The organism is Roseateles sp. P2_H4, from assembly GCF_056403315.1.
On sequence record NZ_JBFUFR010000051.1, the window covers coordinates 1 to 41,540 of the forward strand.

The following is a 41,540-nucleotide window of genomic DNA, read 5'->3' on the forward strand; positions in this document are numbered from 1 at the left end:
CTGCAGGCCTGGACCGAAGGACGAAAGCCCGTCGGCACGGCTGATTTCTCGCCCTCGGTCTTGGGTGGTCATCTGATGATGGACGGCGGCGCGTCAGGGGCAGCGGGGCTGTAGGCAACGGCTCAGCGAATCGAATAGCCGCCGTCGACGGGCAGCGTGACGCCGGTGATGAAGTCGGCGGCCTGAGAGGCCAGGAAGACTGCGGCGCCAACCAGTTCGTCGGGCTTTCCCCAGCGGTTGGCGGGGGTGCGCGCAAGGATTGCATCGTTCATCGGCGAGCTCCGGACGCGAGTGGTCATGTTCGTCTCTATCCATCCCGGTGCGATGGCATTGACCTGGATGTTGTGGGGGGCGAGCTCGATCGCCATGGACTTGGTCAGCTGAACGACAGCGCCCTTGGCGGCGCTGTAGGCAGGCTGAAAGCCGGAACCGAAGAAGGAGTACATGCTGGCCAGATTGATGATCTTGCCGCGCTTGCGGCCGAGCATTGATCGGGCGGCCAGCTGCGACAGCAGGAAGCAGGCGTTCAGATTGGTTTCAAGCACGGCGTCCCAGCTCTCGGCGGCTTCGTTCAGCACGCCGTAGTTGGGCGACGCGATGCCCGCGTTGTTGACCAGGATGTCCAGCCCTCGGAGCTCTTGCTCGACCTGTGCCACGGCGGGCGCCAGTTCCACGCGGTTCATGACGTCCAATTGGAGGGCGAGCGCCGGCCTTCCGATGGCCTGAAGCTCTGCGAGGACGAGGCGGTTCTTTTCTTCATCGCGGGCCAGCACAGCCACCGACGCGCCCGCGCGGGCCAGGCCCAAGGCGATGGCACGACCAATGCCACCGTTGCCGCCGGTCACGATGGCAACGCGGCCGCTCAGGTCAAAAGGCGATGTGGTTTCGGTCATTGGCAGTCCTCAGAGCTTGTGCCGCGGCCCGTGGAGACTACTCCGCCCGTCAAGGAGGACGGGGATGGGGCTTCAGTGCCAGTCCAGCTTGCAGTGCTGACACCACTTGGCCTGCCAGGTGATCAAGCGGCCGCCACAGCGCGGGCAGTCGGCCTCGCGCTTCTCGCAAGACTTGTGCATTTCGTGCTTGAGCCAGGCCTCTGCGGTGGCCGAGTCGAGGCCCTCCAGCGCCATCAAGGCGGCCACCCGCTTCGAAGCAGGGATTTTGTTGAGCTGCATGACAGAGCGCAGATGGACGGCTGCGCGAAGATAGGTCTCGGAGCAGCGCAGACAAACGGCGGGCTCAGTCTCTTGCATCGATAGCGCCCCTTGCCGTCATCACGTCGACAGCAATACGGCCGCAAGCACCGCGTTCGCGACCATGAGCGTGATGTCGACGACGAAGATGAAGAGCATGGGGCCGGACAGCACCGGCCAAAACGATTCGCCGATGCGTCCACCTCGGAGCGCCACCGGCAGGTTGGCGACAAACTGGCTGGCGTGTGCCAGCGAGAAGACCCCGGCGAACAACGCGCGCTGCGCGGGCTCCGGAAAGAGCGATCCGTTGAGCAGCAACAGCACCGCGAACGCCGCGAAGGCGAAGTTCATGCCGCCAAGAAACCGGACGGACGCCGCGATGGTTGGAAACAGCGGCGACTGGCGTGCGGAGGGTGGGACCAGCAGCTTGGCGGCGGCGTTCGGCCTGAGGCTGAAGTACTGAAAGCCGGCGCCGAACCAGAGGGTGTTCAACACCAGAACGACGGCGAAGGCGGTGGCTTTGTCCACGGATGATGGTGTGAGATGAGGCGCCCCCCAACTATGCCAGCCGTGTCGCGGTCTTCCACCTCTCGGCCTTGGCCCACAACTCGGCGAAATGGCTTGCCAGGCGTGGGCCCGAGAAGCTCAATGCCGGTCTGCGCGCGGTGGCAAGGCGTCTGCGCTGCCGGTGTCGCCGGACGGCGCAGCAACCGCATTCGACTCGCTCGGCTGCAACTCGCCGGCACGCCGGTCGCGCAGCACCGAGCGGGCTTCGTAGAGGCAGTCGGCTTGCGACTGCTGGGTCTTGCCGGCCAGGCAGTTGGCGCGCTCCTGCTGGTAGATCTCGGTGGCGGTCTGGGTTTGTGCGGTGATGGGCAAGACGATGGCGACCACGGTCGCTGCGGCAGCAATCGCGCGGACGGGTGTCCGCCACGAAGTGGATCGGCGCATGTTCATGACTTTCTCCTGCTGGGTCAGGCACTGACAGGGTTGGGCCAGCATGGCCGTGCCAGTAACCACTGCTGGTCTGGAAGAGGGGCAAATCCAATGCCCGACATGCCTGCTGGCCGCTCGCGCCGACGTTTCCGGTTACGCCGGATGACTTGTTGCGACTCATCCCTGCACAAGGGCAAGGCCTCAGGCGTCCAGCAGCGTGTTCAAGATCTCCAGACAGGCCTGTGCGGTCTGGTTGTCGACGTCCTGTTCCTCATGCCATGCAGAAACAGAGACGGCGACGATGTTGTAGGCGCGCAGTGCACGGAAGAGGGCGGCCATGTCCGCGGCGCTGGGGCCGCGCTGGACGTGGTACTTGAGAGCCGGCATCTGGGCGGGGTCGTCGATGACGTCGGTATCCCAGTGCAGATAGATGCGCTCCTGCGGTTGCAGCTGTCCCAGCACCGCGTCGAGCGGACAGCGCAGGATCCGGGAGTTCAGCAGGGCTTCACGTTCGCCGGGGTCGAGGTCGCGCGCATCGGCGAGAACGATTTGCCGCTCCGGGTAGGCCTGCACGCCGATGGTGGCCAGGCAGGCCAGTGCTGCCTGACTGCGCGGGTCGGGGCCGGGGTCGACCCGACCGACAAACATGGCCAGGGGCATGCCGCCGATGTACTGGGTTTGGGTGCTGGACCAGGTGTGGAAGTCGCCATGGGCGTCGAGCCAGAGCACGCGCTCGGGCGGTTGGCCGGCTTGTTGCAACCCGGCCAGCATGCCGAGGCTGGAGACGCAGTCGCCGGCGATGCTGACCGGCCGTTGGCCGCCGCGGGCCAGCGCGGCAACACGCGCGGCCAGCAGTCCATACAGGCTGCCCAGGCTTTGCAGCTTGGCAATGGGGTCGTCGATCCGCGTCGCCTGCAGCCCGGCAGGCGCCAGCACCTCCCAGGGATGGAAGTCGATGTCGAGTACACGGCGCAGGCCGTCGCGGCGCTGGCCCATCAGGTAGGGCAGCAGAAGCCTTGCATTCACAGCCATGTGTCGGGCTCCATGGGATAGCCAAGCCTGTCCATCATCTCGCCCACCTCGGCGCGCCGACCCAGGTCCAGCAACAAGGGGCGTCTTTTATGCCAGCGCCTGGAGGACGGCGGCTCGGTGGCCATCTTGACGGGCAGTGCAGCTGGCGGAGTCATGGCGGGCAGGCCCAGGTGATCGGTGATCGAGCGAAGCGCCGCGAGGGGATCGGCGATGAAGTCCTCAAAGGACAGGCGCAGGGTGCAGACGCCGCTTTGCAGGATGGCTTCGTGAATGGAGCACCACTGATTCAGGCACACCTCCTCCAGCTTCGCGCAGGTGAACTGGCGCCAGTTGCGCGGCAGGTCGAACTTCCACCACTTGCGGCCGAAGGGCACGGTGTCGGAATAGCCTGGAATGGCGAGTTCGCAGCCGATCTTGCTGAGGTCGTGCGAGAAGAATCCCAACGGGTAGAGCCAGCCGTCCATCAGGCCGTTGACGGACTGCGCGAAGCCCCGGGTCAGGTGGATGTAGGTCACCTCGGCGTTGGGGAACAGCTGTTCATACATGCCGATGCGGTAGGCGTCGGACGGGGACTTGAACAGCAGCACGGAGTCCCCTGCATCGGCCGGGCCGAAGGGCCGTCGCCTGAGCGTGGGCACGACGAAGGGCGGCTCTTCGATCTTCAGGGGTTCGTCGAAGTGGATGCCCGCGCCGCAGGCAGCCTTGCCGTCGTAGTAACCGATCCGCCAAGGCGCGTCGCCGAACACGGCGCAGAGCACCAGCGCCTGAAGCTCGGCTTCGCTGCGGCGGTCGCCGCTGTCGAACTGGCTGAACGCCGCCTCCAGCGACCGTTCCAGGCGGTGATCGGCGCCGGCGTCCAGAAAGTGCGAAGGGAACTGCAGCAGCAGCCGGTTCCTCCACTTCCTGAGCAGCGCCTCGGCATCAAGGAGGTCTGCCGAGACAAAGGAGACCTCGTCCAGGACGCTGCTGGCCAACTCCTCGGCATTGGCCAGGCGCTCTATGCAATCGCTGTCGGAGTTCTGATTGAAGCCATTGCCCGACAAGGTCAACAACGGGTCCAACTCCCCGTCCAGCGAAGCGATGCGGGGATGCCGGGCCAGGGACTCCTTGAAGAGGCTGGACCCGCCGCGCGAGCCGGACAGGATGACGGCCACTCTCCGAACCCTTGAGCGCAGTTCCGAGCAGGGGACAGCGCGGCGCGATTTGATGGCCAGTAGCAGGCTGTCCATGGACGCTATGGGTCAGACCCGGGGAGGTGGCGATCAGGCCCGAGTCATTTCGTAGACGAAGAATTGCTGGCGCCGGGTTTCGTCGGTGGCTTCGCTGGCCAACTCCACGGTGAACAAGCCAGCCGCCCGCGCGAGACGCTGGATGGCCTCGATTTCTCCGAAGTTGGACTGCACAAAATAGATGCGTCCCTCGGGCTTCAGGCGCCGGCCCACGCCTTCGAAGAAGCGGGTGTTGGTCTGGAAGTCGGTGTCCCACTGCGACATGGCCACCACGTCGTGCGCCGGCTTGTTGCGAAACGGCAGGTTGGCGGTGATGACGTCGAACTGCTCGTCGCCCAGGGCTTCGAACAGATCAGACTGCAGCACGGTCATGGTGCCGGCAAAGCCGTGCATCTGGGCGTTGTGGGTGGCGCTCTGGATGGCGGCCGGGTTGATGTCCACCCCCACCACCCGCCGTGCGCCCTGATAGCAGGCGAAGATGCCGATGACACCGGAGCCGGTGCCCACGTCGAGGACGGTCTCGCCCGGCGCAATCCTGAAATGCCTGACCAGCGGGAGGCTGTCGGCGAAGGGCCAGAAGGTGTTGGGGTAGACCAGGAACTCCTTGTCCAGATAGCGGACTGTCCGGCCTTCGGGCGGTACGGACTTGAAGAGTTGCTGCCGCTGTGCCTGCCACTGGTCTGTAAAGCTAGCCAGGTCCATCTGCATCCTCCATGGCAACAAATGCCGCGTCGCGCGGCTGGTTCAAGCATTGCCGGATTTGTGTGAGCTGGCAACGGGAAAACGCCGGATGCCACCGTTTTGACAAGTTAGGCCGAACGCCGTGCGACAGGCCTTGCAAGACGGAAGCCATGCCCGTACTCTTCGTTCAAACGGATCTAGACAACACGTAACCCGTTATCCAGGTGGCTTCATGGCCTGGGCGTGTTGGGTGCGGGAGGACCAAATGAGCGCTCCGACCCCGGTGGGTCGTGGTCTGAATCGCCGTCACCTGGCAGGTCTGGCCACGCTCGCCGTGCTTGCCGCGGCGTTTGGCCTGAGCCGGCGCCGGACTGGCGAACCCCTGGTGGCCGAGCGGCTCTCGATCGCGCTGCCGCAGGCGCCGCATGCCGGGCTTCTGCACATCGCCGCAGCGCGGGGCTTCTTCGATGAGCGCGGGCTGGCGGTGACGGTGCTGCCGCAAACCCATGGCAAGGCCGCCTTGGCCGAACTCTTGCGCGGCGGCGCCGACCTCGCTGCCGCCGCCGACGTGCCCATCGTCATCGAGGTGCTCAAGGGGGCACCGCTGAGCATGGCGGCCGTGGTGGCGAGCGCCTCCAACGAGTTGGCGGTGCTCGCGCGTCGCGATCGCGAAATCAGCTCGCCAGGGGGTCTGCAGGGACGCCGCGTGGGCGTCACCCTCGGTACCAGCGGCGAGTATTTCCTCTGGGCTTTCATGGTGCGCCATCACCTGGCACCGCAGTCACTCGTCCTCGTGGACCTGCCGCCGGCCCGCCTGGTTGCCGCGCTGCGCGATGGCAGCGTGGACGCGATCGCCGCCTGGCAGCCGATCCGGCACGAAGCCGAGCTCGCCCTCGGCAGTGCCATCATTTCGTTCAGCGCGCCTGACGCCTATGCCCAGAACTATGTGCTCGTCGGCCGCAGTGAATTCCTGTCAAGCCGTGGCGAGGCTTTGCGTCGGCTGCTGCTTGCACTGCTGGATGCCGAGCGTTTTGTGCAGGGCGACCCGTTGCAGGCGAAGGCGCTGCTGGCCTCACGCCTGAAGCTCGACCCCGATGCACTTGAGCCGGCCTGGCAGGCCCTGAATCTGGAGGTCGATCAGCAGCAGGCCCAGTTGGTCACGCTCGAAGACGTGGCGGACTGGGCGATGGCTCGGGGTTATGCGCCCGTGCAGCCGATGCCTAACTTCCTGTCCCATCTCAGTCTCGAGGCCTTGCTGGCCGCGAGCCCGGGACGGGTGACGGTGGTGCGGTGAAGATCAGCAGCAAGGCCCGGATCGCCGCGGCGCTGATGTTCGGCGCCATGGCGCTGATCGCTGCCAGCATCGGCTGGGCCAATACCCAGGTCAGCGCGGCCGTCGAGCAGCGCCGCCACAGCGCCGCGATCGCCAGTGCGCTCAACGACATGCGCATGGTGACCTTCGAATACCTGCTCAACCGCCGCGAACGCGCCCGATTGCAGGAGCAGGCCGTCTGGCAGCGCCTTGAGGGCCTGCTGGCCGGGTCTGCCCATGTCGATGAAGCCGCGGCTAGGACGCTGGCCGGACTGCGCGTGAACGGTGAGGCCAGCCACCGCTTGTTCGGTGAGGTCGAGGCGGCGCAGGCTGGCGGCGGTGGCGCCGACGAGATCCAGCGGCGCTTCGAGATCCAGGTGTCCAACCGATTGCTGATCCTGCAGCAAAGGAGCCTCGTCGACGCGGCCCAGCTGATCGACGATGCGGGCGTGCGCATCGATGAGACCCAGCGGCGGGTCGTCCTCGTGACGGCCGCGGGGCTGGCGTTGATGGCCTTGATCACGGGGGCAGCCGTCTGGATTTTCCGGCGCGACGTGCTCCGTCCGATCGCACAGCTCGAGCAGGCCACCCGTGAGGTGGCCGCGGGCAACTGGTCGTTCGCGCTCGATGTGGGCGCGGCCGACGAACTGGGGGAAATGGCGCGTCACTTCGATGCGATGACGCGCGCGTTGCAGGATTCCTTTGGCAGGCTCGAGCTCAGCAATCGCGAACTTGTTTCGCTGAACACTGAGCTGGAGTCCTTCAGCTACTCGGTCTCACACGACCTGCGCAGCCCGCTCCGCAGCATGGATGGCTTCTCGCTGGCCTTGATCGAGGACTATGGCGACAAGCTCGACGACGAGGCCCGTGACAACCTGCAGCGCATCCGCGCCGCCAGCCAGCGCATGGGCCGGCTCATCGATGAACTGCTCGGGCTGGCGCGGGTGACGAGGGCGGAGCTGCGGATTCAGGAGGTCGATCTCAGCGCCATGGTCCGCGAGATGGCGGCCGCATTGGCGCGGGCCCAGCCCGAGCGCCGGGTGCGCTGGGAGATCGATGAGGGCATCAAGGTGCAGGCCGACCGGGAATTGATCCATATCGCGCTGCAGAACCTGCTCGACAACGCCTGGAAGTTCACCGGCAAGACCGCCGATGCCGTCATCCGCATCGGCATGCGCCATGAGGACGGGGACCGGATCTGCTTCGTCGCCGACAACGGTGCAGGCTTCGACATGGCCTACGCCGATCGCCTGTTCGGTGCGTTCCAGCGCCTCCACCACGAAAGCGATTTCCCGGGCACGGGCGTCGGCCTGGCGATTGTTCAGCGCGTGCTGCGTCGTCATGGCTGGCCGCTTTGGGCTCAGGCCAGCCTCGGTGGCGGGGCCAGCTTCTTTTTCCGCATCCTGGAGCAAACCGATGAACGACGAGAGCAAGGTCATCCTGCTGGTTGAGGACAACCCGGACGATGTCGCGCTGACGCTGCGCGCGTTCAAGCGCAGCCATCTGATGAATCCGCTGGTCGTCGCGCGTGACGGCGTGGAAGCGCTCGATTTCGTATTTGCGCGCGGTGCCCACGCCGATCGTGCCGGCGCGCCGCTGCCGACACTGATCATCCTCGACTTGAAGCTGCCCAGGCTGGATGGGCTTGGCGTGCTCAAGGCGCTGCGCGCCGACCCCCGCACGGCACTGCTTCCGGCGGTGATCCTGACCTCGTCGAAGGAGGAGCAAGACATCGTTTCGGGCTACAAGCTGGGGGCGAACAGCTATGTTCGCAAGCCCGTCGACTTCACCGAGTTTGTCGAGGCGGTCAAGGTGCTCGGCATCTACTGGCTCGCTCTCAACCAATTGCCGCCGCGGCCGGCCTTGTCATGAGCGCCGCCCGGCCGCCCGAAGGCGCTCAGCTCCCGCCTGGCGAGACAGCGCGCAGCGCCAAGGGTGAACCCGTGAACGCACAGCCGATCAAGGTTCTGGCCGTCGAGGACTCGGAAAACGACGCCCGCCTGGCGATGCGCCTGCTGCGTCGCGCCGGCTTCGCACCTGAATTCCACCGCGTCCAGGATCTGGCGGCGCTGCAGTCAGCCCTTGTCCAGGGCCCGTGGGATGCAGTGATCTCCGACTTCAGCATGCCAGGCTTCAGCGGCCTGGAGGCGCTCTCCACCTTCCGCTCCAGCGGTCTGGACATTCCCTTCATCTTTGTCTCCGGCACGATCGGCGAGGAAACGGCCGTGGTCGCGATGAAGGCCGGTGCCAACGACTATGTGATGAAGGACAACATGAGTCGGCTGGCGCCGGTGCTCGAGCGCGAACTCGTCCAGGCCGCTCGCCGCGCCGCACATCGAGAGGCCGAGGCCGAACTGAGGCGCTTCGAGGCGCAGCTCGGCGAGGCCCAGAAGATGGAGTCCCTCGGGACGCTGGCTGGCGGCATCGCCCACGATTTCAACAACATCCTTGGCGCGATCCTCGGCAACGTCGAGCTCGCGCGGGGTGAGGTCGATGCCGGTCATCCGGTGCTGGTGATGCTTGGCGAAATCCAGAAGGCCGGCCTGCGCGCGCGCGACCTCGTCCGCCAGATCCTGACCTTCAGCCGCCGCCAGCCTCAGCAATTGCGCAACGTCGCGCTGCGGCCGATCGTCGACGAAACCTATGGCTTGCTGCGCGTGACGCTGCCGGCGGGGGTTGAGCTGGAGCTGAGCCTGAGCAATGAACCCCTCCACGTCGATGGCGACGCCACCCAGCTCCAGCAGGTGCTGATGAATCTGAGCACGAATGCCTGGCATGCGCTGCGTGGCGAGGTCGGCAAGATCGTCATCGGTCTTGAGGCGGCGCATCTGGATGCCGCCACCGCCCGAGCCCTGTCCGGCCTGGTCGCCGGCCCCTACGCCCATTTGTGGGTGAGCGATACGGGCATGGGCATGGACGCCGCGACACGCGAGAGGATCTTCGAGCCGTTCTTCACGACCAAGCCGACGGGTCAGGGCACGGGCCTGGGCTTGTCGGTCGTCCATGGCATCGTCGTCGCTCATCAGGGCAGCATTGCCGTGGACAGCCTGCCCGGTCAGGGCAGCACCTTCCACCTCTACCTGCCTGCGGTCAACCCGCCGCTGCCGACGATGAGCGTCGAGCGCCTGTCGGATGCACCCCTCCTCGGGCACGGCGAACACGTGATCTATCTCGACGACGACGAGACCGTCATGCTGGTCGTCGAGCGCCTCCTGGAGCGCGCCGGCTACCGCTGCAGCGGCTTCACCGACGCAGCCGCAGCGCTAGAGGCCATCGGCGACGAGCCGGGTGCGGTGGATTTGTTCGTGACCGACTACAACATGCCTGGCCGCTCAGGCCTTGACGTCGCACGCGAGATCGCCGCCATCCGCCCCGGATTGCCGGTGGTGATCAGCTCGGGTCTGATCACTGACGAATTGCGCGAACAGGCAGCGGCCGCCGGCGTGCGCGCCATGCTCGAAAAGGAAGACACGTTCCGCGACCTGACCGCACTGGTCGGCCGGCTCCTGGCCGCTGCCAGATGAGCCTTGTCGCGAGCCGGGCGCTGCGCGCCGACCAGCTCGTCAAGGCGGGTCAGTCGGTCCCACGTTGAACGTGGCGATGGCGCTTCAATCCGGGCTCCTTCGTTTCGCGCTGGACAGCACACCAAAGCCCGGCATCGCACGCGCCCAGAACCACAGCTCGAAGACGGCGCCCAGGGCCAGCAGGAGGGCGATGTCGCCTCCCAGTCCAAAGCCATAGCAGGCCAGGGCAGCGATGAGGAGGAGGGCGGTCACAAGAGGGTGCTTCATGGCGTCCCGATACAACGGCAGGGAAGGGCCATGCTATCGCGGCGGCGGCTACTGATCCTGCTTGGGCGACTTGTCGAAGCTCTCGTCCGGGGCCTTGCACGCCGATGGTTTCGGTTGGGACCGGCAGTCATTCCATGCCCGCAACTCGTCGAGCTTGGTTTGCAGACGGGCATGCTGGCAGTCCAGGGCCCAGACCGTGGGCCACCCGCCACCGCCCCTCCCCCGCTCACGGACCCGGCAGAAATCGAAGGTGGCGGCGGCGTAGCGTGCCGCGTTGAATGGGTTGCCGGACGGGTTCCCTGAGAAGACCGAGACGGACTCGTAGGCGAGGGTCTTGATGAGCCTGGCATTGGAAAGCAGCAGGCAGGCGTTGGAGCCATAGGCGGACCCCGAAGCACAGGGGTCGTAGCGCGCGTAGTTCCAGCCCATAGCACCGTAGAGGGGCTGTGGCGATTTGTCGCTGTAGACGTTGAAGTCACCCAGGCTCCCGTCGGCCCGGTATCCCACCGAGATCACGGCCTCCAGCCGCAGGCGAGCCTGATCGCCGGCCTCGCACAGCCGCGTCGCGCCCCTCGGCTTGAGCGCCAGCGTGACCTTGTAGCTGCGGTGCTGGCCTTGGACGGTGATCTGCTGGTTCTTGAGTTCTGCATCGAACTCGCCGCAGCCCGGCAGAGACACCTGGGTGGCAGACACCACCATCTCCTCGCCGACATAGCCGGAAGGAGACGCCAGGTGAATGGCCCAGGTCCCGCAGTGCGGGCAGTCCAGCGGCTCGGTCTCTTCGGAGCGGGCCGCCTGCGTCAAGCAGAGGCCGAGCAGGGCCAGGGCAAGCGTTCTGAGCATGCGGCAAGGCTAATGCATGCCAGCACTGCCTTGCCCTGTGTCATCACAGCTTGTAGGTCAGCCCCACATTGAAACGCCGCCCGAACTGGAAGTTGCTCTGGTGCCAGGGGTTGAGCGGGTCGGTGTAGGTGACGCGCTGGTTGGTCGCGTTCTCGACACCGAAGCGCGCCTGCAGCTGCGGTGTGATCTGCTGCGACACATTGGCCGACACCCAGGTCTCGGCGCTGTTCAACTGGAAGGCGGTCGAGTCCCAGGTCGGGGCGCGGTTGTAGGCCGAGTGGTGGTTGGCGGCCAGGCGGGCCTCGAAGCCGTTGCGGGCGTACCAGAAGGTCAGGCCGCCATTGCTCTTCATCAGGCCATTGGTGGCGATGGGCGTGAACGTGCCGCCGCTGCGGTCGCCGTTCTCCTTGATGTTGCTGTCGCTGTAGGTGTAGTTGGCCATCAGCCCCAAGCTGTTCCACGGCGCGGGCAGGGTGGTGAAGGCCTGCTGGTAGACCAGCTCGATGCCCTTGACGTTGCCGCCATCGCGGTTGACCTGGCTCGTGTAATAGGCCGCCTTGCCGTTGAATGTGCCGGCCACCGAGGCGATGCCGATGTAGTCGCTGATCTTCTTGTAGAACAGGCCCACGGAGACGAGGCTGTCCTTGTCGAAGTAGCGCTGGAAGGTCAGGTCGACCTGGCTGGCCATCATGGGCTTGAGCTGCGGGTTGCCGCCAGACACCGTCGTCGGGTTGACGCCGTTGGGGTCGATGCTGACGGTGTGGGCCGCGTTCATGACGTCCAGCGGCGCGCGGGCCATGGCGCGCGAGACGCCGAAGCGCAGCTGGTTCACGTCCTCCGCATCCAGATTGAGGATGAGGTTGAGGCTGGGCAGGAAGCGGGTGTAGCTGGTGCCGGCCGAGACGGGCGTCAGCGCGCCGCCGTTGACCTGCTCCATGCCATAGCCGGTCTGGCTGGTGCGCACGGCGCGCAGGCCGACGTTGCCGCGGTAGCTCATGTCGCCAAAGGCGCTGCCGTTCAGGTCGGCCTGGGCGAAGGCGGCACTGCTGCTTTCCTTGGCGCGCCAGCTGTTCTGCACCTGGTCGCTGGCGGTGGGGCTGCGGCCGTCGGCGCTCAGCGTGCTGGCGCCGAAGTACTTGGGCACGGCGGCGTCGAAACCTTCGGCGAACTCGATGAAGTCGGGCCGGCCGGCAACCGTCACGCGCTGGAAGGCGCTGGTCGGGATGGTGGCCGCAGCGGCGTAGTTCCACGAGGTCTGGGCATAGGACTTGTCACGCTGCGTGGCGCGCAGGCCGAACTTGAGCTTGTTGACGTCGCCCCACTTCACGGCGCGGCTGGCGTTGAACTGCTGGGAATTCAGCGAGTCGTTGAGCTTGCCGGCATAGGTCGGCCCCCATTGCTCGGTCACGTTGGTGGAGAAGTTGGCCGGGTTGCCGCTGTCGGCGCTGAAGCCATAGGTCATCCAGCCGTCGCGCGGGAAGCTCCAGGTCACCGAGCCGGGCTGCAGCATGCTCATCTGCACGGCCGTCCACATCGTGTCGCGGCCGGCGGTGGAGCGGGCGATGTCGGCGTCCAGCTGCCAGTCGTCGAGCTTGAACTTGCCATTGAGCCCTGCCGCGAAGTTGCGCATGTTCTGCTTCCAGCGCGCGTTCAGGTTGTCCAGGTTCACGCCCGACACCGTCGCGCCGGTCACATAGCCGCCGTCGGTCGAGACCTTGCTGAAGGCGCCGCTCTGCCAGCCGTCCCAGTTGCCGACATTGCCTTCCACGTGCACGAGCGTCGGCTCGAGGATGTTGGAGCGCGCCGCGTAGACGTCGCCGGTGATGGCGACCGCACTGTTGGGTTTGTATTCGACCTTGCCCAGCAGGCTGGAGCGCTTGTCGGTGCCCTTCTTGACGCCGTTTTGGAAGCCCCAGGGCGTCTTGTCGACCTTGCCGTCGCCGGTCACGTCGGCGGAGTGGTCTTCATTGAAGCCCCAGTTGTCTACGCGGTCCTCGAGCGAGGGCTGGTCGTAGTAGCTGAAGGCCAGGGCCACGCCGAGGGTGCGGTCGAGGAACTGGTCGACGTAGATGCCGCCCACGCGCGGCGCGTATTTCTTGGCGCCCTGGATGTCCTTGCCGAGTTGGTAGTAGAGGGCGTCAGCCTTCAGCGAGATGGTGCGCTCGCGGTAGGCCAGGGGCTGCACGGTCTGCAGGTCGATGGTGGTCGCGATACCGCCCTCGACGATCTCGGCCGACTGGGTCTTGTAGACCGTGGCACCCGACACCGACTCGGCCGGGAACATCTCGAAGCGCACCGCGCGGTCGGGTTCGGAGGAGGCGAACTCGCGGCCGTTCAGCGTCGCGCCGACGAAGCGCGGGCCCAGGCCGCGCGCGACGATCTGGCTGGCATTGCCGCGGTCGATGCCGGCCGACAGGCCTGGCAGGCGGGCGAGCGACTCGGCGATGGTCGTGTCGGGCAGCTTGCCGATGTCCTCGGAGGCGATGACCTCGACCATGCTGTTGGACGCCTCCTTGGTGTCCAGCGCCTTGCGCACCGAGGCACGGATGCCACTGACGATGACGGTGTCCAGCTTGCTGGCATCGCTGTCAGCGGGTGCGGTCTGGGCCGCTGCGGGCAGCAGCACGAAGGCGGGCAGCAGAAGGGCAAGCCGGTTCGGCTTGAAAGGGGTCTTTGGCATGGAAGTCTCCGTAGGCTTTTTTAATGAAGACGGCCCTCTGAGGGGCCGGCTGAGAAAAATGGTACGGAGCGGTTACATGCCAAACGTATGACTTATTTGCCCGCAGCTATCGTGTTTTCGGAAGTGTTGTGGTGTGGCCTCGCGCTATGTCCCGACGCGATGGTTGAAGGGCGAAAAGGCATAGCTCGGGCATGGGGTTCCCCCGGGGACGGCTTGCGGTAGATTCGTCCGGCCTGCCCATCACCCTGAGCCATGAACCGTCTGCAGTCCGAATTGCGTCGTTTGTTTTTGCTGCCTTCGCCAGATTCTGGCGAGGGCTTGATCGACGCGGCGGGCCAGGTGCGGGCGATGGTGCTGGAGCTCGCCGGCCCCGCCGACTGGGACGTGCTGTCCAAGGTCTGGCGCGGCGTGCAAACGGACTGCGAGATGCCGGCGCCGGCCATCGCCGTGTCGGGCACCGACGGACTGCAGCTGTGGTTCTCGCTGCAGCAGCCGGTGAGCGCGTCAGGCGCAGCGGCGTTTCTCGTCCATCTGCAGTCCCGCTATCTGGCCGGCATCGCCCCTGCGCGCCTGCGCCTGAGCCCGTCGGTCGCGGGGCCGTCTTTTGACGCAGCCCTCGTGCCCGCGGAGCAGGCGTCGACCGGCAACTGGTCGGCCTTCGTGGCGCCCGACCTTGCGCCGGTGTTTGCGGACACGCCGTGGCTGGACATCCCGCCGGGCGTCGACGGGCAGGCCGACCTGCTCGCGCGGCTGGCGTGCATCAAGCCAGCGGCTTTCGAGGCCGTGCTGCAGGAGCTGCAGCCCGTGGCCTTGGCATCCCCGGGGCCCGTCGCGAAGGTGTCGGGCGCAGACCTGGACCCGAAGCGCTTCCTGCAGCAGGTGCTGAACGACGAGACGGTGGCGCTGGCCCTGCGCATCGAGGCGGCCAAGGCGCTGTTGCGCCAGGGAAGCTAGGCCACGGAGATCGCTGCCAGCAGCACCATCGCCGCCGCGCGCTCGTCACGGCCGTTCACGATCCGCCGCTGCAGATAGAAGTCCAGCGTTGGCCCGGCCGGCGTCCCAGCGCAGACATCGCGGAAGCCGCCGTTGGCATCGATGCGCGATTGCACGCCCGCCCAGGCGCGCGTGATGGCCGCATCGGCGGCATCGGCTGGCAGCCAACCGTGGCGGCGCGCCAGGGCAAGTGCCGTCAGGCTCATCGCCGTCACTGTCAGCTCGGGTTGAGCCTCGGGTCGATCCAGCACCTGGCGCCACAGGCCGTCGGCGCCTTGCAGCGGCAGCAGCGCGCGCAGATGGCCCTGCAGGCGGGCGAGCAAAGGCGCTTCGGTGCTTGAGCCCCGCAGCGGGCCGGTGAGCGCCACGGAAAGAGCGAGGGATGCGAAGCCATTGCCACGGCCCCAGGCGACCGGGGAGGCCTCGGCATGATCGAAGAGACCGTCCGGCCGTTGCAGTCGTGTCGATAGACCCAGCAGGGCACTGCCCAACGCGCCGGCCGCGTGGGCGCGTTCAGGCGCCGGCAGCAGCGGTGCGGTGCGATCCAGCAGCAGCGTGGCCATGAACATGTCGTCCGTCCACGGGCGCAGGCCGGTGAGGGTGGTGTCGCCCAGCACCGAGCGCAGCGCCTGCACGGCCAGTGCGCCGGCCGCCGTGTCGCCATCGAGCGTGGCCGCCTCCGCCAACGCGGCATAGCCGGCCAGGCGCGGCCAATCGGCGGGCAAGGCGTAGCCCGGTGCGCCGACGGCCTCGCGCAACGCTGCCGTAGCCTTGCGCGCCATCCCGGGCTGGCCCAGGCGCCTCTGTGCCGAGATCAGCAGCGTGTTGACGTAGTGCGGCTCAGCCGTGGCGACGTACTGTGTTGCGATGACGAGCGCTTCGCTTGCGGGCACCCGGGCCGCCTTGGACATGCTGCTGGCCAGCGCACCCAAGGCAATGCAGGCCTGCCGGCGCCTCACAGCGCGGTCACCCCCAGGCCGATGGCCGCGCACAGGCCCAGCAGCGGCATGACGCCCAGCTTGAAGCGGAACAGCGCGATACCGGCGCCCACGGCGATCAGCGCCGACACCCAGTCGAAGTGCCCGCTCCAGCCCTGCGGCCACAGCACATGCCACGCGAAGAACATGGCGAGATTCAGGATCACGCCGACGACGGCGGCCGTGATGGCGGTCAGCGGTGCGGTGAACTGCAGCTTGCCGTGGGTGGACTCGATGAGGGGGCCGCCGGCCAGGATGAAGACGAAGGACGGCAGGAAGGTGAAGAAGGTGACGACGCTGGCTGCCGCTGCGCCAGCGAGGAACAGCGAGTCGGGCCCGAAGAGCTGCTTCGTCCAGCCGCCGACAAAGCCGACGAAGGCCACCACCATGATCAGCGGCCCCGGCGTCGTCTCGCCCAGGGCCAGGCCATCGATCATCTGCGCGCCGGTCAGCCACTGGTGCTGCTCGACGGCGCCCTGGTAGACATAGGGCAGCACGGCGTAGGCGCCGCCAAAGGTCAGCAGCGCGGCCTTGGTGAAGAACCAGCCCATCTGCGTCAGCGCGCCCTGCAGGCCGTAGGCGGCGACGAGGCCGGCCGTGGCAGCCAGCCACAGCCCGAGGCCGATGGCCAGCACGCGGAGGAGTCGCGCGCGGGTGAAGAGGGCGTGCGGCGGGGTGGGTGTGTCGTCGTCGATCAGCGCCGGTCCGTAGCCCTGCCTGGCTGCACCATGGCCGCCGCCAAGGGCAAAGACCTGAGGCGCGCGCCGGCCGCCGAAGTGGCCGATGAGGCCGGCGGCCAGCACGATCAGCGGAAAGGGCGCGTCCAGCGCAAAGATGGCGACAAAGGCTGCGGCGGCAATACCCCACAGCCAGCCGTTCTTCAGCGCCCGCGTGCCGATGCGGTGAGCGGCGTGCACGACCAGGGCCGTCACGGCGGGCTTGAGGCCGTAGAACAGGCCTGCCACGACGGGCAGCTTGCCGTAGGCGAGATACACCCACGACAACGCGATGAGGATGAACAGCGACGGCAGCACGAACAGCGCGCCGGCGACGATGCCGCCCCAGCTGCGGTGCATCAGCCAGCCGATATAGGTGGCGAGCTGCTGGGCCTCGGGGCCGGGCAGCACCATGCAGTAGTTCAGCGCATGCAGAAAGCGCCGCTCGCTGATCCAGCGGCGGCGCTCGACCAGCTCGGTGTGCATGATGGCGATCTGCCCCGCGGGCCCGCCAAAGCTGATGAAGCCGAGCTTGAGCCAGAAGCGAAAGGCTTCCCAGAAGGCGATGGGTTGCGGCGCGTCGATCACGGGGGCTCCGGGCTGAAAACGGTCAGCCGCAATGTAGGCCCTGCTCACCGCGCCAGAACCTTCGCGATGCTGTCGCGCAGCGAGGCGGCGATGTCGCTGTCGGCCGGCACCTCGGCCAGCACGCGGCGCCAGTAGCCGATGGCCGCTGCCGTGTCGCCACGCTCGACAGCGGCGCTGCCCAGCAGGGCCAGCGTCGGCACGTGTTTCGGGTCGAGCTTGAGTGCGTGTTGCAGCAGCGTCTCGGGCTCACCGCCCAGGCCCACGCCTTTCACCAGGGCCAGCGTGACGGCGTGCTGGCTCAGCGGCTGCGGGTCGGCGGGGCGCAGGCGCTCCAGTTGCACATAGGCGGGCAAGGCGTCCTGAGGGCGGCCGAGCTGCTCGTAGGCACGGGCCAGCAGGGCCCAGCCGTCGGCGTCGTCGGGCGCGCGCTGCAGGCGGTCGGCCAGGCGCTGCACCATCTGCTGCACCGGATTGACGGCGGGGGCCGGTGCGTCGAGGGCGTCGGGGCGGCCGAGCTGGGCGTAAAGCAGGCCGGCGGCCAGTGGTAGTGCCAGTCCCAGGACGGCAGCGGTGCGCCAGGCGCGTGGCCCTTGAGGCCCCAGCAGGACCGGCGCGAGGGGCAACAGGGAGAACAGCGTCAGGGCAGTCGCTGCGATAAGGAAGAAAGTCATCGCGCCTCCTCGCGCCGCCTGCCCTGGCGCAGATAGACGCCGGCGCCGATGGCCAGCAGCGCCAGCGGCCCGAACCACAGCGGTGCGGTGCCCGCATGCAGGGCGGGGCGGTAGAGCACCTGCTCGCCATAGCGCTGCACCAGCTCCTGCCGCAGCTCCTCTTCGCTGCGGCCGGCGGCCAGGCCCTCGCGCAGCTGCCGTTTCATGTCGACGGCCAGCGGCGCGTTGGACTCGGCCACGCTCTGGCTCTGGCAGACGACGCAGCGCAGTTCCTGGGCCAGGCGCTCGACGCGGCTGTCGAGGTCGTCGGCCCGCGCGGCAAGGGCGGACAACAGGGCGAGGGCGATCAGGCTACGCACGCTTCAACCTTTCGATGAGAGGCAGCAGGCGCTTGTTCAGATCCTCGGCCGTGACCGGCCCGGTGTGCCGCAACCGCACGATGCCGCGCTTGTCGATGACGAAGGTCTCCGGCACGCCGGTGATGCCCCAGGCCAGGCTGCCCTTGCCCTGCGGGTCCAGCCAGGTCAGCGCATAGGGGTTGCCGTGGCGCTGTAGAAAGCCGCGGCCCAGCTCAGGCGTGTCGCGGTAGTCCAGGCCGACGACGCGCACACCGCCCTGGCTTGCCAGCTGGCCCAGCACCGGCAGCTCCGCGCGACAGGGCGCGCACCAGGAGGCGAAGACATTCAGCACCCAGACCTGGCCCTGCAGCGCCTGGGCCTCGCCGTCCAGGCGTTCGAGGTCCAGCACCGGTGCCGGCTTGCCGACCAGCGGCGAGGTCGTCGTCTCGGCCTGGGCGTCGCGCTGCAGCAGGCCGCGGCCGAGCAGGGCGACGAGGGCGGCGGCGCCGATCAGAGGAGCAAGGGCGACGATCTTCATGGCGTGGACAGCGTGGGGACGATGAGGGGCGTGGCCTGCAGTGCGCCGCGCGGCCGGCGTTGCCGCGCCAGCACGCCCCACAGGCCGCCGATGGCCATCAGCAGCGCGCCTATCCAGACCCAGGCCATGAAGGGCTTGATCTGCAGCCGCAGCGCCCAGCGACCGTCGGCATCGGCTTCGCCCAGGCTGACGTAGATGTCGCGCCAGGGGCTGCGGGCGATGGCGGCTTCGGTCATGGCCATCTGGCGGCGGGCGTAGACGCGCTTCTCCGGCGCCAGCAGCACCGCCTCGCCGCCGCGTTGCCAGCGCAGGCTTGCACGAGCGGCGCGGTAGTTGGCGCCGTCCACGGCCTCCAGCTTCTCGAAATGCAGCAGATGCCCGGCGACGCGCACCTGCTCGCCCGGCGCCAGCTGCAGGTCATGCGACTGTTCCAGGCTGCGCACCAGCGTCACGCCGAGGATGAAGACGCCCACGCCGGCATGGGCCAGCCACAGCGGCAGGCCCTGGTGCCAGGCCGCGCGTTGCCGCCAGGCCAGGGCCAGGGTGCCGCCCAGCGTCCAGATGCCGGTGGCCACGCCGGCCGCCATCCACAGCGAGCCCTGCAGCGCCAGCGCCAGGGCGCCGGCACTGGCCAGGGCCGCGAGGGCCAGCGACAGCAGCGGCTTGAGATGCGTGAAGGTGGCGGCCCGCCAGCGCGCCAGCGGGCCCAGCACCAGCAGGGCCGCCAGCGCCAGCATCAGCGGCGGGAAGACGGTGTCGAAATAGGGCGCACCGACCGACAGCCGGGTGCCGCTGATGACCTCGGCCGCCAGCGGGTAGAGGGTGCCCAGCAGCACGGTACCGGTGGCCGTGACCAGCAGCAGGTTGTTCAACAGCAGCAGGGATTCGCGCGAGCCCAGCGCATAGCCTTCGGCCGGCCCGGCGCGCTGGCCGCGCCAGGCGAACAGGGCCAGCGAGCCGCCGACCGACAGACCCAGCAGCGCGAGGATGAAGAGGCCGCGCGCCGGGTCGCTCGCGAACGCGTGGACCGAGCTGACCACGCCCGAGCGCACGAGGAAGGTGCCGAGCAGCGACAGCGAGAAGGCCAGCAGGGCCAGCAGCAGGCTCCAGCGCAGGAAGCCCGGCCGCTTCTCGGCCACGGCCAGCGAGTGGATGAGGGCCGTACCCAGCAGCCAGGGCATGAAGGCGGCGTTCTCGACGGCGTCCCAGAACCAGAAGCCGCCCCAGCCCAGTTCGTAATAGGCCCAGAAGCTGCCGAGCAGGATGCCGCCCGTCAGCGCCGACCAGGCCGCCAGCACCCAGGGTCGGGCCCAGCGCGTCCAGCGCGCGTCGAGCTCGTCTTCCAGCAGGGCCGCCACGGCGAAGGCGAAGCCGACCGCGAAGCCGACATAGCCCATATAGAGCAGTGGCGGGTGGGCCGCCATGCCGGGGTCCTGCAGCAGCGGGTTCAGGTCGCGGCCCTCCAGCGGCGCCGGCAGCAAGCGGGCAAAGGGGTTGGACGTGAAGGCGATGAAGGCGAGGAAGCCAGCCGCCACGAGGCCGAGCACGCCTTGCACGCGCGCCGCGAAAGCCGGCGGCAGATCGCTGCTGCGCGCCGCGACGAGGGCCCCCCAGGCCGACAGCATCCACACCCACAGCAGCAGCGAGCCCTCATGGCCGCCCCAGCTCGCGGTGATGCGATAGCCCAGCGGCAGCTCGCGGCTGGCGTTGGCGGCGACATAGGCAACCGAGGTGTCGAGCTGGATGAAGCTCGTCACCAGCGCGGCGAAGGCAAAGCTGACGAGGCCGAAGCCGACGCCGGCCAACGGCCGCACCAGCGCCATCCAGCGCGCGCGCCCGGCGTGCGCGCCCCACAGCGGCAGCACGGCTTGCGCGACGGCCACCACGAGTGCGAGCAGCAGGGCGAACTGACCCAGTTCGGGTGTCATCGCGAACTCGCCTGTTTCAGCGCCGCGGCGGCCTCGGGCGGCATGTAGTTCTCGTCGTGCTTGGCCAGCACCTCGTCGGCGATGAAGCCCAGACCGGCCAGGCGACCCTGGGCGACGACGCCCTTGCCTTCGCGGAAGAGGTCGGGCAGCGGGCCGCGGTAGCTGACGGCGACGTCGCGTGCACCGTCGGTGACCGTGAAGCTCATCAGGCCGTCGGCGCCGCGCTGCACCGAGCCGGGCGACACCATGCCGCCGAGGCGAAACCGCGTGCCGGCCGGTGCCTCGCCGCGCGCGATCTCGCTGGGCGTGACGAAGAAGACCAGGTTCTGGCGAAAGGCCTTCAGCACCAGGCCACCGGCGAGTGCAAGCAGGCTCAGCATGGCCAGCAGGCCGAGGAGGCGGGCGTGGCGGGGTTTCATCGCCTCAGGCTCCAGAGTTCGATGGCGATGCCAACGGCCACCGCCGCGAGGGAGCTCCAAACGTAGAACGCATGCGCGCCGAAGAGCTCGTTCATGCGACGCTCCCCAGTGCTCGCGGCCAGCGCGCTTCGAATTCGACGCGGGCCTGCAGCAGCCGCCTGGCGCGCGCCAGCACGACCGCACCGGCATAGGCCCAGAAGCCCAGCGTCGACAGCAGCAGCGCCGCCAGCATCTCAGCCGCGATGGCGCTGCCCCGCGTGCTGAGGGACGCACCCTGGTGCAGGGTGTTCCACCAGCTGACCGAGAAATACAGCACCGGCAGGTTCAGCGCACCCACCAGCGCCAGCAGCGCACCAGCCTGGTCGCCCCGGCGCGGGTCGTCGGGCGTGTCGACGGCCGAGGTCAGCGCGATGAAGCCGACATAGAGCAGGGCCAGCAGCAGGGCCGAAGTGAGGCGTGCATCCCAGACCCACCAGGTGCCCCAGGTGGGGCGGCCCCACAGCGAGCCGGTCAACAGCGTCAGCAGCGCGAAGAGGGCGCCCGTCGGTGCGAGGGCACGCATCAGCACGAAGGCCAGCCGCGTCTTCCAGGCCAGGCCCCACAGCGCCCAGAAGGCCATGGCGGCGTAGCAGACCATGGCGATCCACGCCGCCGGCACATGCAGGTAGAGGATGCGGTAAGCCTCGCCCTGCTGGGCATCGGTGGGCGCGATGAAAAGGCCGAGCACGAGGCCCGCGACGATGCCGAGCGCGGCCAGCACCCACAGCGCGGGCAGCAGCCGGCCGGTCAGCGGCAGGAAATGGGCGGGGCTGGCATAGCGCCAGAGCGGGTGGGGCGTGCTCATTCAATCCAACATCAGTGAGAGGGCGGCCGAGGTGGCCCAGGGTGCGAGCGCCAGCAGCACGGCCAACCAGGCGCCGAGCAGCAGCAGGGCCGTGTCGGCATTGGCGCCGCCTTGCGCGGCGGCCGTGCCAAAGACCAGCACCGGCACCTCCAGCGGCAGCAGCAGCAGGGCCAGCAGCCCGGCACCCGCGCGCGCATGCAGCACCAGGGCGGCGCCCAGGCCGCCGAGCAGGGCCAGGGCCGGCGTGCCCAGCAGCAGGCTCAGGGCCAACGGAACCGGGTCATCAATGCCGAAGGCCAGGGCCAGCAGCGGCGTGACGAGCACCAGTGGCAGGCTGCCCAGACCCCAATGCACGGCCAGCTTCAGCGCCACGGCCAGCGGACGCGGCAGCGGCGCCAGCCACCATTGCTCCAGGCTGCCGTCCGCCAGGTCCGGCGCGAACAGGCGCGGCAGGGCCAGCAGGCTGGCCAGCAGGGCGGCGATCCACAGCAGGCCCGGTGCCAGCTCGCGCAACCGCGCCGGGTCGGGGCCCAGGCCCAAGGGGAACATGGCGGCCACGCCGACGACGAAGCCCAGCGGCGTCAGCCATTCGGCCGGCTGGCGCAGCGTGCTGGACCACTCCCGCCGGGCCAGCGCCGCGGCGGCTTGAAGGGCGGCGCCCATCAGGGCCTCCCGAGCTGCAGGCTGCGGACGCTGCGCTTGAGAGGCAGGGCCTGGTGGCTGGTGAAGACGACGCTGCCGCCTTCGTCCGCATGGCGGTCCAGGCGCTGGGCCAGGCGGTCGGCCATTGCCGAGTCCAGCGCGGCCAGCGGTTCGTCCAGCACCCACAGCGGTGCGACCCGGGGCAGCCACAGCTGGGCCAGCGCAGCGCGGCGGCGCTGGCCTTCGGACAACTGCGCCAGGCGCAGGCCGGCGGCGTCGTCGAGGCCGACGGGCGCCAGTGCCGCCAGCGCCTCGCCTTCGCTGCAGGGCCGACCGGCCAGCGCCGCGCTGCTGCGCAGCTGCTCGATGACGGACAGCACGTCCTTGAGTCCGGGCCGGTGGCCGATGTAGAGCAGTTCTCGCTCCACATGCACCCGCCCGGCGCGCGGCGCGCTCAAGCCGCAGATCAGGCGCAGCAGGCTGGTTTTGCCACTGCCGTTGGCACCCTGCACCCACAGCAGCTGGCCCGGATGCAGGGCCAGGTCCAGCCCCTCGAACAGCGGCCGCGCGCCGCGCGACTGGCCGACGCGCTGCAGGATGAGCACGGGCGGCGTGGCAAGCGAGGCGGGGGTGAGGGACATGCCCGCCACTCTAGGCAGCGGGCCCTGCGCCGCCAACGAAGCAAAACGACTGAGCTAGTGCAGTCGGCGTTGGCCTCAGGTTTTCAACGTGCGCAGCCAGCGCAGGCTGGTCTCTATGCTGGCCAGCGCTTCGGCCGGCTGATCGTGTTCGACGAAGTAGTGCCGGATGCCGCGGCTGGCCGGGTCGGCCAGCAGGCCGGCAAAGTCCACCGCGCCGGGGCCGACCTCGGTCATCTGGGCGAAGGCATCGTCCATCTTGAGGCTGAGCACATCGCCGCCGATCAGCGGCGGCAAGGCCTTGAGCTGCTTGAGATGGACGAGAGGGAAACGGCCCGGGTGGGCCTGCAGCAGCTTCAGCGGGTCCTGCCGGGCGGCGACGGCCCAGCAGAGGTCCAGCTCCATCTGCACCAGCCTGGCATCGCAGTCGGCCAGTAGCAGGTCATAGGGCCGCCGGCCCTGCAGCGTGGCGAACTCGAAGTGGTGGTTGTGATAGCAGAACTGCAGGCCGGCGCGGCGGCACAGTTCGCCGGCGCGGTTGAAGCTGTCGGCGCGGCGCTTCCAGCCGTCGAGGTCGCGCCATTGCGCTTCGTCGACCCAGGGAAAGACCAGGTAGCGGTGGCCGATGGCCAGGGCTGCGTCGATGATGCGCTGCCCGTCCGGCCCCAGCAGGCGGTCGTCCACATGGGCGGACGGTGCTGCCAGGCCCAGGTCGTCGAGCAGCTTGCGGAGGGCGTGAGGCGGCTGGTCGAAATAGCCGGCGAACTCGACCTCGCGATAGCCCAGCGCGGCGATGCGGGTCAACGTGCCGCGGAAGTCGCGCTTCAGTTCGTCGCGGACGGTGTAGAGCTGCACGCCCGGGTTGGCGATGCGCGGCGTCTCAGCGGCCCAGGCGGGCGCGGCGCCGGCGGCGAGCAGGCCCTTCAGGACGAGACGCCTGTCCAACTTCATGCCGGTACCCGGTAGATGGCGCAGAGCTTGTTGCCATCGGGGTCGCGCACATAGGCGAGGTGGAAGTTGCCGAGGCTGTGCTCGCGCAGCCCCGGCGGCTCCTCGATGGAGGTGCCGCCGTGGGCCACCGCCACGTCGTGCAGCTGCTTCACCTGCTCGGGCGAGTCGCATTTGAAGGCGACGGTGCCGCCGTTGGCGAAGCAGGCCGGCTCGTCGTTGATGGGCTCGCTGATGGCCAGGGTGCTGCCGTTGTGGCGGTAGAAGAGCCGCACATGGCCCGAGGCCGCGACGTTGCGCACGGGCTCGCCGGCGCCGAGCACGCCCAGCACGGCGTTGTAGAACTGCCGGGACCGCTCGATGTCGTTGCTGCCCACCATGATGTGATTGAACATGCTGTCTCCTTGCTGCTTGGGAGACAGTCTAGGCTGCCGGTGGGGGCGGTTTGTCGAATCCGGTGCGGCTGGTTCGTCGCAGGGAACTGGCCGAAGGCGGCCAGGGTCACCCAGGAGCCATGCAATGACGCAATACCTGATCTCGTTCAACGAAGGCGCGATGAGCCACATCCCGCAGGAGGACTTCCCTGCCGTCAGCAAGGCCGCGGTGAGCGTCGTGCTGGAGGCCATGGCCGCCGGCGCCTTCATCTTCGGCGGCGGCCTGCTGGAGCCGCCCACGACGACCGTCGTGGCCACCGACGGCAGCGTCACCCAGGGCCCGAACCCGGCCTGCCGCGACTTCATCGGCGGCTTCACCATCGTCGAGGTGGCCGACCGGGCCGCCGCCCACCAGTGGGCCGCCAAGATCGCCGTCGCCTGCCGCTGTGCGCAGGACGTGCGCGAGTTCATGCCGTTGCCGGTTGAAATGACCGGCCGCGCGTGAGGCCTGTTCAGGGCGCGGCGATACCGTCGATGCGGTCCAGGCGCACGATGATCCGGCCGTACTGCTGGTTGCGCAGCTCCACCCATTGGCCGGGCTCGATGCGCGTCACCGCCCCCGCGATCGTCTGGCCGTTCACATAGAGGGTGATGCCGCGCTTGTCCTGCAGCGCGGTGGCGAGTGCCTGCTCCATGCCTTGGATGGCTTCGGCTGCCTGGGCAGCGCCTGAGGCGACGGTGAGGGCGCAGGCGAGCACGACGGAGGAGACGAGGGGGCGAAGAGACATGGCGGCTTCCTTGATGAGGGGGTGGGTTATTTCAGCGCTTGCAGGCGTCGGCCTTGCAGCCCATGGCCCGAGCGGTCCGTCGCGTCCAGGCCGTCCCGGTACGACGTGTCGCTGGCGAAGGGGCGGCCGCGGTGACCAAGCCGGCACTGTCCGTGCCATGTGTCGCAAGCGGGTTTCAGGCCGAGCCCTGGTTTGTTTCGTTTGTTCAGTTCGCCGCTGAAAGACGGCCACGTTGCTTTACGGAAAATCAGCGCTGTCTGACGGACGGCCAGGGGCGACACGGCCAGCATGGAGGCAAACCAAGGAGACCCTTGCCATGATCGCCTCGCTGCTGGGCCGCTACGCGCTGAAGCCGTTTGCCAAGGCCTTGCCGCAGATGGGCGACACCGAGCGCGCGGCGCTGGAGGCCGGCACCGTGGGCTTTGAAGGCGAATTGTTTGCCGGCGCCCCGGACTTCGACCACCTGCTGGCCATGGCGCCCAACCGTCTCACGGCCGAGGAGCAGGCTTTCCTGGATGGCGATGTGCACGAACTCATCGCCATGCTGGACGACTTCGCCATCGACGAGGCGCGCGACTTGCCGCCCGAGGTGTGGCACTTTCTGCGCGAGCGTCGCTTCTTCGGCATGATCATCCCGCGCGAGCAGGGCGGCCTGGGCTTCGGCCACTTCGCCCACGCGGCCGTGGTCACCCGCATCGCCACCGTCAATGTGGCTGTCGCCGTGACCGTCATGGTGCCCAACTCGCTGGGCCCCGCTGAGCTGCTGCTGCGCTATGGCACCGATGCGCAGAAGGCCCGCTACCTGCCGCGCCTGGCAGATGGGCGCGACCTGCCCTGCTTCGGCCTCACTTCACCCTATGCTGGCTCCGACGCCGCCTCCATTCCCGACACCGGCGTGCTGACCGAGCGCGAGATCGACGGCCGCAGCGTGCGCGGCTTCAGCGTGCGCTTCGACAAGCGCTACATCACCCTCGCGCCCGTGGCGACCGTCGTGGGCCTGGCCTTCCAGGCGCTGGACCCATCGTGCCCCGAAGGCCAGCAGCAGCTCGGCATCACGTGCGCATTGATCCCGGTGCCCACGCCGGGCCTGCAGATCGGGCGCCGCCACCGGCCCATGAACTCCGCCTTCATGAACGGCCCCATCCGCGGCGATGACGTGTTCGTGCCGATGGACTGGATCATCGGCGGCGAGGCGCAGGTGGGGCAGGGCTGGCGCATGCTGATGGAATGCCTCGCCGCGGGGCGAGCCATCTCGCTGCCGGCACTGGGCGCGGCCATGCAGCAGACGGCCCTCTATGTGATGGCTGGCTACGGCCGCATCCGCGAGCAGTTCGGCCTGCCCATCGCGCGCTTCGAGGCCATTGCGGGGCTCATCGCGCGCAGTGCAGCGGACCTGTACGCGTCGGACGCCGCGCGCCGCTTCACGGCTGCCGCGCTCGACGCCGGCGAGCGGCCCAGCGTGGCCAGCGCCATCCTCAAGGTGCAGCTCACCGAGGCCGGCCGCCGCGCGGTCAGCGCTGGCATGGACGTGCTGGGCGGCAAGGGCATCATCAGCGGGCCCGGCAACCTGCTGGGCGTGGCCTACCGGCATGCGCCCATCGCCATCACGGTGGAGGGCGCCAACCTGCTGTCGCGAGCTCTCATCATCTTCGGCCAGGGCGCCGTGCGCTGCCACCCGAACGTCCTGGCCGAGATGGCAGCCGTGCAGGCCAAGGACGAAGTGGCGCTGGGCAAGGCCCTGCTGGCCCACGTGGGCCACGTCGCGCGCAACCTTGGCGCCAGCCTGTTCGGCGCCGGCCTGAAGGGCCAGGTGCCCGCCGGGCTGGAGAAGGAGGCCCGGCTGATCGCCCGCGTGTCGGCCAAGTACGCGCTGACGGCAGACCTGGCGATGGGGCTGCTCGGTGGGCGCCTCAAGCGCATGGAGCTGCTGTCGGCGCGGCTGGGCGATGTGCTGTCCCACCTCTACCTGGCCGCGACCAGTGTGTGGCGCTTCAAGGTCGAGGCGGATCAGAAGATGCTGCCGTTTGCGCGCGCGGCCATCCGCTTCCAGCTTGAAGAGGCCGCCGCCACGTTGCGCGATCTGCACGCCAACATGCCGTCGGGCACGTTGAAGGCGCTGTCGCCGCTGCTGCTGCATGGCACCCGGCATCTGGCGCCGCTGCGCGACCGCGACCTCATCGCGCTGGCCGAGTCCCTGCGCAGCGATCCGTCGCTGGTGGCGCGCCTGTGCCCGGACTTCACGCCACCGGCCACCGGCGGCCTGCGCGACCTGGCCGACGCCCTGCGCCTGGCCGATGCCTTGGGCGACGAAGTGACCGAGCTGAACCGCGCGCTGCGTCGCAGCCACTCGCTGGCATCCGCGGCGGCCGCGTCGAGCAACCCCGATGCGGCGCTGGCCTATCTGCGTGCGGCGGACAAGGTCATCCAGGTAGACGATTTTCCGGCGCAGTAGTGGCTGCGTGGAACGTGCGACTTCACAAGCCCGCCGCCCGCGCCGCCAGCGTGCCCAGCTCGCCATACAGCGGCAGCACATTGGTGCCGGCGGCGGGGTGCACGCGGTTGGACAGCAACACGAAGAAGCTGTGGCTCGTCGGGTCCAGCCAGAAGGCGCAGCCCGTGAAGCCGGTGTGGCCGAAGCTGGTGGGCGGATACAGGCTGCCGCGCGGGCGCGCATAGGGCGAGGCGATGTCCCAGCCCATGCCGCGCTTCTCGGCGATGTCGGGCGGGGACTGCGGCGTCGTCAGCAGGGCCACGCTCTGCAGCGACAGCAGGCGCCGGCCATCCTCGGCCACGCCGCCGGCCAGCAGCATGCGGGCGAAACGGGCCAGGTCTGCCGACGTCGTGAACAGGCCCGCATGGCCGGCCACGCCGCCCATCTTGCGTGCGGTCGGGTCATGCACCTCGCCGCGCAGCACCTGGCCATCGGCGAGTTTTTCGGTCGGCGCGATGCGCGCGGCAGCCATGCGACGCAGCGGCAGATAGCCGCTGTCCTTCATGGCCAGGGGCTGGAACAGGGCCTGCTCGRCAAACTGCTCCAGCGGCATGCCGGCGGCGCGCTCGACGATGAGGCCGAGCAGGATGTAGTTGACGTCGGAGTAGCGGAACTGCGTGCCGGGCGGCGCGGCCAGCGGCAGGGCGCAGGCGATGCGCAGTGCGTCGTCCTTGCCGGCCCAGTCGCCGGCGCCGTTGCGCGGCAGGCCTGAGGGCAGGCCCGAACTGTGCGTCAACAGCTGGCGCAGCGTGATGCCGGCCTTGTCGGCGCCGCCGCAATCCGGCAGATAGCGCTGCAGCGGGGCCTCGACGTCGAGCTCGCCGCGTTCGCGCAGCAACTGCACCAGCGTGGCGGTGACGACGGGCTTGGTCAGCGAAGCGGCGTCGAAGACGGTCGCTTCGTCCAGCGGCTCGGGCGCGGGGTCGACGGCGCGCCGGCCATAGGCGCGATGGTGGCTGCCGTGGCCGATGCGCTCTATCCAGACCGCCGCGCCCGGCAGCTGGCCCTGGGCGATGAAGCGCTCGACGGCGGCGTCGGCCTCGGCGAGAGGCGCCGGGGCGAGGGCGGGGCGATGGGCGCAGGCCGCCAGCAGCGTGGCGGCGATCAGCCAGGCGGCGGTGTTGAGGAATCGCATGGGCAGGGATTCTGCAGGCCCCGCCCGGGCCGGCCTCAGCCGCGCCGTGCCGCCTCGATCTTGGCGATGTCGATCTTCTGCATCTCCATCATGGCCTGGAAGGCCCGCTTGGCGGCGGCGGGATCGGGGTCGGTGATCGCGGCGATGAGGGCGCGCGGCGTGATCTGCCAGGACAGGCCCCAGCGATCCTTGCACCAGCCGCACTGGCTTTCCTGGCCGCCATTGCCGACGATGGCTTTCCACAGGCGGTCGGTCTCGGCCTGGTCATCTGTCGCGATCTGGAAGGAGAAGGCTTCGTTGTGCTTGAAGAGCGGGCCGCCGTTCAGGCCGATGCAGGGGATGCCGGCGACGCTGAAATCCACGGTCAGCACGTCGCCCTGCTTGCCGTCGGGAAAGTCGCCCGGTGCGCGGTGGATGGCGCCGACGCGGCTGTCGGGGAAGGTCTCGGCGTAGAAGCGCGCGGCGTCCAGCGCATCGCCGTCGTACCAGAGGCAGATGGTGTTCTTGGCGGTCATGGGGTCTCCTGTTGAAGGGTTGCGTCGAATCTTGGCCCCTGGCGGAGGCTCAGGTGGTTACGTTATGTTGTCGCCATGAAGCTCCGCCGTTCGCTGCTGGCCGGTTCGGCCCTGGTGGCCCTGTTCGCCGTCACGCCCGTGCTGCAGGCGCAGGCGCCCACGACGCCCGCCCAGGCTGCGCGGCAGCTGATGCAGGCCACGCCGGCGCCGCAGCGGAGCGATCTGCTGCGTTCTTTCACGGACGCCGCTCGCAGCGATTGGCACTACACGCCGCGCCGCCGCGACGGCGTCGCCTTGAAGGCCATGTCACCCGCGCAGCGCGAGGCGACGACGGCCCTGCTGCGCACGGCGCTGAACGAGGGCGGCCTGGACAAGGTGAGGGCGCTTATGGCGCTGGAGATCGCGCTGCGCGAGATCGAGGGTTCGGGCGGCGCTCGCGATCCCGAGAACTATGCCGTTGCGATCTACGGCGAGCCGGGCGCAGCAGGCTGGGGGTGGCGCATCGAGGGCCATCATCTGTCGCTGCACTTCAGCCTGAGTGGCGACCGCTACGTGACGACGCTGCCGCAGTTCTTCGGCGCCAACCCGGCCGTCGAGCCCAAGCGGGGGCTTCGTTTGCTCGGCCATGAGGAAGACCTCGCCCGCCAATGGCTGGCCGGCCTGACGCCGGCGCAACGCTCGCGCGCCATCTTCAGCGACCGCCCCTTCGGTGACATCGTCAGCCGCAATGCTCCGCGCGCCCGGCCGCTGGACGCGGTGGGCCTGCCATTCGCGGACATGGACACCGGCCAGCAGGCCCAGTTGCTGAGGCTGGTCGCGGCCTTTGCCGACCATCTGCAGCCCGAGCTGGCCCTGGCCCGCCTGGCCCGCGTGCGGGCGGCACCGCTCGATGGCATCCGCATGGGCTGGGCCGGCTCGACCCAGCCGGGCCAGCCGCATTACTTCCGCATCCAGGGCGCGAGCTTCCTCATCGAGTTCGACAACTCCGGCGGCAATCACATCCACTCGGTGTGGCGTGACTTCGACGGCGACTTCGGCCGCGACGTGCTGGGCGAGCACTACCGCCAGGCCGAGGGCAGCGCGCATCGCCACCGGGCGGCTACTTCACCTTGACCACCACCTTGCCCTTGGCCCGGCCGGTCTCGACATAGGCCAGCGCGTCGTTGGTGGATTCGAAGGCAAAGACGCGATCCACGACCGGGCGTATGGCGCCGGCGTCGACCAGCGCCGTGATCTCGCGCAGCTGCTGGCCGCTGGCCCGCATGAAGAGGAAGGCGTAGTTCAAGCCCAGGCGCGCCGCCGTCCGCCTGACACCGGCACTCAACAGGCGCACGACGAGGCGCACGAACCAGGGCGCGCCAATGCCCTTCGCGAAGGCGGGATCGGGCGGGCCGGAGATCGAGATGAGGCTGCCGCCGGGCTTGAGCACGCGCAGGGACTTGTGCAGCGCCGCGGTGTCCTGGCTGTGCAGCACGACGTCGTAGTCCTGCAGCACCCGCTCGAAGTCGTCTTTGCGGTAGTCGATGACGACGTCGGCGCCCAGGCGCTTCACCAGCTCGATGTTGGCGCTGCTGGTCGTGGTGGCGACGGTGGCACCGACATGCTTGGCCAGCTGGATGGCGAAGCTGCCGACGCCGCCCGAGCCGGCCTGGATGAAGACCTTCTGCCCCTTCTTCAGCTGGGCCTTCTCGATGAGGGCCTGCCAGGCGGTCAGGCCCACGAGCGGCAGCGAAGCGGCCTCTTCCATGCTGAGGGCCTTGGGCTTGAGGGCCAGGGACGCCTCCTTGACGGCCACGTATTCGGCGAAGCTGCCGATGCGGAAGTCGTCGGGCCGGGCGTAGACCTCGTCGCCCGGCTTGAAGCCCTGCACGCGCGGCCCGACCTGGGTGACCACGCCGGCCACGTCATGGCCCAGCACGAGGGGCAGGCGGTAGGGCAGGATGAGCTTGAACTCGCCGTTCCTGATCTTGGCATCCAGCAGGTTCACGCCGGCGGCATGGACCTGGACGAGCACCTCGTCATCGCGCAAGGCCGGCTCGGCCATCTCTGCCGACCGCAGTGCGCGGTTTTTGCCGTAGCGGTCGAGGAGAAAGGCCTTCATGACGCGCTCGCCGATGACACGGCGTCGAGTCGCAGATCGCTTCGAATGCCGGCGTCCACCATGCCGGCGGGTGCGAATCGGCGCAGCAACCGCAGGCGGCTCGCGAGCCCACCGGCCGTGTAGCGGAGTTTGGGTTGCGCCGCGCTGGCGGCCTTCAGCACGACGTCGGCAACGACGCCCGGCTGGTCCGCGGTCGTCATCACTTGCCTGACCCTTTCGGTCACGGCCACACGGGCCTCGCGGTAGTCGTCGAGCATGGCATCGGGTTCCAGGAAGTTCGCATCGAACGGCGTCTTGGTATAGGCGGGCTCGACCACCGAGACCCGGATGCCACGGGTGCGCAGCTCATGGTCGAGCGATTCGGAATAGCCTTCGATGGCGTGCTTGGTCGCGGCATAGAGGGCGCCGYAGGGCATGGGCAGGAAGCCCAGCACGGAGCCGATGTTGATGATGCGGCCGCTGCGCTGCCGGCGCATATGCGGCAGGACAGCCCGCGTCATGCGGACGATGCCGAAGAAGTTGGTGTCGAAGATGGCCTGTGCCTGCTCGATGGAGCTTTCTTCCGCGCCGGCCGGCGCGACGCCAAAGCCGGCGTTGTTGACGAGCAGGTCGATGCGGCCGTGCAGCGCCACCACCTTGGCCACGGCGGCCTCGACCGAGTCGTCCAGCGTCACATCCAGGGCCAGCATCTCGAAGCCGCGCTGCCCCGCCTGCCGCCCCTGCCGGCTCGTGCCGTACACGGTGTAGCCCGCCTTGGCGAGCCGCTCGGCGGTGGCTTGGCCTATGCCTGAGGAGGCGCCCGTCACGAGGGCGATCTTGCTGTTCATCTTCATGGTGTTCTTTCGTCCGCGTGTGTGGGTCAGGAGCTCGCCGGCGTACGCGGTGCGCGGCGGGTCAGGAAGGCTTTTGTGTTTATTCGCATGATGTTCGTCATACTTGAAGGCGAGCAAAAAGGCCGACGTCCATCGGTGAGGTTCAGGGATGGGCGGGAGCCAGGCTTTTCAGCGCCGCGTCGAGCAGGCTGTCCGACAGCGCGGGCTCATCAACGGCACGCGCCAGCATCAGGGCGCCGACCATGGTGGACAGGGTCACCAGCGCTTGCTCGTGAGCCGCAGGCTGGCCCCAGTCGGGCGACTGGCGCGCGATCAAGTCCACCGTTGCCTTGATGTGGCGGGTGGTCACGCGGCGCACCTCGGGGGCCTGGCGCGATGTCTCCGAACCCAGCGCCGCCAGCGGGCAGCCCAGCTCCACCTGCTCGAGGTGGGCCTTGGAGAGGTAGGCGCCGAGCATGGTCGCCAGGGTCTGGTCGGGCGGCGTGCGGGCCACGACGTCGGCCGCTGCGGCGGCCGACTCTGCGCAGGCCTGCCCGGCCGCTTCCGCCAGCATGGCCTCGCGGGAGGCGAAGTGGGCATAGAAGGCGCCATGGGTCAGGCCCGCCTCCTTCATGATGTCTGCGACGCCCGTGCCGTCGTAGCCGCTGCGGCGAATGGCCCGCGCCGCGGCCGACACGATGCGTTCGTGCGAGGCCTCCTTGGCGGCGGTTCTGGCGTTGGTTGTCGTATTTCGCATGACGGTCATCATACGCCATCCGATTCGGAGTCGTCGTGACTTTCTTGACGCCTCGGGTCAGCTGGGCCGGCGCCGCATCACGCCGCCGACCAGCATCAGGCCGGCCGCCAGCATCGCCCAGCTGCCCGGCTCGGGCACCGCGGTGACGGTGAAGTTGTCGAAGGTGGCGTCCATGCCCTGGCCGAACAGGCGCTCCGACACCGGGATGGAGACGGCCAGGTCGGGCCGGTCGGGGTGCTGGAAGGGGAAGGCGTCGAGCAGGCTGAAGAGGCCGTGGCCGATGGTCAGGTTGCGGATCTTGCCGCCCAGGGCCTCGCCGGGGCCGTAGGAGGGGTAGACGCCGGACCAGTTCGCGCCCTGCTGGTCCAGCGGGATGCCGACGTTGTCGACCTGGGACACCAGCGCGCCGTCGAGAAAGTAGCTGACGCTGCCGACGTCGCTGTAGCTGATGGACGCCACGTGCGGGCCGGGGCCGATGTCGATCTGCCTGATGATCTGCGTGTACATCTTGTCGATGCCGACGTAGCTCGCGTCGCCCGGCAGCAGTGCCGGGTTGGTGACCGATGACGGCAGGCGTTCGATCAGCGTGAAGGCGGTCGAGCCGGAGATGAACCAGTCGAACAGCTGGCCGGTGGAGAAATCGATCATGTTCATCACGGCGCCGGCCTGCTGGCCTTCGAGGGCTGTTGCCGAATAGGGCAGGCCGCTCTGGATGTAGTTGCCGCTGATGACGCGGCCTCCCGCCTGCGTGTTGTGAGCCGTGGCGGTGATGGTGGAAGAGAAGGTCAGCGAGCCGCCTGTCGGCACCGCGAAGGTCTGCGTGCTGGTGGCGATGTATTTGAGATGGTCGTAGACGCTGAAGTCATAGCCCGTCTGGAACACCGGCGCCTTGATGGCGAAGTTGCCTGCCGAGAAGTCGCGCGTGTCGGTAGCGGCCATTTCGCCGAGTCCGTAGGGGTTGGCCCATTTGGCACCATAGCCGGCGAGGGAATAGCCGGGCGCGTCGAAGCTGTCGTAGACGATGGTGCCCGCCAGGGCGGGCCCGGCGCCGAGCGCCAGGGCCAAGGTCGTGCACCGACATACGGCGCGGGTCCAGTGAGTCTGGCTTGAGTTCATGAAGTGCCCCTTGATTCGAGGCTGCATTGCCTCGCTGCCGACATTCGGGCAATGCGCAGTGGGCGGTACGCAGGTTTTCCCAGGTCGGCGGCGTTGGCTCCTCTCGATTGGGGACAGCCTGGGAGAGGACCCGGTAGCCGCGCGGGCGCCGGCGCGGCGGTGCGCCAGCTCTAAAGCGGCTTTGTTATGAGTTCAGTCGCAAACTTGATTGGTCCTGCCGTGGCGTGGGCGTTAAGGTCTGGGCTTCCTCGTTTGTCTCCTCCTCCCGCAAGGGTGGATTCAGCCCTTCGGGCCGGTGCGCCGGTCGAAGGGCTTTTTTCTTGTGCGCAAAGCGCATGAGCGTTTGTGTTTTGATTCGTTTGCCGCAGAAGGCTGCGGACCTAAGCTGCCGGGGTTTTGCGCATGAGAGCCACGATGAGCACCGTTGTTGAATCCGCCAGCCCGCCTGTCGGCGCGCACCAGCGCCCGGCCATCCAGCCCTTGCCCGGCAGCTTCGCCGCCGAGGTGGTGGGCCTGGACCTGAGCCAGCCCCTCGATGACGACGACTTCCGCCGCATCCACCGCGCCCATCTGGATCACCATGTGCTGGTCTTCCGCGACCAGCGCATCACGCCCGAGCAGCAGATCGCCTTCAGCCGGCGCTTCGGCGCGCTGGAGATCCATGTGTTGCACCAGTTCCACCTGAAGGGCCACCCGGAGATCCTCATCGTCTCCAACATCGTCGAGAACGGCCAACCGGTCGGCCTCGGCGACGCGGGCTACTTCTGGCATTCGGACCTGTCGTACAAGGAAAAGCCCAGCCTGGGCTCCATGCTGCTGGCCCAGGAGCTGCCCAGTGAAGGCGGCGACACGCTGTTCGCCGACCAGCATGCGGCCTGGCAGGCGCTGCCGCCCGAACTGCAGGCGCGGGTCCGCCACCTGCAGGCCGAGCACTCTTACCTCGCCAAGTACGAGGCCCTGCGCGAGCGCAGCCCCTGGCGGCCCAAGCTCAGCGACGAGCAGGTGGCCCAGGTCAGGCCGGTCGTGCAGCCGGTGGTGCGCACCCACCCGGAGACGGGGCGCCAGGGTCTCTTCGTCAGCGAGCACTTCACGACGCGCATCGTCGGCCTGCCCGACGCCGAGAGCCGCGCGCTGTTGCAGCAGCTCTTCCAGTACGCGACCTTGCCCCAGTTGCAGTACCGCCACCGCTGGCAGCCGCACGACATGGTGTTCTGGGACAACCGCTCGGTGCTGCACCTGGCCGCCGGCTGCCCCGACCATCTGCGGCGGCGCCTGCACCGCACGACGATCGAGGGCGACAGGCCCTGCTGAGCTACTGGGCGTTCACCTTCAGCCAGTTCAGATTCCACTCCTTGCCGATGGACTTCAGGCGCAGCGTGTGGTTGCCGGCCGTCATGGGGAAGGGGGCGCTGGTTTGGGTGACCCAGGTCTGCCAGCCGCCCGTGTTGGGGACGGCCATCACATCCACCGCCTTGACGCCATCCACCCAGACCTCGAAGCCGGTGCTGCCGTTGGCGCTTGCCAGGCGGTAGTCGATGGTGAAGTTGCCGGCGGCAGCCGCCTTGATCTTGAACTCGATGAAATCGTCGGCATCGAAATGGCCCACGTCCTGGCCACCGCCGGTGTCGCTGCAGTTCTCGAGTTCCACGCCGCTCATGGCCGTGAAGGCTTCGGCCTGGAGGGTCGCGGGTACGGCCACATATAGGATGGCGGTGCTCGCAGCGTCGCTGTAATAGCTTTCGTTGGCAGCGGTCAGCGAAGTGACGACGTAGTAATAGGTAGCGCCGCTGACAGCCGTGCTGTCGGTGTAGGCATTGGCGGCAACTTTCTCGGCGAGCCTGGTGTAGCTGCCGCCGGCGCTGGTGCTGCGATAGACGTTGTAGCCCGTGACCTTGGCGTCGGTGCTGGCATTCCAGCTGAGCGCATTGCTGGTGCCGCCTTCAGTCAGCTTCAGATTGGCGGGGCGCGCCGGCAATTGGAAGACCTCCGGTGCGGTGGCGCTCGTCATCCATTGCGCCAGCCCCGAATGGACCTCGAGGGCCTGTGTGGCATAGCTCTTGAACAGGTTCTCGATTTCAGTGACCGTGGCGACAGTGAAGTCCACCTTGCCATTCATGTCGATGACGTCCTTGCCCTGCACCGGCTCCTTGTCGAGCAGATACATCTCGGCCCAGGTGTTGGCGCTGCCGTTGTCCTTGAACACGCCACTCAATGCATAGGTCTGGCCGCCTTCCAGCGTGATGGCCTGATAGATGCCGCCGTTGACTTCGCCGGTGACGCCGTCCGGGCGGGTCACCCGCAGCACGGCGCCTTCGCTGCCGGTCGGGGTCTTGCCCGCGGCCGAGGTGTTGAAGTCCAGGTTCAACCTGCCGCTGACGGTCAGCGTGGTCCAGCCCGTGCTGGAGCCGAAGCCGCCGTTGGTGATCACTTCGGCATTGGTGGCGGTGTTGGTGATGCTGATCTTGTCGAAGCTCACGTCGGGATTGCTGCCGGCCACCGCGCCGCTCTTGATGACGAAGTAGTAGGTCTTGCGGCCGCTGCCGCCCACCTTGATCGTGGAGGCCTTGACCGCACAGGCATTGGCGAAGCTGGCATCCCAGCCAGTGCAATCCCAGGTGCTGGCCTTGGCCACCATGCCGACGCCGGTGTCGAAGTTGGTGTTGACGGCATTGGTGACCATGCCCCAGGTGCCCTTGCCGGAGCCGCCCGCCGGGCTGACCAGCTTGTAGGCCCAGGAGGTCGACGCCCAGCCATAGCTGGCGTAGGTGTCGTAGGTGGCGCGGCCGATCTGGCCACCCAGGTCCAGACCAGCGCTTTGCCAGGGCTGGAATTCACCCACCAGCAACGGGATCTTCAGGTCGCTGACCTGCTTGTTGTAGGCACAAACACCGGTGGTGCCGGTCGCGCCGCAGCGCAGCCAGTCGCGGTGGACCATGTAGGCGGAATCGCCGGGTCTGTCGCCGAACAGGCCCGGGTAGGGATGAATCTCGAAGGCGACGTTGGTGAAGCCTTTGGTCGTCGGATTGCCGTAGGCGTCGATGCTGCCGTAATGGCTGGGCAGCATGACGATGTGCTTGTCGTCGATGGCGCGGATGGTTTTGTACAGGTCTTCGACGCGCGTCACCATCGCTTCGGCGCTTGACCCCCAGGGCTCGTTGAGCGGGTCGTAGGCCGCCACCACCGGCTCGTCCTTGTACTTGGTCGCGATCTGCTGCCACACCCAGCGCGTGCGCTCCTGCGCTTCGGTGTCCGTCCAGTATTTGTTCTGGCCGGCGCAACCGGTGTGATCGTTGGGCGTCTGGCCGCCATGGGCGCCATGCAGGTCCAGGATCACATAGATGCCGCGCTTCTTGGCCTCGGCGATGCTCCAGTCCAGGTATTTCCAGGCGTCGGCACGCAGGGTCTTGGGCTTCTTCTCGTCCTCGATGACGCTCCACAGAATCGGCAGGCGGACGATGTTGAAGCCGAAGGCTTTCAGTTGGTCCCAGTCGCGCGTGGTGATCCAGCTGTCGCGATAGAGCTTGATCAGGCGCTCCTTCTCGTCATAGCCGAAGCGCTCGGTCAGCTTGGCTTCGAGGGTGCATTGGTCGGTCACGCCATTGCCGCCCTGGCCCATCATCCAGAACTCCTGCACCAGCCAGTTGCCCAGGTTGCTGCCCTTCAGCAGCACCTGGCTGCCGCTGGCGTTGACCCATTTGCTGCCGTCGGTCTTCAGCAGTGTGAGGCTGTCACCGGGCGCTGGGGCGGGTGCCGGAGCCGGGGCGGGCGCAGGCGCCGGGCTGGGGGCAGGTGAGGGCGCGGGCGAGCCGCCACCACCGCCGCAACCGGCCAGCAGGGCCGCACCCATCAGGCCCCCCAGCAATGCGCCGCGCGCGGAACTGCCCAGCGGGGCGGCAGCGCCGCCCACCAACCATCGTCTTGCCACGTCTTGTCTCCGTTGTTGATTTGGAACCGGTTCCAAATCAGTATCCGGGACGCCTTCCAGGGCTGTCAACAGCCCCTGGGGGACTTCCTAGGGGAGTGCCGTGTTTCGGGTGGATTTCCGGGTTGCAGGGTGGAATCGATTCCACTAGGCAATCCGTGGGCGCTATTTCAGCCCCACCCACCAGCGCTTGTTGCTGCGCGGCTGCCCCACCGTCAGCACCTCGCCAATCTCGGGCGTGGCCAGGGCAATGCCCTGGGCCTCGGCGAGGTCGGCCAGCCGGTTCAGCGGGTCTTGCCAGGTGTGGAAGGCCAGGTCGAAGGTGCTGTTGTGCACGGAGAACAGCAGCTTGCCGCGCACGTCCTGGAAGGCCTTGACGCTTTCTTCCGGCGTCATGTGCACGGCGGGCCAGTAGGCGTCGTAGGCGCCGTTCTCGATCAGCGCCACGTCGAAGCCGCCGAAGCGCTCGCCGATCTGCCTGAAGCCGCCGAAATAGCCCGAGTCGCCGCTGTAGAAGATGCGTTGCTCGCCGCTCTGGATGACCCAGGAGGCCCACAGCGTGCTGTTGCGGTCGCTCAAGCTGCGGCCGGAGAAATGCTGGGCCGGCGTGGCCGTCAGCTGCACGCCGGCATGCGTGGCGCCCTGCCACCAGTCCAGCTCATGCACGCGCTCGGCGGGCACGCCCATCTCCACGAGGCGGGCCTTCACGCCCAGCGGCACGAAATAGCGCTGCGCCCGTGAGGCGAGGTACTCGATGGTAGGTACGTCGAGATGGTCGTAGTGGTCATGCGACAGGATGACGCCCTCGATGGGCGGCAACTGCTGCAAGGCCAGGGGCGGCGCGTGGAAGCGCTTGGGGCCGGCAAAGCTGAACGGCGATGCCCGTTCGCCGAACACCGGGTCGATAAGCCAGAACTTGCCGCCCAGCTTCAGCAGGTGGGAGGAATGGCCGAGGCGCACGAGGTGGTTGGCCTGCGGGTCCAGCGCCTCGAGCTGGGCGGTGGTCAGCGGCCGCACGGGAATGGCGTCAACCGGCACCGTGCCGACCTTGCTGCCGAAGATGAAGCGCGTCCAGATGGCCCAGCCGCTGGCGCCCGGTGGGGTCGCGGGGTTGGGCGGGTTGGCGAAGAGGCAGTCTTGCAGCTGCGGCGAGGCGGCGTAGGGCGCGCTGCAGTTGCTGTTGCTGGCGCAACTGGCCAGGAAGGGCAGGCTGGCGAGCACTGCGAGGCGCAGGAGGAGTCGCATGCGCCGAGTGTGCCAGCCGCGCTTTGGGCGCCGCCAAAAGAAAACCCGCCAGCGGCGGGTGGGTGACTGACAGCAGCGGAGGGGTCAGACCAGCCAGACGGCGGTCTGGGCCGCCGCCAGCGTCGTTTCGGCAGCGGTGCTGCGGCGGCCTTCGATGACGACTCGTGGCAGCTTGGCGATCAGCGTCGTGTCTGCGCGCTTGCCCACGATGACGACGCGCTCCAGCTTCACGACCTCGGTCGCGGGCGCTGCGGTGCCGTTGGCCAGGCCGACGCCGATGGCGGCAGCGGCGGTGACGGAAGCGATGGCGATCACGAAGGTCTTGGCGGCGGTGTTCATGGTGGGCTCCGGTGGGTTGCTGTGTCAGTGATTGCAGTGTCTGCAGCCACGCCGCGCGCTGCGAGGGCCAGGCGATGGATCGTCGGCGGGGGCGGACGAATTGCGGATTGGCGGGACGGGCGGGCCTGGCAACGCCTCGTGCCCATCAACACCGAGGGGCACGCCGATTGYCGGCACGTGCTGTCGTCCATGGCAGGAGAAACATATGCATGCCGCATCCCCACTGCTTTCCGCCGCCTGGCTCGCCGCGCTGCTGTCTCTGGCGTCGTTGACCCAGGCCCAGCCGCCTGCGCAGGCGCCGCGCACCGAGCCGGGCAGGGCCGCCCAGGCGGTCCAGTCCCGGGACGGCACCCGGATCGCCTATGACAAGCTGGGCAAGGGCCCGGCGGTCATCGTCGTGGGTGGCGGACTGTCCGACCGCGCGGGCGCCGCCGAGCTGGCCCAGCTGCTGGCGGCGCGCCTCACGGTCTACAGCTATGACCGACGCGGCCGGGGCGACAGCGGGGACAGCAAGCCCTATGCGGTCAGGCGCGAGGTCGAGGACATCGAGGCCCTCATCGACAGCGCCGGCGGCTCGGCCTATCTGTATGGCAAGTCCTCTGGCGCCGCGCTGGCGCTGCAGGCGGCGGCCCTGCTGGGTGGCAAGGTCAGGAAGCTGGCCCTCTACGAGCCACCCTACAGCGAAGCCGAGGGCGCGGCCAGGGAATGGAAGGCCTTCACGGCCAGCCTGGACAGGCAGCTCGCGGCCGACCAGCGCGCCGAGGCCGTCACGTCCTTCATGAAGTTCGTGGGTGCCCCCGACGCAGCGCTGGCGAAGATGAAGGCGTCACCGGCCTGGCCGGGCATGCTGAAGATGGCGCCGACGCTGGCCTACGACAACGCGCTGCTGGGGGACGACCGTTCCGTGCCGGTGGGCATCGCCGCCCAGGTGAAGGTGCCCACCCTGGTGATGGACGGCGGCGCCAGCCTGGGCCCCATGCCCTTCATGCGCCCGACGGCCGACAAGCTGGCCAAGGCCATCCCGGGCGCCCAGCGCCGGGTGGTCGAGGGCCAGGCCCATGACGTCAGCGCCCAGGTGCTGGCACCCATGCTGCTGGCGTTCTTCAACTGAGGCGCGCCAGCGCGTCGGCGATCTCGGCCGAGCCGCCGGGCCGCACCACGCGCGCCACCTCGCGGCCGTCCTGCAGCATGACGAGGGTGGGCCACAGCTTGATGCCGAAGGAGCGGCCCAGCGGCCGCCCGCGGCCGTCCTCGATCTTCAGGTGCCGCAAGGGTGCGGGCGCCACAGGGTCGGCCAGCGCTGCGCTGATGACCCCTTGAGCGGCCTGGCAGATGCCGCACCAGTTGGCGCCGAACTCGAGCACGGTGGCGCCCGCCATCGCGTCGACGTCGGCGCGCGTTGGTTCGTCGCTGGCATAGCGTGAGGGCGAGCTCATCGGAATCTCCTGTCGGCCGTGTCGACCGGTGTCGGCAAATGCGGTGCCCGTCGCCTTGGCCTGGCCTAGACGGGTTGCCGGTAGCGCTGGCCCCTGAAGCGCAGCACCAGTTCGCGCGGGCCGATCTGCTCCAGCACCAGGTCGGCACCCAGCTTGGCGCCTTCGCGCATCACCTCACCATTGACCATGACGAAGCGGCTGGCCGGGTCGTCGGAATAGACCGAGCCGCTGATCACCAGCTTGGGCAGCTCGCGGCGCAGGCTCTCGGGCAGTTCGGACAGCCGCGGAATGGGGGCTTCGGCCACCGGTGCCGGCGCGGCCACGTTGGCGGGCCGTGGCAGCGGCGCAGCGGCCACGGCGGCCGGCGGTGGCGCGGGCGGCAGATAGGGCGAGGCCGAGGCCGCAGGCTGCGGCAGAGGCCCGCTGGCGGCCTGCGGCGCGGGTGAGGTGAGGGGCGCGACTCGTGGTGCAGGCAATGGAGCCGGCGCGGGGGCTGGGTTTTGGCCGCTCGCCCACCAGCTGCCGGCGCCGATGCCGGCCAGCAGCAGCAGGCCGCCGCCGGCCCAGGGCAGCCA

At 68.5% G+C, this 41,540-nt stretch carries 45 protein-coding genes; 10 read left to right on the forward strand and 35 right to left on the reverse strand.

The features are described from left to right. Window positions 1-122: 122 nt before the first annotated feature. From AC1DW3_RS27000 to AC1DW3_RS27030, 7 genes are all read right to left on the reverse strand, one after another. The gene (locus tag AC1DW3_RS27000) at window positions 123-893 is read right to left on the reverse strand and encodes an SDR family NAD(P)-dependent oxidoreductase (RefSeq protein WP_477936722.1); all 771 of its coding nucleotides are present in this window, start codon (window positions 891-893) and stop codon (window positions 123-125) included. Between the two features lie 72 nt (window positions 894-965). Then, complete coding sequence (locus AC1DW3_RS27005) at window positions 966-1,172, reverse strand: hypothetical protein (protein WP_477936724.1); 207 nt, start codon at window positions 1,170-1,172, stop codon at window positions 966-968. A 99-nt stretch (window positions 1,173-1,271) separates the two neighbouring features. Continuing rightward, entirely contained in the window at window positions 1,272-1,718 is a 447-nt protein-coding gene (locus AC1DW3_RS27010) for a hypothetical protein (RefSeq protein WP_477936726.1), read from the reverse strand. A 117-nt stretch (window positions 1,719-1,835) separates the two neighbouring features. Then, entirely contained in the window at window positions 1,836-2,147 is a 312-nt protein-coding gene (locus AC1DW3_RS27015) for a hypothetical protein (protein ID WP_477936728.1), read from the reverse strand. Window positions 2,148-2,327: 180 nt separating this feature from the next. Further along, complete coding sequence (locus AC1DW3_RS27020) at window positions 2,328-3,158, reverse strand: arginase family protein (RefSeq protein ID WP_477936730.1); 831 nt, start codon at window positions 3,156-3,158, stop codon at window positions 2,328-2,330. Continuing rightward, the gene (locus AC1DW3_RS27025; RefSeq protein ID WP_477936732.1) at window positions 3,149-4,312 is read right to left on the reverse strand and encodes a hypothetical protein; all 1,164 of its coding nucleotides are present in this window, start codon (window positions 4,310-4,312) and stop codon (window positions 3,149-3,151) included. The genes AC1DW3_RS27020 and AC1DW3_RS27025 overlap by 10 nt, the downstream gene beginning before the upstream one ends. 108 nt (window positions 4,313-4,420) lie before the next feature. Continuing rightward, complete coding sequence (locus AC1DW3_RS27030; RefSeq protein ID WP_477936734.1) at window positions 4,421-5,089, reverse strand: methyltransferase; 669 nt, start codon at window positions 5,087-5,089, stop codon at window positions 4,421-4,423. Window positions 5,090-5,333: 244 nt separating this feature from the next. Here AC1DW3_RS27030 and AC1DW3_RS27035 point away from each other — a divergent pair, with 244 nt between their 5' ends. From AC1DW3_RS27035 to AC1DW3_RS27050, 4 genes are read left to right on the forward strand one after another with little or no spacing between them, the layout of a single operon-like run. Beyond that, window positions 5,334-6,362, forward strand: a complete 1,029-nt coding sequence (locus tag AC1DW3_RS27035) for an ABC transporter substrate-binding protein (protein ID WP_477936736.1) — start codon at window positions 5,334-5,336, stop codon at window positions 6,360-6,362. Next, on the forward strand, window positions 6,359-7,831 hold the full coding sequence (locus tag AC1DW3_RS27040; protein WP_477936738.1) for a sensor histidine kinase: 1,473 nt from the start codon (window positions 6,359-6,361) through the stop codon (window positions 7,829-7,831). Before AC1DW3_RS27035 ends, AC1DW3_RS27040 begins: the two co-directional genes overlap by 4 nt. Further along, window positions 7,797-8,252 (forward strand): response regulator, encoded by a 456-nt coding sequence (locus tag AC1DW3_RS27045; protein ID WP_477936740.1) that lies wholly within the window; start codon window positions 7,797-7,799, stop codon window positions 8,250-8,252. The genes AC1DW3_RS27040 and AC1DW3_RS27045 overlap by 35 nt, the downstream gene beginning before the upstream one ends. Then, window positions 8,249-9,904 carry a hybrid sensor histidine kinase/response regulator gene (locus AC1DW3_RS27050; RefSeq protein ID WP_477936742.1) on the forward strand — a complete coding sequence of 552 codons (1,656 nt, stop codon included), beginning with the start codon at window positions 8,249-8,251 and terminating at the stop codon, window positions 9,902-9,904. Before AC1DW3_RS27045 ends, AC1DW3_RS27050 begins: the two co-directional genes overlap by 4 nt. Before the next feature lie 84 nt (window positions 9,905-9,988). Here AC1DW3_RS27050 and AC1DW3_RS27055 read toward each other — a convergent pair whose 3' ends face one another. From AC1DW3_RS27055 to AC1DW3_RS27065, 3 genes are read right to left on the reverse strand one after another with little or no spacing between them, the layout of a single operon-like run. Next, the gene (locus AC1DW3_RS27055) at window positions 9,989-10,171 is read right to left on the reverse strand and encodes a hypothetical protein (protein WP_477936744.1); all 183 of its coding nucleotides are present in this window, start codon (window positions 10,169-10,171) and stop codon (window positions 9,989-9,991) included. Window positions 10,172-10,219: 48 nt separating this feature from the next. Beyond that, a complete protein-coding gene (locus tag AC1DW3_RS27060; protein ID WP_477936746.1) occupies window positions 10,220-11,014 on the reverse strand; it encodes a hypothetical protein in 795 nt (264 codons plus the stop codon). A 43-nt stretch (window positions 11,015-11,057) separates the two neighbouring features. After that, window positions 11,058-13,694 (reverse strand): TonB-dependent receptor, encoded by a 2,637-nt coding sequence (locus AC1DW3_RS27065; RefSeq protein ID WP_477936748.1) that lies wholly within the window; start codon window positions 13,692-13,694, stop codon window positions 11,058-11,060. 252 nt (window positions 13,695-13,946) lie between these two features. On the opposite strand from AC1DW3_RS27065, the gene AC1DW3_RS27070 reads away from it, so the two are divergent. Continuing rightward, a complete protein-coding gene (locus tag AC1DW3_RS27070) occupies window positions 13,947-14,648 on the forward strand; it encodes a hypothetical protein (protein WP_477936750.1) in 702 nt (233 codons plus the stop codon). Here AC1DW3_RS27070 and AC1DW3_RS27075 read toward each other — a convergent pair. From AC1DW3_RS27075 to AC1DW3_RS27135, 13 genes are all read right to left on the reverse strand, one after another. Next, the gene (locus AC1DW3_RS27075) at window positions 14,645-15,580 is read right to left on the reverse strand and encodes a glycoside hydrolase family 88 protein (RefSeq protein WP_477936752.1); all 936 of its coding nucleotides are present in this window, start codon (window positions 15,578-15,580) and stop codon (window positions 14,645-14,647) included. The genes AC1DW3_RS27070 and AC1DW3_RS27075 overlap by 4 nt on opposite strands. A gap of 62 nt (window positions 15,581-15,642) precedes the next feature. Further along, window positions 15,643-16,968, reverse strand: coding sequence for a chromate efflux transporter (gene chrA, locus AC1DW3_RS27080; RefSeq protein WP_477936754.1), 1,326 nt, complete (start codon window positions 16,966-16,968; stop codon window positions 15,643-15,645). 44 nt (window positions 16,969-17,012) lie between these two features. Next, window positions 17,013-17,639 (reverse strand): tetratricopeptide repeat protein, encoded by a 627-nt coding sequence (locus tag AC1DW3_RS27085; RefSeq protein WP_477936756.1) that lies wholly within the window; start codon window positions 17,637-17,639, stop codon window positions 17,013-17,015. Beyond that, complete coding sequence (locus AC1DW3_RS27090) at window positions 17,636-17,998, reverse strand: cytochrome c-type biogenesis protein (protein WP_477936758.1); 363 nt, start codon at window positions 17,996-17,998, stop codon at window positions 17,636-17,638. Before AC1DW3_RS27090 ends, AC1DW3_RS27085 begins: the two co-directional genes overlap by 4 nt. Then, window positions 17,991-18,515 carry a DsbE family thiol:disulfide interchange protein gene (locus tag AC1DW3_RS27095; RefSeq protein ID WP_477936760.1) on the reverse strand — a complete coding sequence of 175 codons (525 nt, stop codon included), beginning with the start codon at window positions 18,513-18,515 and terminating at the stop codon, window positions 17,991-17,993. Before AC1DW3_RS27095 ends, AC1DW3_RS27090 begins: the two co-directional genes overlap by 8 nt. Beyond that, a complete protein-coding gene (locus AC1DW3_RS27100) occupies window positions 18,512-20,443 on the reverse strand; it encodes a heme lyase CcmF/NrfE family subunit (RefSeq protein ID WP_477936762.1) in 1,932 nt (643 codons plus the stop codon). The genes AC1DW3_RS27095 and AC1DW3_RS27100 overlap by 4 nt, the downstream gene beginning before the upstream one ends. After that, window positions 20,440-20,862 (reverse strand): cytochrome c maturation protein CcmE, encoded by a 423-nt coding sequence (ccmE, locus tag AC1DW3_RS27105; protein ID WP_477936764.1) that lies wholly within the window; start codon window positions 20,860-20,862, stop codon window positions 20,440-20,442. Before ccmE ends, AC1DW3_RS27100 begins: the two co-directional genes overlap by 4 nt. Continuing rightward, entirely contained in the window at window positions 20,859-20,957 is a 99-nt protein-coding gene (gene ccmD / locus AC1DW3_RS27110) for a heme exporter protein CcmD (protein WP_477936766.1), read from the reverse strand. The genes ccmE and ccmD overlap by 4 nt, the downstream gene beginning before the upstream one ends. Beyond that, on the reverse strand, window positions 20,954-21,706 hold the full coding sequence (gene ccmC, locus AC1DW3_RS27115; protein WP_477936768.1) for a heme ABC transporter permease CcmC: 753 nt from the start codon (window positions 21,704-21,706) through the stop codon (window positions 20,954-20,956). The genes ccmD and ccmC overlap by 4 nt, the downstream gene beginning before the upstream one ends. Beyond that, window positions 21,707-22,369 carry a heme exporter protein CcmB gene (gene ccmB / locus AC1DW3_RS27120; RefSeq protein ID WP_477936770.1) on the reverse strand — a complete coding sequence of 221 codons (663 nt, stop codon included), beginning with the start codon at window positions 22,367-22,369 and terminating at the stop codon, window positions 21,707-21,709. Continuing rightward, complete coding sequence (gene ccmA, locus AC1DW3_RS27125; protein WP_477936772.1) at window positions 22,369-22,989, reverse strand: heme ABC exporter ATP-binding protein CcmA; 621 nt, start codon at window positions 22,987-22,989, stop codon at window positions 22,369-22,371. Before ccmA ends, ccmB begins: the two co-directional genes overlap by 1 nt. Window positions 22,990-23,064: 75 nt before the next feature. Next, the gene (locus tag AC1DW3_RS27130) at window positions 23,065-23,937 is read right to left on the reverse strand and encodes a sugar phosphate isomerase/epimerase family protein (RefSeq protein WP_477936774.1); all 873 of its coding nucleotides are present in this window, start codon (window positions 23,935-23,937) and stop codon (window positions 23,065-23,067) included. Then, window positions 23,934-24,329: a VOC family protein gene (locus AC1DW3_RS27135; RefSeq protein WP_477936775.1), complete on the reverse strand. Its 396-nt coding sequence runs from the start codon at window positions 24,327-24,329 to the stop codon at window positions 23,934-23,936. The genes AC1DW3_RS27130 and AC1DW3_RS27135 overlap by 4 nt, the downstream gene beginning before the upstream one ends. 124 nt (window positions 24,330-24,453) lie before the next feature. Here AC1DW3_RS27135 and AC1DW3_RS27140 point away from each other — a divergent pair, with 124 nt between their 5' ends. After that, window positions 24,454-24,813 carry a YciI family protein gene (locus AC1DW3_RS27140; protein WP_477936777.1) on the forward strand — a complete coding sequence of 120 codons (360 nt, stop codon included), beginning with the start codon at window positions 24,454-24,456 and terminating at the stop codon, window positions 24,811-24,813. Window positions 24,814-24,820: 7 nt separating this feature from the next. Here the strand turns inward: AC1DW3_RS27140 and AC1DW3_RS27145 are convergent, their stop codons facing one another. Next, entirely contained in the window at window positions 24,821-25,096 is a 276-nt protein-coding gene (locus tag AC1DW3_RS27145) for a hypothetical protein (protein ID WP_477936779.1), read from the reverse strand. Between the two features lie 316 nt (window positions 25,097-25,412). Here AC1DW3_RS27145 and AC1DW3_RS27150 point away from each other — a divergent pair, with 316 nt between their 5' ends. Next, the gene (locus AC1DW3_RS27150; RefSeq protein WP_477936781.1) at window positions 25,413-27,548 is read left to right on the forward strand and encodes an acyl-CoA dehydrogenase; all 2,136 of its coding nucleotides are present in this window, start codon (window positions 25,413-25,415) and stop codon (window positions 27,546-27,548) included. A gap of 22 nt (window positions 27,549-27,570) precedes the next feature. Here the strand turns inward: AC1DW3_RS27150 and AC1DW3_RS27155 are convergent, their stop codons facing one another. Together AC1DW3_RS27155 and AC1DW3_RS27160 are read right to left on the reverse strand one after the other, a co-directional pair. Next, complete coding sequence (locus AC1DW3_RS27155; RefSeq protein ID WP_477936783.1) at window positions 27,571-28,722, reverse strand: serine hydrolase domain-containing protein; 1,152 nt, start codon at window positions 28,720-28,722, stop codon at window positions 27,571-27,573. A gap of 35 nt (window positions 28,723-28,757) precedes the next feature. Continuing rightward, window positions 28,758-29,237 carry a VOC family protein gene (locus tag AC1DW3_RS27160; protein ID WP_477936785.1) on the reverse strand — a complete coding sequence of 160 codons (480 nt, stop codon included), beginning with the start codon at window positions 29,235-29,237 and terminating at the stop codon, window positions 28,758-28,760. A gap of 75 nt (window positions 29,238-29,312) precedes the next feature. On the opposite strand from AC1DW3_RS27160, the gene AC1DW3_RS27165 reads away from it, so the two are divergent. Further along, window positions 29,313-30,350 (forward strand): DUF3500 domain-containing protein, encoded by a 1,038-nt coding sequence (locus AC1DW3_RS27165; RefSeq protein ID WP_477936787.1) that lies wholly within the window; start codon window positions 29,313-29,315, stop codon window positions 30,348-30,350. Here the strand turns inward: AC1DW3_RS27165 and AC1DW3_RS27170 are convergent. The 4 genes from AC1DW3_RS27170 to AC1DW3_RS27185 all read right to left on the reverse strand — a co-directional run bounded on the left by AC1DW3_RS27170 (window position 30,337) and on the right by AC1DW3_RS27185 (window position 33,972). Further along, on the reverse strand, window positions 30,337-31,338 hold the full coding sequence (locus tag AC1DW3_RS27170; RefSeq protein WP_477936789.1) for an NADP-dependent oxidoreductase: 1,002 nt from the start codon (window positions 31,336-31,338) through the stop codon (window positions 30,337-30,339). The two genes, AC1DW3_RS27165 and AC1DW3_RS27170, sit on opposite strands and share 14 nt — an antisense overlap. Further along, window positions 31,335-32,165 (reverse strand): oxidoreductase, encoded by an 831-nt coding sequence (locus tag AC1DW3_RS27175; RefSeq protein ID WP_477936808.1) that lies wholly within the window; start codon window positions 32,163-32,165, stop codon window positions 31,335-31,337. The genes AC1DW3_RS27170 and AC1DW3_RS27175 overlap by 4 nt, the downstream gene beginning before the upstream one ends. Window positions 32,166-32,313: 148 nt before the next feature. After that, complete coding sequence (locus tag AC1DW3_RS27180) at window positions 32,314-32,919, reverse strand: TetR/AcrR family transcriptional regulator (RefSeq protein ID WP_477936791.1); 606 nt, start codon at window positions 32,917-32,919, stop codon at window positions 32,314-32,316. Between the two features lie 45 nt (window positions 32,920-32,964). Beyond that, a complete protein-coding gene (locus tag AC1DW3_RS27185) occupies window positions 32,965-33,972 on the reverse strand; it encodes a DUF6081 family protein (protein WP_477936793.1) in 1,008 nt (335 codons plus the stop codon). A gap of 465 nt (window positions 33,973-34,437) precedes the next feature. Here AC1DW3_RS27185 and AC1DW3_RS27190 point away from each other — a divergent pair, with 465 nt between their 5' ends. After that, window positions 34,438-35,334, forward strand: a complete 897-nt coding sequence (locus tag AC1DW3_RS27190) for a TauD/TfdA dioxygenase family protein (RefSeq protein WP_477936795.1) — start codon at window positions 34,438-34,440, stop codon at window positions 35,332-35,334. A gap of 1 nt (window position 35,335) precedes the next feature. On the opposite strand, the gene AC1DW3_RS27195 is transcribed toward AC1DW3_RS27190, so the two are convergent. From AC1DW3_RS27195 to AC1DW3_RS27205, 3 genes are all read right to left on the reverse strand, one after another. Beyond that, the gene (locus AC1DW3_RS27195) at window positions 35,336-37,948 is read right to left on the reverse strand and encodes a cellulase family glycosylhydrolase (protein ID WP_477936797.1); all 2,613 of its coding nucleotides are present in this window, start codon (window positions 37,946-37,948) and stop codon (window positions 35,336-35,338) included. Between the two features lie 162 nt (window positions 37,949-38,110). Then, complete coding sequence (locus AC1DW3_RS27200; protein ID WP_477936799.1) at window positions 38,111-39,190, reverse strand: MBL fold metallo-hydrolase; 1,080 nt, start codon at window positions 39,188-39,190, stop codon at window positions 38,111-38,113. 84 nt (window positions 39,191-39,274) lie between these two features. Beyond that, window positions 39,275-39,529, reverse strand: a complete 255-nt coding sequence (locus AC1DW3_RS27205) for a hypothetical protein (protein ID WP_477936801.1) — start codon at window positions 39,527-39,529, stop codon at window positions 39,275-39,277. A gap of 205 nt (window positions 39,530-39,734) precedes the next feature. Between AC1DW3_RS27205 and AC1DW3_RS27210 the strand changes: the two genes are divergently transcribed. Next, window positions 39,735-40,640 (forward strand): alpha/beta fold hydrolase, encoded by a 906-nt coding sequence (locus AC1DW3_RS27210; RefSeq protein ID WP_477936803.1) that lies wholly within the window; start codon window positions 39,735-39,737, stop codon window positions 40,638-40,640. Here the strand turns inward: AC1DW3_RS27210 and AC1DW3_RS27215 are convergent. After that, window positions 40,633-40,965, reverse strand: coding sequence for a thioredoxin family protein (locus tag AC1DW3_RS27215; protein ID WP_477936805.1), 333 nt, complete (start codon window positions 40,963-40,965; stop codon window positions 40,633-40,635). The genes AC1DW3_RS27210 and AC1DW3_RS27215 overlap by 8 nt on opposite strands. 65 nt (window positions 40,966-41,030) lie before the next feature. Then, window positions 41,031-41,540, reverse strand: a 510-nt coding sequence (locus AC1DW3_RS27220; protein WP_477936806.1) for a general secretion pathway protein GspB, incomplete at its 5' end; no start/stop codon positions are given.

Excerpts from the sequence above, each read along its gene's own strand:
- AC1DW3_RS27140 (WP_477936777.1), top strand. The coding sequence starts at position 24,454 with ATGACGCAATACCTGATCTCGTTCAACGAAGGCGCGATGAGCCACATC.
- AC1DW3_RS27130 (WP_477936774.1), bottom strand. The coding sequence starts at position 23,937 with ATGAAGTTGGACAGGCGTCTCGTCCTGAAGGGCCTGCTCGCCGCCGGC.
- AC1DW3_RS27100 (WP_477936762.1), bottom strand. The coding sequence starts at position 20,443 with ATGACACCCGAACTGGGTCAGTTCGCCCTGCTGCTCGCACTCGTGGTG.
- AC1DW3_RS27200 (WP_477936799.1), bottom strand. The coding sequence starts at position 39,190 with ATGCGACTCCTCCTGCGCCTCGCAGTGCTCGCCAGCCTGCCCTTCCTG.
- ccmE (WP_477936764.1), bottom strand. The coding sequence starts at position 20,862 with ATGAAACCCCGCCACGCCCGCCTCCTCGGCCTGCTGGCCATGCTGAGC.
- ccmA (WP_477936772.1), bottom strand. The coding sequence starts at position 22,989 with ATGTCCCTCACCCCCGCCTCGCTTGCCACGCCGCCCGTGCTCATCCTG.
- ccmC (WP_477936768.1), bottom strand. The coding sequence starts at position 21,706 with ATGAGCACGCCCCACCCGCTCTGGCGCTATGCCAGCCCCGCCCATTTC.
- AC1DW3_RS27030 (WP_477936734.1), bottom strand. The coding sequence starts at position 5,089 with ATGGACCTGGCTAGCTTTACAGACCAGTGGCAGGCACAGCGGCAGCAA.
- AC1DW3_RS27060 (WP_477936746.1), bottom strand. The coding sequence starts at position 11,014 with ATGCTCAGAACGCTTGCCCTGGCCCTGCTCGGCCTCTGCTTGACGCAG.
- AC1DW3_RS27205 (WP_477936801.1), bottom strand. The coding sequence starts at position 39,529 with ATGAACACCGCCGCCAAGACCTTCGTGATCGCCATCGCTTCCGTCACC.
- AC1DW3_RS27135 (WP_477936775.1), bottom strand. The coding sequence starts at position 24,329 with ATGTTCAATCACATCATGGTGGGCAGCAACGACATCGAGCGGTCCCGG.
- AC1DW3_RS27035 (WP_477936736.1), top strand. The coding sequence starts at position 5,334 with ATGAGCGCTCCGACCCCGGTGGGTCGTGGTCTGAATCGCCGTCACCTG.
- AC1DW3_RS27055 (WP_477936744.1), bottom strand. The coding sequence starts at position 10,171 with ATGAAGCACCCTCTTGTGACCGCCCTCCTCCTCATCGCTGCCCTGGCC.
- AC1DW3_RS27210 (WP_477936803.1), top strand. The coding sequence starts at position 39,735 with ATGCATGCCGCATCCCCACTGCTTTCCGCCGCCTGGCTCGCCGCGCTG.
- ccmD (WP_477936766.1), bottom strand. The coding sequence starts at position 20,957 with ATGAACGAGCTCTTCGGCGCGCATGCGTTCTACGTTTGGAGCTCCCTC.
- AC1DW3_RS27015 (WP_477936728.1), bottom strand. The coding sequence starts at position 2,147 with ATGAACATGCGCCGATCCACTTCGTGGCGGACACCCGTCCGCGCGATT.
- AC1DW3_RS27215 (WP_477936805.1), bottom strand. The coding sequence starts at position 40,965 with ATGAGCTCGCCCTCACGCTATGCCAGCGACGAACCAACGCGCGCCGAC.
- AC1DW3_RS27150 (WP_477936781.1), top strand. The coding sequence starts at position 25,413 with ATGATCGCCTCGCTGCTGGGCCGCTACGCGCTGAAGCCGTTTGCCAAG.
- AC1DW3_RS27180 (WP_477936791.1), bottom strand. The coding sequence starts at position 32,919 with ATGATGACCGTCATGCGAAATACGACAACCAACGCCAGAACCGCCGCC.
- AC1DW3_RS27190 (WP_477936795.1), top strand. The coding sequence starts at position 34,438 with ATGAGCACCGTTGTTGAATCCGCCAGCCCGCCTGTCGGCGCGCACCAG.
- AC1DW3_RS27045 (WP_477936740.1), top strand. The coding sequence starts at position 7,797 with ATGAACGACGAGAGCAAGGTCATCCTGCTGGTTGAGGACAACCCGGAC.
- AC1DW3_RS27050 (WP_477936742.1), top strand. The coding sequence starts at position 8,249 with ATGAGCGCCGCCCGGCCGCCCGAAGGCGCTCAGCTCCCGCCTGGCGAG.
- ccmB (WP_477936770.1), bottom strand. The coding sequence starts at position 22,369 with ATGGGCGCCGCCCTTCAAGCCGCCGCGGCGCTGGCCCGGCGGGAGTGG.
- AC1DW3_RS27065 (WP_477936748.1), bottom strand. The coding sequence starts at position 13,694 with ATGCCAAAGACCCCTTTCAAGCCGAACCGGCTTGCCCTTCTGCTGCCC.
- AC1DW3_RS27170 (WP_477936789.1), bottom strand. The coding sequence starts at position 31,338 with ATGAAGGCCTTTCTCCTCGACCGCTACGGCAAAAACCGCGCACTGCGG.
- AC1DW3_RS27165 (WP_477936787.1), top strand. The coding sequence starts at position 29,313 with ATGAAGCTCCGCCGTTCGCTGCTGGCCGGTTCGGCCCTGGTGGCCCTG.
- AC1DW3_RS27000 (WP_477936722.1), bottom strand. The coding sequence starts at position 893 with ATGACCGAAACCACATCGCCTTTTGACCTGAGCGGCCGCGTTGCCATC.
- AC1DW3_RS27070 (WP_477936750.1), top strand. The coding sequence starts at position 13,947 with ATGAACCGTCTGCAGTCCGAATTGCGTCGTTTGTTTTTGCTGCCTTCG.
- AC1DW3_RS27085 (WP_477936756.1), bottom strand. The coding sequence starts at position 17,639 with ATGACTTTCTTCCTTATCGCAGCGACTGCCCTGACGCTGTTCTCCCTG.
- AC1DW3_RS27160 (WP_477936785.1), bottom strand. The coding sequence starts at position 29,237 with ATGACCGCCAAGAACACCATCTGCCTCTGGTACGACGGCGATGCGCTG.
- AC1DW3_RS27095 (WP_477936760.1), bottom strand. The coding sequence starts at position 18,515 with ATGAAGATCGTCGCCCTTGCTCCTCTGATCGGCGCCGCCGCCCTCGTC.
- AC1DW3_RS27005 (WP_477936724.1), bottom strand. The coding sequence starts at position 1,172 with ATGCAGCTCAACAAAATCCCTGCTTCGAAGCGGGTGGCCGCCTTGATG.
- AC1DW3_RS27020 (WP_477936730.1), bottom strand. The coding sequence starts at position 3,158 with ATGGCTGTGAATGCAAGGCTTCTGCTGCCCTACCTGATGGGCCAGCGC.
- AC1DW3_RS27145 (WP_477936779.1), bottom strand. The coding sequence starts at position 25,096 with ATGTCTCTTCGCCCCCTCGTCTCCTCCGTCGTGCTCGCCTGCGCCCTC.